We start from the raw sequence: 57671 nt of genomic DNA, 5'->3' as shown, positions 1-57671 counted from the left end.
GGCCCTGATCCCGGAACTGTCCATTATGGAGAACATCTTCCTCGGCAACGAACCCACCAAGTGGGGCGTGATCGACTGGGCCGAGGCCCGCAAACGCTCCCTCGAACTCCTGGCCCGCGTTGGGCTCCGCGAGGATCCCGATACCCCCATCAAGGAAATCGGCGTCGGCAAGCAGCAGCTGGTGGAAATCGCCAAGGCATTGAACAAGTCCGTGAAACTCCTGATCCTGGATGAGCCCACGGCTGCACTGAATGAATCCGACTCCCAGCACCTCCTGGACCTGATCCTGGGCCTCAAGGGCAAGGGCATCACCTCGATCATCATTTCCCACAAGCTCAACGAGATCGAACAGATTGCCGACGAGATCACCATCATCCGTGACGGCAAGTCCATCGAGACCCTGAACGTCAAGCGTGACGGCGTGGATGAGGACCGGATCATCAAGGGCATGGTGGGCAGGACCTTGGAGTCCCGCTTCCCGGATCACGAACCCAAGATCGGCGAGGTCTTCTTCGAGGTCAAGGACTGGACGGTCGGCCACCCACAGATCCAGGACCGCCTGATCTGCAAGGGTTCGAACTTCTTTGTCCGCCGTGGCGAGATTGTCGGTTTCGCAGGCCTCATGGGCGCCGGCCGCACGGAACTTGCCCGGTCCCTCTTTGGACACTCTTACGGCCGCTTCATCAAAGGCCAGGTCTACAAGGACGGCAAGCAGGTCAACCTCCGTAGCGTCAAGCAAGCGATCGACGCCGGACTGGGTTACGTCACTGAGGACCGCAAGTCCCTGGGCCTGAACCTGCTGGATGACATCAAGACCACCACAGTTTCGGCGGCGCTGAACAAGATCAGCAACTACTCGGTAGTGGATACCCGCAAGGAATTCTCCGTTGCTGAGGAGTACCGGAAGTCTTTGCGGACAAAGACCCCGTCGGTGGAAGAAGGCGTAGCCAAGCTCTCCGGCGGCAACCAGCAAAAAGTGGTCCTGGCCAAGTGGATGTTCACCGATCCGGACCTCCTGATCCTGGACGAACCCACCCGCGGAATCGATGTGGGTGCCAAGTACGAGATTTACGGCATCATTCAGAAGCTCGCCAACCAGGGCAAGGGAGTGATTGTCATTTCCTCGGAGCTCCCGGAGCTCCTGGGCCTGTCCGACCGCATTTACACCATCTTCGAAGGCGCCATCACCGGCGTCCTGGACAAGAACGAAGCAAGCCAGGAAAGCCTCATGAAGCTCATGACTTCCGCCCGCAAAACCGCCTGACCCGTTGGCCCAGCCTCGCCCCTTCCTGACACAAGGACCAAAACAATGAACGCGCTCAAGAAGCTATTTGGTGGCAATACCCGCCAGTTTGGCATGATCTTCGCCCTGGTGGCACTTATCGTCTTCTTCCAGATCTTCACCGAGGGCCGCACGCTGACCCCCGGCAACGTGATCAACCTGTTCAACGGCAACTCCTACATCCTGATCCTGGCCATCGGCATGGTCTTGGTCATTATCGCCGGACACATTGACCTTTCCGTGGGGTCCGTGGCTGCCTTCGTGGGGGTTTTCGTAGCCCTGGCAATGCGTGACTGGGGCTTCCCCTGGTGGGCAGGCGTGCTCTTCGGACTGGTCCTGGGAGCTGTGATCGGCGCCTGGCAAGGGTTCTGGGTGGCGTATGTGGGCATCCCTGCCTTCATCGTGACCCTGGCGGGCATGCTCCTGTTCCGAGGCTTCAACCAGTTCGTCGGTAAGTCCAACACCATCCCCGTCCCTAAAGAGTTCCAGTTCCTCGGTTCCGGCTACCTGCCTGAGGTTGGACCGGAAACGGGCTTCAACAACCTCACGGTGTTGCTCGGCCTGATCGCCGTAGCTTTCGTGGTCATCATGTCCCTGCGTGCCCGCGCTACCGCCAAGGCACTTGGCGCCGACGTACCCGAGCTCTGGGTCGAGGTCACCAAACTGGTCCTGATCTGCGGCGCGATCCTCTACGCCACGTACCTGTTCGCCACCGGCCGCCCCGGCACTTCCTTCCCCATCCCCGGCTTGATCCTGGCCGTCCTGGTCCTCATCTACGGATTCATCGCCGACAAGACCGTCCTGGGCCGCCACGTCTACGCCGTGGGTGGCAACCGCCACGCAGCTGAGCTGTCCGGCGTTCAGTCCAAGAAGGTCAACTTCCTGGTCATGATGAACATGTCCGTCCTTGCGGGCTTGGCAGGCATGATCTTCGTCGGACGTTCCACCGCATCCGGCCCCTTTGACGGCGTCGGGTGGGAACTGGACGCCATCGCAGCAGTGTTCATCGGTGGCGCAGCCGTCACCGGTGGTGTTGGCACCGTGATCGGCTCGATCGTCGGTGGCCTGGTCATGGCTGTGCTCAACAACGGCCTCCAGCTGCTGGGCGTAGGCGCCGACCTGACCCAGATCATCAAGGGCCTGGTGCTCCTGGCAGCAGTCGCCTTCGATGTCTACAACAAGTCACAGGGCAAGCGGTCCATTACCGGACTGCTGATGAAGAACTTCCAGCGCAACAACGAGATCAAGCCCGACGAAACCACATCCACCAAAGAGGTCATCTCCAAGGAAGCGTGATCCGCTTCCTCACAGACTCGCTCCACCCCACCCACACAGAAAGTGAACCAAGATATGCGAATGTTTGGTAAAGCAGGAAAGGCAGCAGCAGTCGCTGCCATCGCGGCACTGGCGCTGACAGCCTGCGGCCGCTCTGACAGCGGCTCAAGCAGCAGCACAGCAGGCGGGGAAGCGTTCCCCAAGGACTCGCTGATCGGCGTCGCACTTCCGCAGAAGACCAGTGAAAACTGGGTCCTCGCGGAGAAGCTGTTCAACGACGGCCTCACCAGCGCCGGCTTCAAGCCGGACGTCCAGTTCGCCAACGGCGGCGTATCCGAGCAGCAGAACCAGATCAGTGCCATGGTCACCAAGGGTGCCAAGGTCATCATCGTCGGTGCCATCGACGGTGCGCAGCTAGGCACTCAGCTCCAGCAGGCCAAGGACTCCGGCGCAACGGTCATCGCTTATGACCGCCTGCTCCTGAACACCGAGAACGTGGACTACTACGTGGCCTACGACAACTTCAAGGTGGGCGAACTGCAGGGCCAGGCCCTGTTGGACGGCATGAAGGCCAAGAAGGCAAACGGTCCGTACAACATCGAGCTGTTCGCAGGCTCCCCGGATGATGCCAATGCGAAGGTCTTCTTTGACGGCGCCATGAGCGTCCTGAAGCCGAAGATCGACGACGGCACCCTCAAGGTAGTCTCCGGCCAGACCTCGTTCGAGCAGGCTGTGACCCAGGGTTGGAAGGCAGAAAACGCCCAGCGTCGCGCTGACACGCTGCTCACCGGCAGCTACGGCACCGCTTCCCTGGACGGTGTCCTGTCCCCGAACGACACCCTGGCCCGCGCAGTGCTGACGTCCGTCAAGGCCGCCGGCAAGCCGCTCCCGGTTGTCACCGGCCAGGACTCCGAAGTTGAGTCTGTGAAGTCGATCATCGCCGGCGAGCAGTACTCCACCATCAACAAGGACACCCGCAAGCTCGTTGAGCACGCCATCACCATGGTGAAGGACCTCCAGGCCGGCAAGGAACTGGAAATCAACGACAAGGACTCCTACAAGAACGGCGTTAAGACCGTCCCGGCTTACCTCCTCCCGCCGCAGATTGTTACGGCAGAGAACGTCAAGACGGCTTACGTTGACGATCCGGTACTCGGCCCGATCACCAAGTAACACCCCTTAAGCACGACAGTCAGCCCCGGTCCGCCAGCAGGCGGGCCGGGGCTTTCGCTTGCCTCCCGCACCGCGGACGCAGGTGCTTTCACAGCACACGCATAGCTTCGGCTGGCTCGCCGCACAGCAGCGCTCAGCAAGGTAGGAGTTGCAGCCCGCGTTCAGCGGGCCGAACACACCTGCAGGTCAAGAGGAGAAACGTGAGCGTCCTTGCCCGAAGCGTAGGCAATGCCTTCCGCAACAAGATCAGAACGGCAGCGGTAGTCGCCGTGCTGGCCGTCGCCATCGGCTTGGCGCTGGCCATGCTGGTGGCCAACCAGGCCGTCGGCGCCAAGGTCCAGGAGCTCAACGCGTCCGTGGGAACTACCCTGACGGTGAACCCCGCGGGCGGCCAAGGCTTTGAAGGCGGCGGCGAGCCACTCACGACGGCGGAGGCCGAGACTGCGGCTTCCGTCGCCAACGTAACATCGGTGGTGGGCACCAAAGCACTGCGCCTCCAGACGGCGGCCACTGCCACAGCCACCGGCGACGCGGCCGCCGGCGACACCCAGCAGGTTGGACCCGGCGGCGGATTCGGTCCCGGCGGGCAGCAGGCGACGGTCAGCACCAACCTGACGGCCGCCGTCGACGCCGGTACGCTGGGCAACCGGAACGGCTCCGCGGGAACTACGGGCAGCACCACCCAGCCTGTGCGTACTTTGCCGATCACCGCAACGGGCATCGGTGCAGAGGTGGACAGCACCGGCAAAGCTTTGGACATCACCAGCGGCGCAGGCCTGGGCGACTACACCGCAGCCGAAGCCAAGGCACTGGTGGGCACCTCGCTTGCGGAGAAGAACAGCCTGACAGTCGGTTCCACGTTCACCATCCAGGACAAAACCTTCACCGTGGCGGGCATCTTCGACGCCGGCACCACCTTTGGCAACAACGCCGTCTACGTGACGCTCCCGGAAGCCCAGACGTTGGCCGAAACCCCTGACGAACTCTCAAGCATGATCGTCACGGTTAACAGCATGGAAAACGTGGACAGCACCAAAACCGCTGTCCAGGACGCACTCGGCACGGACAAGGCCGACGTCACCCAGGGCCAGCGCAACCTTGAGACAGCTGTCAGCTCGCTGGACAGCGTCAAGAACATCTCCCTGGTCGCCTTCATCGCAGCCCTGGCTACCGCCGGCATCATCATCCTGCTCATCATGGTCATGCTGGTCCGCGAGCGCCGCCGCGAAATCGGCGTCCTGAAGGCGATCGGTGCCCGTAACCGCACCATCGGCCTGCAGTTCGTCCTCGAGTCGCTGGTTCTGGTGGCCCTCGGCAGCGTGGTGGGTGCGGTGATTGCCTCACTGGCCAGCGGCGGCATCGCATCGGCGCTCATCAGTTCGAATTCAAGCACGACGGCGGCAACCACCACCCAGCGCGGAGGTGGCCTCGCGGGGGCCATGCCCAACGGCGCGGTCCCGGGTGGCGGAATGCCCGGTGGCTTCCCGGGCGGCGGACAAGGCGGCCCCTTCGGCGGCGCGTCGCAACTGCTCACCTCCGTGACCGCGAGCGTCTCCCCCGGCGTCCTCACAGCCGGCATCGCAGCAGTGTTCGCGGTGGCCATCATCGGCGCGCTGGTCCCGGCCTTGCTGACTGCCCGTATCCGTCCCATCGAAGTACTCCGAGGAGAATAGCCGTGATCGTCGTCAAGGACCTGGTCCGTCAGTTCAAGTCCGGTGACCGGACCATCAAGCCCGTCAACGGCGTGAGCTTCGAGCTCGAAAAGGGCTCGCTGGCATCAATCGTGGGCAAAAGCGGCAGCGGCAAAAGCACGCTGTTGTCCCTCTTGGGTGCGCTGGATAAGCCCACCTCAGGTGACGTCGTCGTGGATGGCGTCAGCCTGGCGGGACTCCCGGACGGCAAGCTGACTGAGTACCGTCGCCGGGACATCGGCTTCGTGTTCCAGCAGTTCAACCTGATTCCCAACCTCAGTGCCGTGGACAACGTCATGCTGCCCATGGAGTTCGCGGGCGTCCGCAAGGCAGCCAGGCTGCAGCGGGCCAAGGAGTTGCTGGAGCAGGTGCAGTTGGATCCGGAGAAGCACGCACGCCGGACCAACCGTCTGTCCGGCGGCGAGCAGCAGCGCGTGGCAATTGCCCGTGCCCTGGCCAATGAGCCAAAGCTGATCCTCGCTGATGAGCCCACAGGCAACCTGGACGAACAAACCGGTGAGCACATCATCGAGCTGCTCAGCTCACTGAGCCGCGATCACAACACCACCATCCTGGTGGTTACGCATGACCGCAGCCTGGCGCAGAAAACCGAGCGTTGCTTCCGGCTTCAGCAGGGCAGGCTCACGGAGGAGGTCAGAACCGGATCGCGTCGATGACCTTGACGCGCACCGCCACGAGTGCAGGAATGGCTCCGGCGAGTGCGCCCACCAGGACGGCCGCACCGAATCCAAGGAGCGCGGCGTCGATGGGGAATGCCGGGTACTCGGTGAGGCCGGGCGCAACCTTCGATTCAATCCACGGGTGCTTGACCACCGCGACCGCCAGCATGACACCGGCCACGCCGGCGACTGCGGTGGCCACCACGGATTCCATCATCACGCCAACAAAGATCCGGCCCGACGTTGCTCCGAAGCTGCGGCGGATGCCGATCTCGCGGACCCTGTAGCGCACAGTGACCATGGAGATGTTCAGCATCCCCACGGCGCCGAGCAGCAGTACCAATCCGGCCACACCGCCTACCACCAACTGCACGGGAGCCAAGGGGTCGCCCCAGGCCGCATAGTCCATGCGGTCGGCTTGGGCGTAATATCCGGGAAACTGGCCTTGGAGGTCAGCGGAGATCGCCGCTTTGAGTGCGTCGGACTGCTCCTCGCCCACCCACATCTTGAACTGGGACGTCTGCGGTTCCATCCCAGTCATGGCCGCACCCTCGCTGAGGATGAACGCGGACGGCGGCGTATCGGGGTACGTATCAGGGACAACGCCGATAATCACCGCCGTCGCTGGCCGGTCACCGGGGATGCTCACCGTGGGATGGGTGGTGAGGTTGGGCCTGCCCGCCTGGTTGTAGAAGGACTCGGAAACCACGACGGCGGGTGCGAGCCTCTGACCGTCATCGGCTGAGAACCAGCTTCCCTGTTGAAGCGGAACCCGGTGGATGGTGCCGTAGCCGATGTCCACGATGGTCATGCTCACGGCGGTCACGCCGCGGGGAAATTGAAAGCCGGCCTGCGTCTGACCGACGTGGGTGGAAGTGGTGATGCCGTAGCGCTGCTGGATCCCTTGGTATGCCTTCTCGAGTTTCACCGGGTCCGGCATGGTTGGTCCATTGACGCTCAGCGACAACGTTGCCACCCGTCCGCCGTTTCGTTCTGACTGTACCTTGTAGCCTTCACGGGCCAGATTCCCGACGCCCACCACGGAGGTCAACGCTGCCACGGACAACGCCACGCCCATCAGGGCCAAGAGGATCCGGACTTTATTGATGCGAAGCTCCTGCCACGCTTCAACCAGCGTGGAAACAAAGCCGGTCATGCGCTGGCACCTGCTGCTGCGGGAACCGACAGTGGACTGAGCACGCCGGAGTCCAGCCGGTAACAGGCCCGGGCCAGGGCTGCCACGTTGGTGTCGTGGGTGATGGTCACCAAAGCCGCCGCGGTTTCCGTGGCGACGGTGTCCAGCAGTGCCATGACGGACTGGCCGGTTTCCACATCCAATGCCCCCGTGGGTTCATCAGCCAGGATGAGCCGTGGCCTCCGGACCAAGGCACGGGCAATGGCTACACGCTGCTGCTCACCGCCGGAGAGCATGTTGGGCATGGTGTTGGCCCGGGCGGCGAGGCCCACGCGGTCCAGCATGTCCATAGCGATCTCCCGGCGGCGCCAGAACTCCTTGCCCTTGGCGTAGAACAACGGGGTGATCACGTTGTCCAGGGCGCTGCGTCCGGGCAACAGGTTGAACTGCTGGAACACAAAGCCCACGGTGGAGCCGCGCAGGCGTGCCCGGGCGTTGTTACCGAGCTGGTCCGCGGGTTGGCCGAGGAACTCCAGCTCACCCGACGTAGGGACGTCCAGGAGGCCGAGCAGATTCAGCAGCGTCGATTTGCCGCAACCGGAACGGCCGACAATTGCGGTGTGATCGCCGCTGTACACCTCAAGGTCGATGCCCCTGAGGATATGCAGCTGCTGCTCGTCCGGCAGTGTGACAGACCGGGTGACTGATCGCAGGCTGACCAGCGTTTCCTTGGCGGCCACCTCGGCGCTAACTTTGGCGGTTTCCCGACGTGGACGTTCGCGTGCTTCTTCCATGGCCCTAGCCCGCCGGAGCGTAGGCGACCTGGCCCGGCCCCATCATGGGGCCCGGGGCAGCCGGTGCACCGGGAACGAACTCCAGGACCTGCTCGCCCTCGACCAGGCCAGAGGTCACTTCCACAACTTTTCCGTCGTTGAGGCCCAGCTGGACCGTGCGCTGCTCGGGCGCAGCGCCTGTTCCGCCCGGCCCGGCAATCCAGACGATTCCGTCCTTGACGCTGCCCTTGACGGAGGTCAACGGAACCGTCACCACGTCCGGGGCCACTCCAGCACTGACGGTCATGGTGGCTCCGAGCCCGGCGAAAACCTGCTGGTCTGAGGGGACCGCACAGCTCAGCGTTCCCGTGGGGGTTCCGCCTTCTTCCGGCTGGCTCCCGCCGGCGCCAGGTCCCGCGATCGCTGCGCCCACGCCCATGCCGGCACCTCCGCCAGTGGCGGCCAACCCGCCTGAGGCGCTGCCGCCGTCGTCGGACGCGTTGTTCTTGAGCGTCACTTCGGCGCACTGGAACGGCGCCGGTCCACCCACCAACGCAATCTCCGCTGGGCCGGGCTTGCCCAGCAGACGGTACTGCTGGGCCGCTGTCACTGAGCCGGCCACCGTGTAGGTTCCGGGATCGATCTTGCCCACCGCCTCGCCGACGGTTACCTGCTGGTCGATGAGCGTTGTGAGCTGCTGCAGGGTGCCGGCGCTGGGAGCGAGGATGTCGAAGTAGTCGTACACAGGCTTGGGCGTAGTTGGTGTGCCGTCCTTGGAAAGCTGTGGGGTGGTGACAGGTCGCTCAGCTTTGACCTGGAACAAGGCTTGACCCTCGGCTACGGTTCCGCCTTCTTCAACGAAGATCTTGATGACCTTGCCTGCGGACGTGCTCCGGACGGTGTCGGCGACGTCGCTTTGGACGGTTCCCTTGATCTGCACGGTATTGGTCACAGTGGCGCGGGTGGCGGGGACCACCGGGATATCCACTTGGGCCAGCGGCGCCGGCTCGGATCCGGACGCTTCAAGACCATCGACAAAAGCGATCTTGACCAACGCCACCGCTATAATCGCGAAAACCAACAACCAGGAAACCGGCAAAATGACGCGCCGAAAGATACCCATCCCTGCTCCATTTCGGTAACTCCCCACAGAACCTCTGCGAGGGATGATGGCCTAAGCCTAGGCGAGGAAATTCCGCGGGCGGGGCATTCCTGTGACTTGACAGATTGCTTACGTGTCGCCGGGGATTCATCGCCGCGCAGGGTTGACGCTGCTCCGGCGCGGGAGCAATCTGTGAGCAGGGGCAGGAGGTGGCGGGCGTGTCCGCACACAAGAAAAAAGGAAAAAAGACTCCCTGGCATCGACGCGGCAAGACTTGGATCATTACCGCGGGAGCCATCGCCGCAGCCCTCATCAGCATCATCGCCCTGTGGGACCGGATCATTCCGCCCAATACCGAAGATGTTGCCGACATCGAATCGATCACCATCATCAAGCAGACCTCGCTTGCGGCATTCGCCCCGGCTGACTTGGGCAAGGATCTGACACTCAACCCGGCCGCAGCAGCCGCCCTAGAGCCGTATTCCGTTGATCGTGCTGCGTCTACCGGCACCAAAAAGCCGACTCCCACCACTGTTCCGCCCACCACGCCTCCTCCGACGACGTCCACGGCGACCATCACCCCCACTTTTCCCACAACCCCCGTGACAACATCAACTACCCAGGGCACGTCCACTGGATCGCCCACCATGGCAACCAAGATCACTTCCCGTCCGCCGGAGGAGTATCGGTCCGCGGTGAAGGAACAGAAGGTGTTGGAAGGCTACGTTCCCGGAGCCCTCATAGTCCTTCCAGCGCTGCTCCCACCGGTGACCGTCAACGATGCCGGCGAACTGCTTCCACCCGCGCAAGTGGCAGCAGAACTGGTCAAGGCCTTGGAGGAAGTGCTGGTCGTCGACGGTACCCAGGGAAAGGACCCCCTCGGGTGGACTGTAGCCGTGAGACTGGACCTTGAGGGACTGGCCCACGTACCGATGCTTCTGACCTGGTCCCTGGATGGCGTTGATATTTCCGAAAGTTGGAAGGCCGAGAACCTCGCCTACAGGATCGTGGCCACCACGAACCATGACGCCGGAGTCGCTGAAGTTTGGATACCGGACCTTGGAAGGCCTGGCGCGTACAACGTCAATGTCAGGCTGACGTTCGAATCAACGGGAACCTTGGCTGATTTGGAGCAGCTGCAACTTCCCGGTTAGCGGCGGCCGAAATGAGAGGATGTCAGACATGACTCTCCCTATCGCCGTGCCATGGCTGTCCACCCAGACCAACCAGGATCCCCGGGCAGCTACCGGCCAGCGCTTGAAGTGGGGCGTCGTGTCTACAGGCAACATTGCCAACAGTGTTTCCAAGGACCTGGCCCTGCTGGAAGATGCGGAGCTGTACGCCGTGAGTTCCCGGACGCAGGCTGCCGCTGATGCGTTCGCGCACACGCTGGGTTTCGCCAAGGGCTACGGGGACGACGGCGGTGTTCCCGGCTACCAGCGCCTGGTGGAGGACCCCGCAGTGGATGTGGTCTATGTGGCCACACCCCATGCCCAGCACTTCCTGATCGCCTCGGCCGCCCTGCGTGCCGGCAAGCACGTGCTCTGCGAGAAGGCCCTCACCATCAACGCCCGTGAGGCCTCCGAACTGGTGAAAATGGCCCGGGAGAACAACGTGTTCTTCATGGAGGCCGTGTGGAGCCGCTTCCTGCCGAGCATGCAGCGGGCGTTCGAAATCGCTGCCTCCGGCGAGCTTGGACAGATCCAATGGGTCAGCGCGGATCTTGGCTTCCCGGCGCCCTACGACCCTTCGGCCCGTATCTGGGCCCTCAATGATGGTGGTGGCGCACTTCTGGACATCACCGTCTACCCGCTGCTCTGGGCCTTGGGCACGCTGGGTTTCCCGCAGTCCGTCACCGCGATCGGCACCCTCAACGACGACGGCGTGGACACCCAGAACGCCCTGACGTTGGGCTACTCCAGTGGTGCCCAGGTTCAGCTGACGTCGTCCCTGATGGCACACGGACCCCGGACAGCCACCGTTGCGGGCGGGCTCGGATTCCTGCAGACCGTTGGCTCAGTGAACAATCCTCGCGAGCTGATGATCCGGATCGGCTGGGACGAACCGCGACACGAGCACTTCGATGTGGTGGGTACCGGCTACACGTACGAGCTCCGGGAAGTGACGCGCTGCATCCAGCAAGGCCTCACTGAGAGCCCGGTGATGCCGCTGGAGGACTCCATCAACGTCATGCGCCTCTTCGACGGCGTGCGCTCCCAGCTGGGCATCCGGTATCCGAACGACGCGCGGTGAGGCGTCCCGAAGGGCTAACGCCGCGAGCCGGCTGATTGCCGGACCAGCTTGCGGTCCAAGGACAAAGCTCCGGGTCCCAGGAAGACGAACGCCACCGAGATTGCTGCGTAGATGATCAGGAGCTCTGCAGTCACCCCTGCCTTGTCCGTGAGCAAGGGTTTGCCGGCCTCGGTAACGAACCAGATTCCAGCAAACATGATGGCGGCAAGGAACCCTGCCACGCGGGTCAGGGCGCCGAGGACCAGAAGCAGGCCCAGGCCCAACTCGCCGGCGATCACCAGCCACGCCACGAGCTCCGGCTTCTGCACGCCCATGGCGGCAACCGACGCAGCAAAGGCAGCGTGCCCGGCCATGAGCTTCTGGATGCCGTGGACCATGATGAGCGCGCCGAAAACCACGCGCAGGATGGTGACGCCCCGGGCGGAGGACTTGGGTGACGGGTGAAGGAATTTCACGCGTTCCAATCTTCCATGCCTGGGGCTGGGCGCCAAAACGCCGGGCAGTACGGGCCCGACGCTGAGGATCAGGAGAGCAGCGCCGGAATGTCCTTCACGCCGTCCAGGATGTGGTGGTGTGGGTGCACGGACAGGTCTTCGCGGCCCAGTTTGCCGGTCAGGACGCCCACGGCCGTGACGCCGGCGTTGTTGGCAGCGGCGAGGTCATTCACGGTGTCGCCCGCGGCCATCACAGCGCGGACGTCCTGGACTCCGGTCAGTTCCATGGCCCGGTGAATCATGTGTGGTGCCGGTCGTCCGGCGGCTACTTCGTCGGAGCAGACGACAGCGTCCAGCAGCGTATCGTCATCGACGCTCCAGCCCAGCCGCTCCAGGAGGGGTTCGGCAACGTCGCGGGAAAATCCGGTTGTCAGGGCCACTTTGATGCCTTGGCTGCGGAGTGCGCGGAAGGCGTCTTCCACGCCCTCCAGCGCGACTGGCGGGTTGGCGTCGTAGAACTCCACGAGCAATTCCTTGAAGCGCTTGAATGCGGCCGCCACTACTTCCGGGGTGGCCGCTCCCCCACCGGCTTCAATGAGCGCCGTGATGGCCTCAACCTTGTCCGCGCCCATCCATTCCTGCACAGCCTCAGGTGTGGTGGTCACCCCGGTTTCCTCAACGCAGCGGGCAAGGGCTACGTACACATCGCCGTGTTCGTCGATGGTGGTTCCGGCCATATCGCAGGCAACAAGCTCGATCATGGGGTGGCTCCTTCAGTGTGGATGCGGACCAGGGCGGCCCTGCGCTCCACGGTGTTGTCGATGGTGAAGTTGGTCAGTGCCGGCAGGTAGCGGTCCTCGGAGTATTCCAAGGGCTGCCCGTCGGCGGAGCGGGTGATGCGGCGTTCACGCAGAAGCGGAATACCTTCGGGTTGCTCCAACAGTTCGGCGTCCTCGTCACTGGCAGCAACGGCGTCGATGGTGTGGCGCGCACTGTGCAGGTCTACACCCTGCTCTTTGAGGAACGCGAAGATGGACCCGGAGTCGGTGTCGAAGTCGAACAGCTTGCGTCCCACGTCCAAAATGAAAGTGGTGCGCTCGATCATGGCCGGCGCCTCGTCCAGGTAACGGACGCGAAGGACCTCCACCACAGTGGTGCCAGGCATCAGGCCGAGTGCCTCAGCGGCTTCCGGACTGGCTTCGCGCCGTGCCACTTCGAGTGTCCGCTGGCCGGGCTTTTTTCCGATCCCGCTGGCCCACTCAGTGAACGAGTTGAACGTGGAGAACGACTGCGACGGCACAGACGAGCGAACCATGGGAGGGCGCCCCCGTCCGCCTGTGACAGCACCTTCGGAACGGAGGAACGCGAGCGCCTGACGGATCGGGCCACGCGACGTCCCGAACTCGCGGCACAGCTCCGCTTCACTGGGCAGTTGGAAGCCCGGCGGCCAGTCGCCGTCGTTGATCCGGCGCATGAATTCTTCGCTCAGCTTGACGTGGAGGGGCGCGTTCGTCTGTGTGGTCACCAGTTGATAATACAAGTCTGCTCGTGGGAAAACAGCTGTTTTCAGGGCCTATAGGTGAACTTGGCATGAACTCACATGAACAGAAGTTAAAAATAGGTTAACTTGTATATACAAGTGCCATTTTGGCTTGATTCAGTCTCCCGAAGCCGACATTGTCAGTGGTGTGAACAACCCAAGCACTTCCCCCACTACCGCCAACAGGACCGCGAACCAGGCCACCGATGTCATCATTGTCGGTGCCGGAATCGTGGGCCTGGCGCATGCCGCCCACGCTGTTGCCAACGGCCTGACCGTCACCATCATCGAGCGCGACCACCATGCCGCCGGCGCCTCCGTCCGCAACTTCGGCCATTGCTGCATCACCGCGCAGTCCGGTGAGCTCTACGAACTCGCACAGACCTCGCGGAAGTACTGGCTGGAGTTCGCCGAGCACGCCGGATTCTGGGCCGCCGAATCCGGTGCCGTCGTCCTGGCCCGCACCGAGGCGGAGATGGACGTCCTCCGCGAACTCTCCGAGGTGCGCGAGCCTGGACAAGTCGAGCTGCTCTCCCCCGCCGGGACCCGGGAACGGCTGGGCACCTCGGCTTTCGCTGTGGAAGAAGCACACGACGACGGCGGCACTTCGGGCGCTCAGTGGCCGGGCCTCGTTGGCGGCGCCTTCCTCCGGGACGACCTCCGCGTCGACCCCCGCACCACGGTCGCAACGTTAGCCGAATGGCTGAGCCGGCAGCCCGGCGTCGACCTTTACTGGAACACCGCCGCACTGGGCTTCAGCGGATCCTCGGAGGGCGTCACCGTCCAGACGTCGCGCGGCGGGCTTCGTGCCAAGCAGGTCTTTGTATGTGTGGGCCACGACGTCGACTACCTCTTCCCGGACCTCGCCGAAGAACACCGGATCCAGCGGTGTGCTCTGCAGATGTCGCTGGCGGCCAAGCCTTCCGGCGTCGAATTCGCTCCCGCAGTCCTCACCGCAACGTCCATGCTCCGGTACCCGGCGTTCACGGACATGCCCGCCGCTGCAGCCCTCCGCTCCGAGGTGTTGGAGAACCAGCCCGAATTGCTGGAGATCGGCGCCAACGTCATGTTCACCCAACGCCCGGACGGCACGGTCATACTGGGCGATTCCCACCACTACCACCGCACCGCCGATCCCTTCCTGGATGAGGGTGTCACCTCCACGCTCAACGCCGAAATCACCGGCCGGATCGGCGAACCACTGGAGATCATCCAGCGGTGGCAAGGCATCTACGCTTCCTCCGACGTAGCACCCATCCTGGTCCGCGAGGTTCAGCCCGGCGTCACGGTGGTGTCCGTGACCTCCGGCGTGGGCATGACCCTGTCCTTCGGTTTGGCACACCGCAACGTATCGCGCCTGTACTGACTCATCTTGTCCTGAATTTTCCCGTTCTCCCCATCCCCTTCGCATAAGGATTCCCATGAAAACCCCGCTCTTCACCGGTTCCGCGCTTGCCCTCGCTACCGTTCTGGCGCTTACCGCCTGTGGCGGTTCAGCCCAGTCCTCACCTGAGGCGACGTCCGCCACCTGCCCCAACGGGGAGATCAAGTTCGGCATCGAGCCGTACGAAGACCCGGCCAAGCTGAAGCCCGCGTACGACGTCCTTGCGGCCGCGCTGTCCAAGAAGCTCGAATGCCCCGTCAGCGTCCAGGTGGTTGAGGACTACGCTGCCGAGGTCCTGGCCATGCGCAACGGCAAACTGGACCTGGGCCAGTTCGGCCCGCTGGGCTACGTATTCGCTGATGCCAAGGCCGGCGCCGAGCCGCTGGTTTCCTTTGGCACTGCCGAGAAGGAACTCAGCACGTACACGGCCGGGATTTGGGTTGCCAAGGACAGCCCGATCCAGGCCATCGGGGATTTGAAGGGTAAGTCCCTCGCCCTGGGCAGCGTCGGATCCACCTCGGGCGACGTCCTGCCCCGCTTCGGCCTCCGTGAAGCCGGAATCGCCGACGCCGACATCACGATGGACTACACGGGCGGTCATCCTGAAGCCCTGCTCGCGCTGACCAACGGCAAGGTTGATGCAGCGGAGATCAACTCCCAGACGTTGGCCACCGCCATTGCCGCAGGCACCTTCAAGAAGGACGACTTCCGCCAGGTGTGGACGTCCAACCCCATCCCCAACGACCCCATCACCGTGCGCGGCGACGCGGACCCCGCGTTCAAGGCAGCCGTCAAGGACGCTTTCCTCAGCCTGGAGCCCGCCGACGTGGCCAAGGTGGGCGAGTTCCTGGACGTCACCCCTCCGGGCCCGCTGCTGGAAGTCACCAAGGACAACTACACGCCGCTGTTCGAACTCGCCGAGACCATGGGCCTCACCGAGAAGGATCTGTAATGCCTGACCCCCTTCTCGCCGTCCGAGGATTGCGGAAGTCCTTCAGCGGCAGGAATGTCCTTCAAGGCGTGGACTTCTCCGTTGCAGCCGGCGAACTCGTAGCGTTCCTGGGCGCCAATGGCTCCGGAAAGTCCACCACACTGCGCTGCGTCATGGGTATCACCGCTCCGGATTCCGGCAGCATCAGCATCGACGGAACTGCGCTGGAAACCCTCCAAGGGCGTGACCTGCAGCAAGCCCGCCAACGCATGGCCATGATTTTCCAGAAGATCCATCTGGTCCCCCGGCGCACGGCGTTGGACAACGTCTGCGCCGGCGCCTTGGCCCGCATCCCCACGGTTCGCTCCCTCAGTCCTCTGCTGTTTCCGGCCGACGTCCAGCAGGAAGCCCTCGACTGTCTGGACCGCGTGGGCTTGGCCGATCGCGCCTTCGACCGGGTGGGCCGCCTTTCCGGCGGACAGCAGCAGCGCGTCGCCGTAGCCCGGGCACTCTGCCAGCGGGCCGACGTCGTACTCGCCGACGAACCTGTCTCCGCACTGGACCCGCACGCCGCAGAGCAAGTGATGGCTCTGCTGCGTGAACTCGCCCACTCCGAAGGGCTGGCAGTGGCCGCAGTCCTGCATCAGCCCGATCTCGCGCTGCGCTACGCCGACCGGTCCATCGGGCTGCTCCAGGGCTCCATGACCTTCGACCTCCCCTCCACAGAGGTCACAGCCGATCATCTCGACACGTTGTATGCCCCGGACCGGGACGTTTCAGACAGTGTCGTTTCAGACAGGACCCAGGCCGCATGACTCCCCACACTTTGACCCCGGCCGTCGCCCGCCGTGGCTCCACCGGCACAACCCGCGTGGCACTGGTCCGCCCCAAGAAGCCACTGCGGTGGATCACGACGGCGGCAGTGGCAGCCGCCGTCGTCGGACTTCACGCCGTGGCCATCGAGGGGACGGACTTCAAACCGGAACTCCTGGTTGACGGCTGGAAAGGCATGGCAGCCTTCATTGGCGACGCGTTCCCGCCGGACCTGAGCTGGGAGAAGACACTCAAGCCCGGCCTCGAAGCGACGCTGGTGACGCTGTGGATTGGCCTGCTGGGAACCACGTTGTCCGTGCCGTTCGCCCTGCTGCTCGCGGCCCTGGCTGCTGGGAACACCAGTCCGCATCGGCTCGTGTACCAGGCAGCGCGGGCTGTCTTGTCGTTCTTCCGGGCTGTACCGGACATCGTGTTTGCGCTGATCTTCGTCACAGCAGTGGGGCTCGGTCCCTTTGCCGGCGTGCTCGCCTTGATCTGCCACAACACGGGTGTCATGGGGAAGCTGTGGGCCGAGTCCATGGAGGAAATCGATGCCGGGCCGCAGGAGGCACTCCGCACAGCCGGTGCCAACAGGATCCAGCAGGTCGCCAATGCCACGCTGCCCATGGTGGTCCCCCAGTTCGTGGGCCTGCTGCTGTACCGCTTCGACGTCAACGTGCGGTCCTCGCTGGTCCTCGGGCTGGTGGGAGCCGGCGGCATCGGGCTGCTGATCAACCAGTCCATCAAGTCGTTCCAGTTCGACTCCATGCTCACCCACATCCTGATCGTGTTGGTGCTGATCATCGTGGTGGACCAGTTCTCCGCGTGGATCCGCAGGCGCCTGGCCGCGTAACACCCCCGCTCTGGCCCAACTGAGTCACAGCAAACGCTCCAATGCGCCCCCATTACGACGTTTGCTGCGACTCAGTTGGGTGAGTGGGGGCAGAATGGGAGGTGGCCCTCTTCGGGGGGTGCGATTCTCAAGAGGGCCAACGGTGGATGGAGCAGGCATGCAGGTTGACGTTGTAGTTGTTGGCGGAGGAGCCATGGGATCGGCGGCCGCATGGCAACTCGCCCGGGCGGGCCGTTCCGTGGTCCTGCTGGAGCAGTTCGAAGCCGGACACCACATTGGTGCTTCCCACGGCGCCACCCGCAACTTCAATACCGCGTACGCCGAGGCTGATTACCTGGATCTCCTGGCCGAATCCAAAACGCTCTGGGACGAACTCGCAGCCCAGCACGGCGCTCCCCTGCTGGACATGGTGGGATTGGCGAACCACGGCAACGTGCCCAAGCTGGAACTGATCCACGCGGCCCACCAGGAGCGCGGCATCGAGAGCTACTTCATCTCGGCCGACGAGGCCGCCAACCGCTGGCGGGGAATGAACTTCGCCACCGATGTCCTGTTCGTGCCGGGTTCCGGTCGGATCCGTTCGGCAGATGCCCTGGTGGCGCTGCGGGAATCCGCTGAAGCCCATGGCGCCGTCTTCAAGTACTCTACGCCGGTCCGCGACATCCGCATCGATGGGGCCGAAACGGTAGTGGTGGTGACGGAGGAGACCGAATACACAGCAACCCGCGTGGTGGTGACAGCGGGCGCCTGGACGACGAAGGTGTTGAACGGACTCGTCAAGCTCCCCGCGTTGGTGGTGACCCAGGAGCAACCCGCTCACTTCACCCCGACGGACAACACCCTGGTGTGGCCCAGCTTCAACCACAACCCGGACCCCGATCCGAACAACGAACTCTACGAATACTGGTTCAGCCCCGTCTACGGCATGCTCACTCCCGGCGAAGGCGTGAAAGCAGGCTGGCACGGAGTCGGTCCCGTCATGGACCCCGACGAGCGCACCTTCGAGCCCATCCCCCAGCAGCTCGAGGCGTTGGTGCGGTACGCAGAAGAGTGGCTTCCCGGCGTCGACCCTTCCACCGCGGTACCCATCAGCTGCACCTACACCACCACGCCCAACGAGGACTTTGTGCTGGACCGTTTCGGTCCGCTGGTGGTGGGTGCCGGCTTCTCCGGACATGGGTTCAAGTTCACGCCGGCCATTGGCCGGGTGCTGAAGGACATCGTCGACGGCGGCGTGGCACCGGAGCGGTTCCTGGCCGAGCGCTGAACAGGGTCTTAAAAGCAAACTGGCCCGCAGGCAACGCCTGCGGGCCAGTTTCGCTTTGCGGAGACTACTTCTTCAGGTCAGCAAGGACCTTGTTGAACGTAGCGGACGGGCGCATGATCTCAGCGGCCTTGGCGGCGTCCGGACGGTAGTAACCGCCCAGATCGACGGCGGGACCCTGGACTGCGGCCAGCTCGCCGACAATGGCCTCTTCGTTGGAGGTCAGGGCGTCAGCGATTGCTGCGAAGTCCTGGGCCAACTCGGCGTCTTCGGTCTGCTTGGCCAGCTCCTGAGCCCAGTAGGTGGCCAGGTAGAAGTGGCTTCCGCGGTTGTCCAGCTCGCCGACGCTGCGGCGCGGGGACTTGTTTTCCAGCAGGAACGTACCCGTTGCGCGGTCCAGCGTGTCAGCCAGGACCTGGGCGCGGGCGTTGCCCGTGGTGGTGGCAAGGTGCTCGAAGCTGACTGCCAGGGCAAGGAATTCGCCCAGGCTGTCCCAGCGGAGGTGGTTTTCCTTGACCAGCTGCTGGACGTGCTTGGGAGCGGAGCCACCGGCGCCGGTCTCGAACAGGCCGCCACCGTTGATCAGCGGAACGATGGAGAGCATCTTGGCACTGGTGCCGAGCTCGAGGATCGGGAACAGGTCCGTGAGGTAGTCGCGGAGGACGTTACCCGTGACGGAGATGGTGTCCTCGCCCTTGCGGATTCGCTCCAGGGTGAAGGCCGTGGCCTCAACCGGGGAGAGGATCTTGATCTCGAGGCCCTCGGTGTCGTGTTCCTTGAGGTACTCGTTGACCTTGGCGATCAGGTTGGCGTCGTGCGCACGGGTCTCGTCCAGCCAGAACACGGCCGGGGTCTGGGAGGCGCGGGCGCGGGTGACGGCCAGTTTGACCCAGTCGCGGACCGGGATGTCCTTGGTCTGGCATGCACGCCAGATGTCGCCCGGGAAGACCTGGTGCTCGGTGAGGACCGTGCCCTTGCTGTCCACGAGCTGGACGGTGCCGGCTGCCTGGATCTCGAAGGTCTTGTCGTGGCTGCCGTATTCTTCGGCTGCTTGCGCCATGAGGCCCACGTTGGGAACAGTGCCCATGGTGGTGGGATCGAAAGCACCGTTGGCGCGGCAGTCGTCCAGGACAACCTGGTAGATGCCGGCGTAGGAGCTGTCCGGGATGACCGCCAGGGTGTCGGCTTCCTTGCCGTCCGGGCCCCACATGTGGCCGGAGGAACGGATCATGGCAGGCATGGAAGCGTCAACGATGATGTCCGAAGGGACGTGCAGGCTGGTGATGCCCTTGTCGGAATCGACCATGGCCAGTGCGGGACCGTCTTCGAGGCCCTTGGTGATGGCTGCCTTGACGCCTTCACGGACGTCCTCGGGCAGGTCTTCCAGGCCGCTGAGGATGGCTGCGAGGCCATTGTTCGGGCTGATGCCTGCGGCTGCGAGCTGCTTGCCGTAGGTGTCGAACAGCTCGGAGAAGTAGGCCTTGACCACGTGGCCGAAGATGATGGGGTCCGAGACCTTCATCATGGTGGCCTTCAGGTGTGCCGAGAAGAGGACGCCCTCTTCTTTGGCGCGGGCAACCTGTGCCTTGAGGAACTCGTCCAGGGCGTCGGCGCGCAGGACAGTTGCGTCAACAACTTCGCCGGCCAGGACGGGGAAGTCCTTCTTGAGGACCTTGGTGGTGCCGTCTTCGCGGACCAGCTGGATGGTCAGGGAGTCGTCGGCCTTGAGAACAACGGACTTCTCGTTGGAGCGGAAGTCGTTCTCGCCCATGGTGGCAACGTTGGTCTTGGACTCCGGGGTCCAGGCGCCCATGGAGTGCGGGTTCTGGCGGGCGTAGTTCTTCACCGACAAGGGTGCGCGGCGGTCGGAGTTGCCTTCGCGCAGCACCGGGTTCACAGCGGAGCCCTTGATCTTGTCGTAGCGCGAGCGGATGTCCGTTTCGGTGTCCGAGGAGGGGTTGTCCGGGTAGTCCGGGAGGGCGTAGCCCTGGGCCTGGAGTTCGGCGATGGCAGCCTTGAGCTGCGGCACGGAGGCGCTGATGTTGGGCAGCTTGATGATGTTGGCTTCCGGCTGCTTTGCCAGTTCACCAAGTTCAGCCAGGGCGTTGCCCGTACGCTGCTCTTCGGTCAGGAAATCGCCGAAAACGGCGATGATGCGGCCGGCCAGCGAAATGTCGCGGGTCTCCACCTCTACACCTGCGGTCGAGGCGTACGCTTCCACAATCGGCAGGAATGAGTACGTTGCCAGCATCGGCGCTTCGTCTGTGTGGGTATAGATAATCTTGGCCATTGGCGGGGTTCTCCCTGAAAGTCTGCAGATTTCAACATCTCCTAACTTACCCGAGTAGACGGATAAGGCGGCCCTTCGTGTCCGGGATCACGTGTTCGTTACCACTCTCCGGCGATAACGTCCGACGGCGGCCTGACCGCCGCTGCTGCCCGCCGCCGTCGGACCCTGGTTGCGGAGAGCTGGTTGCCTGCAGGCTGGTTGCCTGCAAATGTCTGGTCCCCGGGCGCGCCAGCATCTCATTCACCGCTAAACCGAACATAGTGAAGTCATGACCCGCACCATTCGACCCACCTCCCTTACTGCCTGGCTGACCGCCCTGGCGGCCGGGATTCTCCTCGCGCTGACAGCTTGCGCTGTCCCGGCGCCGACACCCCGGGAGACCATCCCGCACGATGCCGACACCGGCCAGACGATGGCCGAAGCCCGCGAAGCAATCGACGCCGTCCCCGGGATCTCGGTGACTGGCTTCGCCGGAGGAGGTCCCCCCAACGTGAAGGGCAACACCGGATACTCCGTACAGATAGCCATCGACCCTGGTTACACCGTTCTTTACGGCGATTTGCTGGTCGATTACATCGTCCGGAACGTTTGGTCTGTAGGCGAGGGTTACATGCCCAACACCCAGATTCAGATCAGCGCCCGAACCGCTGACGGGGAGCCGTTCTTCGACCTCTCCACTGCAGGCGTGGGATCAGCCTGGATGGGCGGACAGCCCTCGGCTCCTTCGCAGCACAACACCATCATCATCCCGCTCAGCGCCGACGATCCCGAGGGAGCGCGCAATCTATCCCTGCTCTCACAGGACGGTTCATGGCCTGGCGTCACGCCCAAGCCCCTCCCTGACAGAGTCACGGTCAAAGACCACTGACGGCCTCCTGCCACGGGCTGTCACGGGGATCACCAAAGGGACCGCGCCACTTGACGAGGAAGTGACACCAAATTATCACAAACTATGAAACATCTCTTTACAAACTTGTCATACGTTCGATACCTTCAATTCCGTCAGTCGGCGGTCGCCATCACTGGCCGCCTCACTCCCTCGATAGGTAGGAACAACGTGACGAAAACCAAGACCCTGGCCACAAGCCTGCTGAGTCTGTCCGCTGCCGCAATCCTGGCGCTGGTTGGAACCACCAGCGCCAACGCGGCACCGGCCCAGAACGCAGACTCCAGCGGCGCTGCGGTCAGCAGCCATGTAGTGTCGGACACCGGCGCTGCAGACTACTGGACGCCGGAGCGCATGAAAAATGCCAAGTCCGGCGAAATCCTCGCGGCCAAAGCACTTGACCGCGGCAAGCTCCTCAACGTCGGCAAAGCCCCGGTCACCGAAGCCCCCGGCGCCCTCAGCAGCATCGCAGGCCAGCAGGCCACCACCGACTCCAAGACCATCGACCGCAAGGTCAACCAGAGCGAAACCCCCGTCAAGCACATCGGCAAGGTCTTCTTCACCCTGGGTGGCTCCAACTACGTTTGCTCCGGCAACTCCGTCACCTCGACCAACAAGAGCACGGTCTCCACTGCAGGCCACTGCCTCAACGAAGGCCCGGGCGCGTACGCCACCAACTTCGTGTTTGTCCCGGCTTACCTCAACGGTGCCGCACCCTACGGGAAGTGGACGGCAAAGGCGCTGTACGCCCCCACCCAGTGGGCCTCCAACGGCAACATGCAGTACGACACCGCTTTCGCCGTGGTCAACACCCTCAACGGCCAGAAGCTCGCCGACGTCGTCGGGGCCTCCGGCGTCCAGTTCAACGCCGCCCGCGGCCTGAGCTACAAGGCCTTCGGCTACCCGGCAGGCTCGCCCTTCAACGGTGAATCGCTCAAGAGCTGCTCCGGCAAGGCAACCAATGATCCCTACAACCCGCAGTTCAACAGCCAGGGAATCCCCTGCAACATGACCGGTGGTTCCTCGGGCGGTCCGTGGTTCATCGGCACCAGCTCCTCCGGCTACCAGAACTCCGTGAACAGCTACGGATACGGCAGCAACTCCACCACCATGTACGGCCCCTACTGGGGCACCGTGATCCAGTCCACGTACAACACCGCGGCAGCGGCTTCGTAGCGGACCCTCTTTTGCTGGCACGTCCCTGTTAAGTATGTGCGGATAAAGCACGACGGCGGCCGTCCCCTCCCGGGGGCGGCCGCCGTTGCGTTGTGGTGCTTTCTGCCTGGGCCCTGGCGGGCTCTTCCTCTAGTGGAAGAAGTGGCGTGCGCCGGTGAAGTACATCGTGATGCCTGCAGCGTTGGCTGCGGCGATGACTTCCTCGTCGCGGACGGAACCGCCCGGCTGGACGACGGCGCGGACACCGGCGTCGATCAGGATCTGCAGGCCGTCAGCGAACGGGAAGAACGCGTCCGAGGATGCAACGGCGCCGCGGGCGCGCTCAGGTGCGTTGGCACCGCTGGTGTTGGACGCGCCGCCGGCACCTTCGACGTCGGACTCTACCGTCACGCCCAGCGTGTTGGCGCGCTCGACGGCCAGGCGGCAGGAGTCCAGGCGGTTGACCTGGCCCATGCCGATGCCCACGGCTGCACCGTGGTTAGCGATCAGGATGGCGTTGGACTTGGCAGCGCGGCAAGCAGTCCAGGCAAAGGCGAGGTCCGCGAGCGTTGCTTCGTCGGCGGCTTCGCCGGCAGCGAGGGTCCAGTTGGCGGGGTTGTCGCCGTCGGCATCTACCTTGTCGCTCATCTGGACCAGGACGCCGCCGGAAACCTGGCGCATCTCGGAGGGGTAGCGGCCGTAGCCCTCGGGCAGGGCGAGGAGGCGGATGTTCTTCTTCTTGGAAAGGATCTCCACGGCTTCGGGCTCGAAGTCCGGGGCGATGACAACCTCGGTGAAGATGTCGGCAACCGTGCGGGCCATGCCGGCGGTGACGGTGCGGTTCGCAGCGATGACGCCACCGAAGGCGGAAACAGGGTCGCAGGCGTGGGCCTTGGCGTGGGCGTCGGCGATCGGGTCTGCGGCGTCGGCGGAACCGACAGCTACACCGCAAGGGTTGGCGTGCTTGATGATCGCGACAGCCGGCTCGGCGAAGTCGAAGGCAGCGCGCAGGGCGGCATCGGCGTCGACGAAGTTGTTGTAGCTCATGGCCTTGCCGTGCAGCTGGTCGGCCTGGGCGATGCCGGCCGGAGCAGCCTTGTCCACGTAGAGAGCCGCCTGCTGGTGCGGGTTTTCGCCGTAGCGGAGGACCTCGGAGCGTTCCAGCGACAGGCCGGCATAGGCGGGCCAGTCGATGATGCCGTCGCCGTCTTCGTCCAGGAACTGGCTGGCGGTCCAGGAAGCAACAGCATTGTCGTAGCTGGCCGTGTGCGCAAAGGCCTTGGCAGCAAGGCGGCGGCGGGTGTTCAGGTCGAAGCCGCCTTCCTGTGCTGCGGCAACCACTTCGCCGTAGAAGTTGGGGTCCGTGACAATGGCGACGGCGGCGTGGTTCTTAGCGGCCGAACGCACCATCGCGGGGCCTCCGATGTCGATCTGCTCAACAACGTCGTCCTGCGCTGCGCCGGACTTCACGGTCTCGACGAACGGGTACAGGTTCACCACCACGAGGTCGAAGGTTTCGATCTCCATGCCCGCAAGGGTGTCCATGTGGGACGGGACGCGGCGGTCGGCCAGGATGCCGCCGTGCACGCGCGGATGCAGGGTCTTGACGCGGCCGTCCAGCATTTCCGGGGAGCCGGTGACTTCTTCGACTTCCTTGACCGGAATGCCTGCGGCGGCGATCTTCTTGGCGGTGGAGCCGGTGGAAACAATGGCGACGCCGGCTGCGTGCAGGCCCCTCGCGAGCTCCTCCAGTCCCGTCTTGTCGTAAACCGAGATCAGTGCACGGCGGATGGGAACACGGTCAAGCTGCGTCAAGCTCACAAAAGTCTCCGTCTTAGTTCGCGTAGAAGTCGCGGGTGGTGTCGCGGGTGTGGGATACGGAGAGTTTATCGCGTTTCGTAGGCTGGCTCGTTTTGCGTCTTTGAAGCCCTCTGCGTTGGGAGGCCCACTCTGCACCCATCAACCCGCCCAACCCCTGCACACCAGGCCCCACAAGTCCCGCCCCCTGCGTTGCGAGGCCCACTCCACACCCATCAACCCTCCCCAACCCCTGCACACCAGGCCCCACAAATCCCGCCCCCACACTGCGAGGCCCACTCCGCACCCAACACCCCGCCCAACCCCTGCACACCAGGCCCCACAAATCCCGCCCCTTGCATTGCGAGGCCCACTCCGCACCCAGCACCCCGCCCAACCCCTGCACACCAGGCCCTACAAATCCCGCCCCTTGCGTTGCGAGGCCCGCTCCACACCCAGCACCCCGCCCAACCCCTGCACACCAGGCCCCACACAAATCCCGCCCCTTGCGTTGCGAGGCCCACTCCGCACCCATCAACCCGTGCGCAAGAATTACGACGCCGGGCCTCGCCACCCGCGCGACACCAACGCATCGCGAACCTTACGTTCCGCGTTGGCCCATCCACCTTTCATCTGGACATCGGAGAACCTGAGCACGATCCATCCCATAGCCCGAAGCCGATCGTCACGTTCGATGTCCTTACCCCATTGCACGGGATCGGAGCGGTGATGGTCCCCCTCATACTCCATGGCAATTTTGTATTCCTTGTACTGGAGGTCCGGCGTGGATATGTACCTGCCGTGCTCATCGAAGATGGGCTGCGTGACCGCTGGCTCCGGCAGGCCGGCGTCGACGATTTTCAACCGCAGCCGGGATTCCTGCGGAGAGTCGACCCCAACGCGCAGCAACGGCAGTATCTCCCGGGCCATTCTGATTCCCTTGACCTTGGGTCGCCGGTCGATGACTTCCTGGATCGCCTCGATGGAGGACAACGGATTCTCCCGGGCCAACAGAAAGTCTCCGGCGGCCACAAGCGAAGACCGCCCTATATGCCGGGCCAAATCCATCCAGGTCCACTCGGGCGACGTCAGTTGGACCCCGTTCACAACACGAACATCCCTGGCCAAGAGCGGAGCCCGATGCCCCACCACACCGCGACGCTTAACCCGCCCAATCTCGTGTCGACGCGTCACATGGATAACGCCGTTGTTGCCCTCCTCCTCCAGATAGATCGGAAGTGGGATCGACCAGAGGAGCGCCGCGGTCACATGGCTCACCGCACATCTGGGGGTGATGGCCGTATGCAGTCGTGCAAGTAGCGCCACGTTGGGGCTATCGCTTCGGTTGAGCCGGATTCCCCGGCTGGGTGTGACGAGGCCCGCCGATTGCAACCTCCCGCGGGGTACGCCAGCCGCGTACGCATCTCGGACAAGGAAGCCATCCGGGTCGATCTCCGACGGCAGGGGCGTGGGTTTCAGCATTGGACCATGCTTGCCGGAAACGGTCGGCGGCATTGCGTTATCCACAGATTTGGCCCCAAGGGGCGCTGCGACTGTTCCTCCACAGAAGTTGCGCCCGCGTTGCGAGCCCACCCACTGCGAGGCCCACTCTGCAGGCAAAGCGCGACCCATACCCTGCAGAACGGGCCTCACAACATAGGGTTGATCCATGGAAGCCACCGAGGTCGTTCTTGTTGCCGATGTAGGGAAGAGCCGTTGCCGCGTGGAGTTGCGCAGCGGTGGCGAGTTGCTGGGCGCGGCCGACCAGCACGGCTTCCCCGGCGTGCACGTGGACAACGGGCCCACGCTGGCGTTCGAGCTGCTCCTCGAGACGGTCAGCTTGTTGCCGCCCGGTCTCCCCGTCAGCACGTTGACAGGAATCGGCGCCGCAGTGGCCGGCGTCGAAGCATCCGCCGAAAAATCCCAGGAACTCGCCACCATGCTGGCCCAGAGATTCAGTGTCCCCGCAGCCGTCCTTTCCGACGCGACAGCCGCCCAACTCGGGGCTCTCCAAGGCGCTCCGGGCACCACGCTCATCGTGGGGACCGGCGCCGTGGCCTTCCGTTTCGATGAAGCCGGAGTCCTGCACCGGGCCGACGGCTGGGGCCCCTACCTTGGCGACCGCGGCAGCGGACGATGGATTGGCCAGCAAGGTCTGCAGGCAGTTCTTGAAGCGCACGACGGCGGCCCCGCCACCTCGTTGTCGGCCGCGGCCGGCGCCCTGGTCGAGTCGCCGGAGATGCTCCCGGGCTGGCTCGCTGCCAGCGAAAACCCGTACCGTGCGATGGCCCGGTTCACGCCGCTGGTTCTGCACGCAGCGGAGGCGGGTGACGCCGTCGCGCATGACATCGTCGGCGAGGCGTGCCGCATTCTGACCCACACGGTGAAGCTCGCGTCCAGTGGTGAGCGCGGCAGCACGCCGCGCGTGGCGCTCCTGGGTGGAGTGGTGGGATCGGAGTTCTTCGCGGCGCTCTTGCGGAAGTCCCTCGCTTCGGCTGGGATTGAGGTGGTGGCGCCACTCGGCGATGGCTTGGATGGTGCTGCCCTCGCTGCGACGCGCCGCGGGCTCATCCAGGAAAGGTACATCCACCGTGACGGAACAAACTGGCCCGACTGACGCCGACAAACTTGCGGGCCTGCGCACGGAACTCGCCGGGTTGGCGACCGAGGCCACTGCCGAGGGTTTGGACAATCTGGACATCCTGGGCACTGAAGAACTCGTTTCCGCGATGCTTGCCCACAGTGCAGGAGTACATGCTGCCGTTGAGGCTGCGAGCCCGGCGATAGTTCAAACGGTCGACGCCGTTGCGGAGCGACTCCAGCGCGGCGGGCGCCTTTTGTATGTGGGAGCGGGAACGGCCGGACGGTTGGGTGTGCTCGACGCGAGCGAGTGCCCGCCGACATTCGGCACCCCGCCGGGTCTCGTCGTCGGACTTATTGCGGGCGGCACCAAAGCCATCCAACATCCGGTGGAGTACGCAGAGGACAACGCAACGGCTGGCGCGCGCGACCTGCACGACATCAACGTGACGGAAGCAGACGCCGTCGTGGGTATTACCGCCTCCGGCAGGACGCCGTACGTGATCGGTGCGCTGGAAGAAGCGCGGAAACGGGGTGCGTTTACGGCGTCGCTGGCGTGCAACAAGGGCTCGGCCGTGAGTCACCTGGCGGACGCGGCGATTGAGGTTGTCGTAGGTCCGGAGTTTATTGCGGGCTCGACCAGGCTGAACTCGGGTACCGCCCAGAAACTTGTCCTCAACATGATTAGCACTTTGGTGATGGTGAAGCTCGGCAAGACCTACGGAAACCTGATGGTGGATCTCCGGGCGACGAACGAGAAGTTGCTCGCCCGTTCGCAGCGGACGGTCCAGCACGCCACCGGAGTGTCGGCCCAAGAAGCTGCCACTGCTTTGGACGCCGTTGGTGGTTCCGTGAAGGCGGCTATTTTGGTGCTCCTGACAGGCATCGAGGCTGGTCAGGCCAAGGGTGCGTTGGAGGAAGCCGGTGGTTTCCTCCGAAGGGCAATCGAGAACCAGAAGTAACGCGGACTTCCGCTCGGTGCACAACGCATAAAGTTGCATGCAGGAGGCCCAATGAATACATACACAGCCGTGCCCAGCGGCGAGCAAGTTGTGCAGGAACTGCCATGGCGGTGGAAGGTCCAGGGACGGATTTTCCTGATCGGCGGGCTCGGGTTCATGTTCGACGCTTGGGATGTCACGCTCAACGGCATCCTGATACCACTGCTGTCCAAGCACTGGTCGCTGCAACCGACTGACGCTGCGTGGATCGGCACGGCCAACCTGATCGGCATGGCCGTGGGTGCGTTCGCGTGGGGCACCATTGCCGACACCATTGGCCGCAAGAAAGCCTTCACAGCGACCCTCCTGATTTTCAGCATCTTCACGGTCCTGGGTGCTTTTGCGCCGGACATCGTGTGGTTCTGCATCTTCCGCTTCATGGCCGGCTTCGGCTTGGGCGGCTGCATCCCCGTGGATTACGCGCTGGTGGGTGAGTTCACTCCCCGGAAACAACGCGGCAAGGTGCTGACGGCCATGGACGGGTGGTGGCCGATCGGTGCTGCGCTCTGTGGTTTCGTCTCCGCCGGCCTGGTTGCTGCCTTCGGCGATTGGCGGCTCACGATGCTCATCATGGTGTTGCCCGCATTGCTCGTTTTCTGGGTTCGGCGTTCGGTGCCGGAATCTCCGCTGTTCTTGATTCGAGCGGGTAGACGGCAAGAGGCGGCGGCGGTGATTGACGGTCTGGTGGAAGCCACCGGTGCCGAGCCCCGCGCATACAGTTTGCCCGAACCGCAGGCCGCACCGCGCCTCTCCCCCGGCAGCGCGTGGGCACAGTTGCGCGGGATCTGGCAGTTTAATTGGAAGATCACGACCGCGGCCTGGGCCCTGTTCTTCAGCATCCTGTTGGTCTATTACTTGTCCCTCACGTGGATGCCGCGCATTCTTATCGGCGCCGGATTCGAGGAGTACAAGGCGTTCGTCACGACGGCGAGCATGGCCGCCGTCGGACTTCTGGGCGTGGTGGTGGCAGCGCTGCTGGTGGAGCGGGTGGGACGCAAGTGGATCCTTGCCATCACTGGTCCGTTGTCCGCGCTGACCTTGGTGATCGTGGCGTTCGTGGTGGATGTGCCGTCTGCTGCTGTGTTCTGGCTGCTGGTGTTCGGCTTCGTGGTCCAGGTGGCCATTCCGGTCCTGTACGCCTACGTGTCCGAGCTGTACCCGACCGAACTTCGCGGCTCGGGCTTCGGCTGGGCTTCGACGTTCTCCCGCATCGGCGCCGGCTTCGGCCCGCTGGTGTTCGCCTCCTTCTTCTGGCCCGAGTTCGGGTTGGCGCAGTCGTTCGCGATGGCTGGGGGCCTGGTGCTGCTGTCCGTGCTGTGGATGGCGTTCTTCGCCCCGGAGACGAAGCAGCGCGTCCTCTCCTAACCCAACTAGGTAACAGTAAACGTCCCATTGAGCGCTCAGTGGGACGTTTACTGTTACCTAGTTGGGAGCCCAGCCGCGTTGTTCAAGCGCCCTGCGCACTTTGGCCACGGCGGACCTCGCGTCGTTGCCCATGTGCCGCTTTGAGATCCTCACCAAGGTCCATCCTGCGCGGCTGAAGTCTTCCTCACGGGCTATGTCCCGGACAATCTGCTCCGGATCTGAATGACCCTCACCTTCGTATTCCACGGCAACACGCTGTTCGCGATACGCCAGGTCCGGTTGACGTACGACGCCGGGACTCAGTTCCGTGGGCACGTTGACTTCCGCTGTGGGCAGCCCAGCCCTGTTCAGCGCCAGCCTAAGTCGCGTTTCGGGTGCGGAGTCGGCACCCACGCAAGCTTGTTCCAAGGCGGGGCGGGCCTTTCGGATACCCGGTGTCCCCCAGTGCCGGTCAAGCATCTCTTCGAGCTCATCCATGGTGCAATACGGGGAACTGCGTCCTTCAAATTCCGGGTTGGGCACACGCAACAGATGGTCAGCCACGACAGTGATCTCATCAATATCCATTCTCCGGGCACAGTCCAGCCATGTCCGGGCCCGGCTGGTGATGTACATTCCATCCAAAGTGGTGATCTCGTCTTCGAAGAACTGTCCCCTATGCCCGATCACGCCCCGGCGGCGCGGGATTCCGACGGTGTCAGGTCGCGAAATGTGAATACCCGGCTCATGGCTGCGTGGGAGGAATCCGGGAAACCCCCAAAGAAGGAACGCCGTCGCATGCGAAGCCGCGGAGAACGGCGTGACCAACGTCAAGGGTCTGGCGCGATCGGTCAACTGCAACTCGTCAACGGAGCCGGGTACATATATCTGACGGCTTGGCGAGTCCAGATCCCGGTAACGCAGTCGCCCAACTGACACTCCGGCGTCGAGCGCTTCCTGCCTTGTAAAGGGCTTCGAAGTGAGGTCTGCCGGGAGCGGCCGCGGGATCTTCATCAGCCCATGCTGGCAAATGTGCCGGGAGCGTGGGGCGTTATCCACAGCCTTTCGTTCCTGCCACCCAACTAGGTAACAGCAAACGCTCTACTCAGGGCTGAGTGGAACACTTGCTGTTACTCAGTTGGGTGGGGCGCGCTACTTGGGTGGGGCGCGCTACGCGGGGGCGGCTGCGAGGTCCCGCAGGGTCTGGACCAGCAGGCGGCGCTCCACTACCTTGATGCGCTCGTGCAGGGATTCCTCGGAGTCCTCCGGAAGCACTGCGACGGCTTCCTGGGCGATGATGGGCCCTGTGTCCACGCCGGCGTCGGCCCAGTGAACGGTGCAGCCCGTGACCTTCACGCCGTACGCAATTGCATCGCGTACTCCGTGGGCGCCCGGGAAGGACGGAAGCAGCGCGGGGTGTGTGTTGACGTACTTGCCGTCGAAAGCGTTGATGAAGTCTTCGCTGACGATCCTCATGAATCCGGAGGACACTACGACGTCCGGGCTGTAGGAAAGCACCTTGTCGCGCAGGGCGGTGTCCCATTCAGCGCGGGTTTCAAACGAGTTGAAGTTGACCACGAAGGTCTCGATGCCGGCCTCATCGGAGCGCTCCACGCCGTACGTGTCGGGGCGGTCGGCGCCCACGGCGGCGATCTCGACATCCAGTTCACCCAACTTCACGGCGTCGATGACTGCCTGAAGATTGGAACCGGTACCGGAGACGAGGACAACAATGCGCATTGCACTAGCTTATGGGCGGCTCGCGTAGGCTGGAAAACATGAATCCCGACGTCGGTCCCAAGCCGAGCCAGCAACCCCGCTCCGAGGCCGAAAAGTCCGCCCTCGGCAAGACCCAGATCCTGTTCCGTGCATTCCTTTTGACGGCGTTGGGCGCGTTCTTCGTGTTCTCCCTGAACGTGAACTATGTGTGGTTGAGCGCCATTCTGACGCTCGCGGGTATGGTGCTGGGGATCGTCGTCCTGGTCCGCACGCTGAAGTACAAGCACCCCCGGCTGATTCTCCTCGGGACGATCTCAGGCCTGGTGGTCACGGCCGTGATGTGCCTGCTCATCCTGACGTCGGTGCTCTTCTTCAACCAGGTCAGCCAGTACCAGGACTGCTCCCGCGGGGCGCTGACGGAATCCGCCAAATCGCAGTGCCTGACGCAGCTCGAGAACTCCATGCCGGGACCGCTTCGCTAACCCCGTTCGCGGCAGTTGCCCAGCGCTGACGGACGAGGACCAGCTCAGGCGTGTTCGTCGTCGTACGCTGCTTCGTCGAGGTTCGCTTCGCGCTGCTTCTGGCTGCGTTCCAGCCACGGCCCCACTGCGTAGCCAATCACGACGCCGATACCCACTTCCGCGGCCAGCCAGACTGCCGTCCACAGCGGGTGGGGTCCGATTTCCGTGAGCCTCCCAATCCCGGCCGAACCGCGGGAGATCCACGCCAAGGCACCACCAAGGAGCCCCGCAACGGCGCCAATGAACACACCCAGGAACAGGGTTGAGGCGGCGGCTGTGAACCATCGGGCTTTGATCTTGATGGAGAGCCACTCGTCAAAGTGGTTCTCGCCTTCGCGGAGGAACCACCAGCCCGCAAGGATACCGGCGACGACGGGCAGCGCGAGTGCCATGGCGCCGGCGTCCAGCTGTCCTGCGGGGAGGGCGCCGAGGACCGGGACGGCCGGGAGCGGCCCGACCGCCGTCCCAAGCGGACCCGCCGTGGAGCCGACGCCGAGCGAGAAGCCCGCGCCGGTGGACCATGAAAGAGCGAAAATGACGAGGTTCGGCAGGAAGCCCAGCTGCGCGATGGTGAGCACGGCTCCCCCGAGGGCGCCGGCCTGGATGCCTTCGTAGACGGCGATGATGTCCGTCCAGTGCCACACGATGGTGACGGCCAGCAGGACCGCGGCCAAACAGACCGAAGCCATCGCCGCGACGAATCCGGCCTTCAACGCCGAGCCCACGTAGGAGCCCGCCCAGCGCGAATGCTGGCTGGTCTTCGCGAGCCACGCAACGGCGTCGACGCCGATCAGTCGGCTCCACGAACCGGCCTCTCGGCGAGCGCCCACAATCATGCCTAGTCCGAAGGACACCAGGGGGATGGTCATGGCGAACCAGAGGTTGATGACTACTTCAGGGGTGCGGCACACGAAGCCGGTGGCGGCCCCGAACGCCGCGTACACAACGAAAGCGCCGAGGAATGCCTGCCACAGTTGGTCGGTGTAGGAGGCCCGGGCGAGCCGACGACCCGCACGCCACGCAAGCAGGAACGGGATGAGCGTCAACCCCAGCGGAATGAGGGACAGCAGACCCGACCCCGGCTGGGCCGCAGTCCCGATATTGACCTGCGCCAGCTCCAGCGGAACACCATGGATCAGCAGCCACGCCTGGCCGCCCAAACGGGCCAGGGAGTCGACGTTCCGGTCCTGGAAACCATCGGTTGCCCACACTCCCACCAGCGGCAACACCACAACGATGGCCGAAATGAACGCTGCCTGCGCCGCTTCCAAACCACCCTGCAGCCAAAGGGGCATCGGGAGGCCACGGTTTCCGGTCTGATCAGCGCGCAGTTTCATCGTGATCTATCGTGCCACGGCAGGCCGCTCCCACCCCGCAGGCGCCCCTGAAATACCGCGAATTCCAGCGCTTTTTCCACGAAGCCGCCGTAAAATGGGAGGTGTTCTCCCGGGCACGGAGCCCTCACCGACCATCTCAGCTCCGCCCCCACCTGCACAGACTTTGCAAGGCCCGGAAACAATCGAAGCCGGGAACTAGGAGCGGCCAATGGATAGGTGTCACAACTCATAACAGAAAGTCGTACTAGCAGCTGGTGCAGCCGCCTCGGGATTCTCTCCTTAGGCTGCACCAGCCTTCTTTTGGGTCGTGATCTTCCCCGCCTTCCCCGAGGGGCGACGTCTCGGCACTTTGGGGCTCGCTTAGTGCCGAGAGCTGACCCTTCGGCGAGAAGTACGACGGCGGGTGGTTGCTTTACGGCCGAGAGCTAACCCTTCGCGAAGAAGTCCACTCCCGACACGTACTCCATGGCTTTCACGAACTTCGGATCCATCATCCGCTCGTAGGCCTCTTCTTCGGTGGGCTCAGCAAAGCGGGAGTGGATCCACCAAAGGTTTCCCAACGGATCCCGGACCCGGCCCACTACGTCTCCCCAGAACATCTCCGTCATATTCGTGACTGCCGTGGCACCAACGGCGAGGGCAGCAGCGAAGGCGGCATCGCCGTCGTCGACGTAGACCCGCAGGAAAGCAGGAGTAGGAGGCCAGTCGGGCTGGGAATCAAAGGCGAGGATGTTCGAGTCGCCGATCTTGGCTTCAGCGTGCCCGATCGACCCATCCTCCATCGGGACGCGAAACGCTTCCTTGGCGCCGAACGCACCCGTGATGAAGTCGAGGAGTTCCGGAGTGCTGCCCGAGATTATCCAGGGCTCAACGGATCGATATCCGGCCGGGACGGCAGGGACTCCTTCGGTACGTGTCACCGGAGCCATCGCCTTGACCTCATTCGGGACCGGCGCATCCGGCTGACCGGTCATATGCCGTCGGAGGGATTCGACCGCGTACTCCATTCCGGCGGCGTATTCCGGGGCGTCCCAGCGGCTGGCCGCTTCGTCGTCGGAGACGTCCTCCATGTGCGACATGATCCACCAGACGTTGCCCAACGGGTCCTGGATCCGGGCGCCCCGGTCACCCCAGGCGCTGTTGTCGAGGACCGAAACTGCGGTGGCACCCGCAGCGAGGGCGGCGTGGAAGGCGGCGTCGGCGTCGTGCGTGTACAGGCGAAGGTACGACGGCGTTTCGGGCCAGTGCGGTCGGCCGTCGAACGCGAGGACTACTGAGTCGCCAATCCGCGCCTCCGCGTGCCCGATGGTGCCGTCTTCCCCGACGACGCGGTCGATCTCCTCTGCGCCAAACGCTGCGGTGATGAACTCGAAGAGGGCGTTGGTGTCACGCGTGATGAGCCACGGACTGACGCTGGAGTAGCCGCTGGGAACTGTGCTGATACTCGGGTTTGCCGCGGTCATGACTGTGTCCTCTTCGTCGGGAGTTCAGTACTTTCAGGCTACGACTACTTGAGGTCAGGATGCGTCCGCTTTTGCTCCAAGCGCCGAGGGGCGACATCTCAGCACTTTGAGGGCTCGCTTAGGGCCGAGAGCCAACCCCTCGGGTGAGCCCGCTAGAGCTGGGGCCCGTAGATGAACTCCTTGGCGTGGTTGACGGCCTTCTTGAAAGCGTCGTTGCGGAGTGTCACCTGCTCCCCGCTGGCCCCTGCACTGGGTTCCAGAAACGTGGTGGGGCCGGGGCGGAGCATCCAGATGTCCCCAGCCGGCGGGAGGTAGAACACGCCAAATGAGCGATGCTCAGGGTCGTCGGTCCAGATGGGCACCACAGCAACCGCAGCCCCGGTATCCGGGTTGATCCACTGGGCACGGGGCATCGGCTGTTCGTGGACCTCGGGGTCCAGGAATGGAGCCGTTCCCCTCCCCCAGCGTTTCTCGAACCGTTCGTAGAACGCGGGAATGATGTGGCCGTCGTAGGGACGCCAGGCACTCATGAATGGCTCCTTGGTGTTCTGAGGGTTCTGGATGAAGGCTCCCAACGGGTTGGCCCGAAAGACAAGGGCGGCTGGGGATGCCCTGGTTCCTTGCTGGCCGCTGGTTCGCGTCGATGGACTCGCACGTTGACCGGCGTTCCGGGCCTTCCTGCGGGCACACCGCTCCGCCGCGCCTGATCGTAAGCCGCCCGCTTTCCTGGGTCCGACAACACGACGTACGCCTGCATGATGGCGTGCAGTTCCTGGAGGTCGGCCGCGGAGGTGGTGTCGCCGTCGTCGACCTTTTGGCGTGTATCCGGGTGATGGGTCCGGAGCAGCGTGCGGTAGGCGCGGGCGATCTCACGGGTCGTCGCGTCCGGCGACACGTGCAAAGTGGCGTAGTGGTCAGGTTGATCGCTCACGGTTGGTTCCGGTTTCCTGCAGCAGACTTGGGGATGGCCCCCGGGGTGAACCGGGGGCCATCAATCGGGAGACGACGGGCGGGGACCGCTTTCATGTGCGCTAAAAAACGCTGTGACGTGGCACGAAGCCTGCGCCCAACTATTCCGATGCGGCCGCCTCCGTTGTTCCCGGTCGGCGCCCTGCCGGTTGGCCACCCCCGGGGAAGCCTTCCGGCAGGGCAGAGGATTAGGCGTTGATCTCTTGACGTTGTTCGTTGGACGTGATTTCGATGCGCCGCGGCTTGGCCTTCTCGGCGACGGGGATGCGGAGTGTCAGCACGCCCGCGTCGTAGCTGGCCTTGACGCCTTCGGTGTCCAAGGTGTCGCCCAGGATCAGTTGCCGGCTGAAGACGCCTTGCGGACGTTCGGCGGCGATCATCTCTGAGTTCTCGCCGGCCGGCGACTTCCGTTCTGCCTTGACCGTGAGGACGTTGCGCTCGACGTCGAGGTCGACGGAGTCGGGGCTCACACCGGGCAAATCAAAGGCAACGACAAACTCCTCGCCCTCCTGCCAGGCATCCATGGGCATTCCGGCAGGTCGTGCTGTTGTGCCAAAAACCTGTTGGGCGAGCCTGTCGAATTCGCGGAACGGGTCAGTGCGCATCAGCATTTTGTTCTCACTCCTCTGGTCGTGATGCTGATTTGTTGTTCTCCCAGCCTTCCCTGATCTGTGGTGGCTGGTATAGATTTTTTATAGCACTGGTGAGAAAGTAGTGCAAGTAGGTTTTCGAAGATTCTCGGAGGTTCTTGATGGCAGGTTCGGACGGCGCTGCTGCGGAGACGCACGACGGCGGCCCGGCTGCTTCCGGGGCGGACGGCACCTCTGCCGGTGGCCGGGACGCTCGCGGCGTCTACGCGATCTCAGTGGCGGCGGAACTGGTTGGCACGGGGCAGCAGAACATCAGGCAGTACGAGCGCAAAGGGCTGGTCACCCCGGAAAGGACCGACGGCGGCACCCGGCGTTACAGCGAGGACGACCTTGCGACCCTGCGGCGGATCGGCGCACTCCTGGATGAGGGGCTGAACCTGGCCGGAGTGAAGCTGGTGCTCGAGTTGGAGGCCGAGAACCGCGGGCTGACGGAGGACAACCGGGGGCTGGTTGACGACAACCGGGAGTTGCGCGCCGATAACCGTGGGCTGCGGAAGGATCTGAAGCGTGCGCGGGGTGACGATGCCTAACGTCCCTGAATCAGGCGACCGTGAGACTCAAGCTTCGAGAAACGAGAACACAATCCTTTTGCAGTACAAATGGAAGCCTGGCATCACATAAGGAAAAGGACTTGTAGCACTAAGTTATTGAAACGCAATTTATGGAATCGTGCCTAAGGTGTTTGGCTCTGCAATAGTGATGCCATGACAACTCCAGAGCTTCCGGGGGACGGCTCACAGCAGCCTTACCCTCATCCCCAACAACCTCAGTATGCGCAAGGCACAGGTGCCCCGCCATACAACCTCCCCGCATCGCCGACGAATACGAAGAAACAGCTAAACGTGGTCGGCCTTATTGCGCTCATAACAGCCGTGCTGGGGTTTATTTTTGCTTGCGTTCCAGGCGCCCTGATAGTCGGCTGGGTCTTGCTGCCTATCGCATTCATCTTGGCTATCGTCTCCCTTTTCCTGAAGGACAAAGCCAAATGGATGGGAGTCACAGCTCTGATCACGTCCGTAGTCGGCACGATTGTTGGAGTGGTCGTCTTTACTGCCGTTGTGGCGACCTCATTTGACAACGCCTTTGGCAGCGGCGATACGACAGTTGTAGAGCCTTCCAAGGATGGAGCCACGGACAGCGGAGCCAAAACCGACACAGCTGCGAATGCCGGAACTCGAGAAAACCCATATCCCATTGGTTCGGTCATTGAGTCAAAGGATTGGCGTGTAGTCATAAACTCGGTCACGTTGGCTGCTACGGATGCTGTGGTGGCAGCCAACCAATTCAACAAAGCACCTGTTGCCGGATCGGAGTACATCCTGGTCAACTACTCTGCAACCTACACAGGTGACGATGCCAACGGACAGATGCCCGTCTTCGTATCGGTCGATTACGTTACTGCCGACGGCAACACCGTCGATGGCACCAAGTCGCTCGCCGTGGCACCCGACTCCATCGACAACATGAGCACCCTGTATAAGGGTGCCACCGCAACGGGAAATAAAGCCTTCGAGGTTCCCAGCGCGACTGCTGGACAAGGGGTCCTGGCAGTCCGAGCAGGAATGTTTGGCGACAAGGTATTCGTCGCCACAAAATAAGCACACGGAACGTCAAAACCCCCGACCGCGTGAACCGCACTCGGGGGTTTTGCCGTTTCTCACATTAGAGAATTGCGGTCATGCCGTTCCAGCCCTGACCGATGACACTTCCAATAGGCCATTTGGCGCCGCCGCTGCCCGAGAAGAGCCACATGGCTCCGTTGGCGTCCCTCGCCATAATGTCCGCTTTTCGATCACCGCTAAAGTCACCTGTTGCGAAGAGTGCCGTCATGCCATTCCATCCCTGGCCGTACTGCACTTGGGGCAACCAGCCGCCTGCGCCGTTTCCGGGGTAGAGCCATAGCCGGCCACCGGAATCCCGTGCCATCACGTCAGATGAGCCGTCGGTGTTGAAGTCACCCACGCCCACGATGTCCGTCATGGATGACCAGCCAGAACCGATCTGGACCCTGGTCAGCCAGGCGCCCTTGCCATTTCCTGGGTACAACCACAAGACGCCGCTACCATCCCGTGCCGCAACGTCCAGGTTGCCGTCGCCATTAAAATCACCTGCAGAGGTGATTGCGGTCATGCCGCTCCAACCCACCCCGATCTGCACACGTGGCAACCAACCGGCAGAGCCGTTCCCGCCATACAGCCACAGCACGCCGGATGAGTCGCGGGCTAGGATATCTGAATAGCCGTCACCGTTGAAATCGCCAGGAGTAACCATAGACGTCATAACGTTCCAGCCTTGGCCGACTTGGCGCCTGTCGAGCCAATCGCCAGCACCGTCCCCCGGGTAGAGCCAGAGGACGCCGGAGCCGTCACGCGCTAAAACGTCTGCATTTCGATCGTTGTTGAAATCGTTCTTCACGGGTCTGGGATCGGCGGACTGAACAACCGTCACCGAGGCACTTCCCTGATTCGCCACGTACGTTGCGCCCGTGTACTCGTGGACCGCAACGGCTACAGGTTGAACTCCGGTTCGAACAACTGACGAGGTGTTGGATGAGTCGATGACGGATACACCCCCACGGCTCAACGGAGCATATGTTCTGTGGCGCGTGGAATCGACGGCCAATGCGGTCGGCTCGCTGGGGACGCTAATCTGGGCGATCTTCCGCCCCGTTGCCGGATTCACCAGCACAATCGACGAACTGCCACCAGCATTCGTGGACTCGACATAAACATTACCGGTCCAGGAATCCACAGCCACCTTCCCGAAAGTCTCATCCTGCCGGTACAGAAAGCTCGCATGGGCGGAATCTTCAACGATTCCCAAATCGCTTTGCGGACGGCCTAGATAACTTCCCGCAAGGGTTTGAAAGACCTCGTTGGTCCGGGTGTTGACGGCATGACCAATCGCATCACCGCCGCCCAACACATAAACGTTCTTGAAGTTCGTCTGTCCGTCGATGACAGTGAGAACGCCACCGCTGGTAGGGACGAACACCCTGTTTCGCGATGAATCCACAACCATGCTCCGCGGAGTTGAGTTGTAGTAGGGGATATCGACCGTCGCATGTTCAGCCCAGGGGTCAATGACGGTGATCCCGTAGCTGTAGGAAACATACACTTTCCGGGTGACCTGGTTAATGGCCACTGTGCGCGGGTTGGCTCCTGTTTTGACCCTTCCCGCGACCGTGGCCTCATTCATGATGACCACGGACCCTGCAGCACCCGCTTTGCCTGCAACGCTGACGTAGGCACTGCTGCTTCCCAAGGTCGCAACACCCTGAGCGACGCCACCCACGTCAACTGTCGTCACTTTTCGGGTTTCCGCATCGATGACGGAGACTCCGCTGTCGGTGGCCACGTAGACGTCCCCATTGCCTGACACTGCAATGTCATGCGGCGCTGTACCCACAGCGATATCGAACGACGTGGAGTCAGCCCTCGCCGGCGACCCGACCAACAGCGAAAGGGTCAGCGCACCCACAACGGCGAGCGCCGCCGTCGTACGCTTTCGACCCAACTTCTTCAATGCGGACACAGTTGAACCAGACGCGACAGAGTTCATGAGACCCCCAGAAAGTGAGACGCGACTGCCGCGTCGATGAGCGGAGTCTACAGCCTTCCCAGCTACCTCACAGAATCGCCGTCATCCCGCCCCACCCCGTACCCACGCGGGAAGCCGTGGGCCATGCAGCTCCCCCAATGCCCGCGTACAACCAAAGCTCACCCGCGGCGTTCCGCGCGAGGATGTCTGCACGTCCATCACCGTCGAAGTCACCCGGACCAAGCAGCGAGTTCATGACGTTCCAGCCCTGCCCAATAGCCCGCTGCGGCAGCCATCCACCGGAGCCGTTGCCTGGGTAAAGCCAGAGCACACCGGAGGAGTCCCTGGCGGCAACATCGGGCGTGCCGTCGCTGTTGAAGTCGCCGACGCCGGTCATCTCGGACATTCCGTTCCAACCGGTCCCCACCTGGATGGCAGACAGCCAACCGCCGGAGCCGTTACCCCGGTACACCCACAGAACGCCTGAGGCGGTACGGGCAGCGATATCCACGAAGGTGTCGCCGTTGAAGTCCCCGACGGACTCGATCGCGGTCATGCCAGCCCAGCCCATGCCTACCTGCACACGAGGCAGCCAACCACTCGAGCCATTGCCGGGGTAGAGCCAGAGCAGCCCTCCGCCATCACGGGCAAGGACGTCGGCATTCCCGTCGCCGTTGAAGTCGCCGGGAGTAACCAGAGCCGTCATGATGTTCCAGCCCTGCCCTACTTGAACGCGATTCAGCCACCCGCCCGAGCCATCCCCCGGGTAGAGCCACAGGACGCCGGAAGCTTCCCGAGCCAAAACGTCCGTGAACCCGTCCCCGTTGAAATCATTCTTGACAGGCTGCTCCACGGTCCCGTCGATGATCCGCACAGAAGCAGTGCCGTAGCTGACGACGTACGCCTTGTTGGTGGAGGTGTTGACGGCAGCGGAGACCGGCTCGCTGCCTGTGTAAACGGCGTAGCTGCTGTTGCTCTGGCCATTGATGATGACGGTGCCCCCGCCGTTGGTCGGCGCATAGACCTTGTTGCTCGTGGGGTTCACGACGATCTCGCTGACACGTGTGGCGGTGCTGATGGTGGTCACTTCCGTGAAGGCCGCCCCATCAATGATTTTCACAAAGCCGTCCGTTGAAGCACTGTCTGCGGCTACGTATATCTTGTTCGTCCCAGGATTAACCGCGAGGGTGCCGACGGTCTGCGAGAACGTGAGGCTCGCTCCACTGGTGTCGGTTGCGCCGTTGATTACGGAGAGCCGTGGCCCGAACCTGCTGATCGTCGTGATGTAAAGCTTGTTCGTTGTCTCGTTCATCGCTGCGCCCAAGATGCCTGCGCCGATGACGATCGTTGAGGAGAGATTGCCGCTGGCGTTGATGACCTTGATGGTGCCACTGGACTGAACATAGACCTTGTCCGTCACGGAATTCACCAGGATGTCCTGCGCACCTCCGTCGAATGGCACAGAGGTGGTCGTGTTCGTAGCCCCATCAATGATGGTGAGGCCGGTCTTCACGGCCACGTAGATCTTGTTGGTCGTCTCGTTCACTGCCACAACGCCCGGCTCAGCCCCCACGGGAACCCACGTCACGGCACCGGAAACCCCATTTACAACGGCAACCGAGCCGCCGATCTCGCTGACGTAGATCTTGTTCGTCGCCGAGTTCACGGCAACGTCCACGGGCATGTCTCCCGAGTACAGGAGGCCTCCGTCGGACGTTCCGTTGATGACCGAAACGCCTTCGAATGAGGCAACGTACGCCTTGTTCGTCACAGGGTTCACGGCGATGGCACCAGGTTTGTCGCCCACAGGAACGATGTCCGTCACCGCATCAGCCACAGCCGGCGATCCGGGCGAACTGAAGGCTCCCAACAACAGCGCCAAGCCCAAACCGACAGCGACTGACCGCACCGCCGCCCAGCGCCGCCGTCGTACTCCAAGCGCGCGCGAATTGTCCCCAGCAGCAAACATGGCAAGACCCCCAGAAGTCATGACGCCCCAGCGCGTCGGTGAAGCAGAGTCTACGCGCGCCCTGAGACAAACTGGAGCCCCACCTGTTAACCAACTCTTCCTCCACAGGCCACCCGTTCGAACCCGCCACGCCAACCGCCGCGACCACCGTGGAAGGCGTGAGGATCGCAATCGTCGCCGAATCATTCCTGCCATTGATGAACGGGGTAACCCACTCCATCCTGCGGGTGCTGGAGCATCTGCAAGAGCGCGGGGATGAGGTGATGGTGATCGCGCCGTCGACGTCGGACACTGATGTTTCGAGCGTCGAGAAGGGTGCGTATGTGCACCGGCTTCCTTCGGTGCCGCTGGCCGGCTACACGAATGTGCGGGTTGCGTTGGGTGGTGTGAATCGGGTCAAGCGAATCCTTGCCGATTTCTCCCCCGATGTTGTTCATCTCGCCTCCCCGTTCGTCCTCGGCTGGCGCGCCGTGCAGGCCGCCCACCAACTCGGCATCCCGACCGTGGCGATCTACCAAACCGAGGTTCCCAGCTACGCCGCCCGCTATGGCGTGCCGTTCCTGGAGAACTGGGCCTGGAACCGCGTGGACAACATCCACCTCCTGGCCACCCGAACCCTTGTGCCCTCCACGTTCGCGCTGAACCAGTTGCGCGGGCGAGGCATCCTGCGCGTGGACATGTGGCGTCGCGGCGTGGATACCGCGCGCTTCAACCCCGCCAAACGTTCGACGGCGTGGCGCAGCTCAGTAGCGCCCGACGGTCACCGGATCATCGGCTACGTCGGCCGGCTCGCCGTGGAGAAACAGGTTGAAGATCTTGCCGTGCTGGCTGATCTACCCAACACGAAGCTGGTGATTGTAGGTGATGGCCCGCAGCGTGCGGCGCTGGAGGCTCAGCTGCCAGACGCTGTATTCACGGGTTTCCTCGGCGGGGATGCACTGGCTGAGGCGGTCGCGGGTTTTGACCTCTTTGTTCATCCCGGCGAGTTCGAGACCTTCTGCCAGACCATCCAGGAGGCCATGGCATCGGGCGTTCCAGTGGTCGCTACCGGACGCGGCGGACCCTTGGACTTGGTCGAAAACTCCCGCACCGGCTGGCTGTACGAGCCCGGAAACCTCACCCAACTCAGGGACTACGTCCAGGACTTGATGGGCGACGACGCCAAGCGCCGCGCGTTCGCGACGGCAGCAACCGCCTCGGTCCAGGGGCGGACGTGGCCTGTGCTCAGCGCCGACCTGGTCCGGCACTACACCGAAGTCATCGCCTCCTTCTCCCGCGAAAACGGGCCCACAGAACTCACCTCAAGCAAAGGACCCACTTCATGAAGATTTCCGTGATCGGCTGCGGCTACCTCGGCGCTGTCCATGCAGCAACGCTCGCTTCGATGGGCCACAGTGTGGTGGGCATCGACGTCGATTCCTCCAAAGTTGAACAGCTCAACAAAGCTGTGGCGCCATTCCATGAACCGGGTTTGGATGAGCTCCTCCAGGACGGGCGCACCACTGGCCGCCTCGTGTTCACCACCGATTTCTCCACCGCCGCCGAGGCCCAGGTGCACTTCCTCTGCGTGGGTACACCGCAGTCCAAGACCTCTGACACAGCCGATCTCTCCTACTTGATGGGCGCCACGAAGAGCCTCCTGCCGCACTTGGCCAAGGGCGCCGCCGTCGTGGGTAAATCGACGGTGCCGGTAGGCACGGTGGAAACGCTCCGCACGATACTGGCCAGACGCTCCGATGTGCTGCTCGGCTGGAACCCCGAGTTCCTGCGCCAGGGCACTGCGGTCAAGGATTCGCTGGTTCCCGATCGTTTGGTTTACGGCGTCCCGGGCGGCAGGGGTGCCGCTGCCGGCGCGCCGGTCACCGCCGTGCTGGATGCCGTGTACGAACCGCTGATCAGCGCCGGCATTCCGCGGCTCGTCTGCAATTTCGCGACGGCGGAACTGATCAAGTCGGCGTCCAATGCGTTCCTGGCCACCAAGGTCAGCTTCATCAACGCGATGGCCGAGCTGTGCGACGCGTCGGGCGCTGACGTGAGCGAGCTCAGCGAGGCGATGGGCCTGGACCCGCGCATCGGCAACCGATACCTGCACGCCGGGCTCGGGTTCGGTGGCGGCTGCCTGCCCAAGGACATCCGGTCGTTCCGTGCGCAGGCCCGCGAGCTGTCGGTGCCGTCCGTGGATGAGTGGATGGCCCTGGTTGATTCGGTGAACCTGGACCAGCGTTCCCGCGCCGTGGAAGTGGCCCGCGAGATGTGCCGCGGCTTCCTCTCCGGCCGCACGGTGACCATTCTGGGCGCAGCGTTCAAGCCCGACACCGACGACATCCGCGACTCACCCGCCTTGGACGTCGCCCAGCAACTCGCTGCCGCGGGCGCCCACGTCACCGTCACGGACCCCAAAGCCATCAACAACGCCTGGATCCGCTACCCGCAAATCCGCTTCGAGGCCGACACAAAACGCGCCCTCGAAGGCGCCGAACTGGTGCTGCTGCTCACCGAATGGGACGAATACGTCTCGCTGTCACCTTCCGTTGTGGGAGGCCTAGTACGACGGCGGATGGTGCTGGACGCTCGAAACGTCCTGGACGCTGAGGCCTGGCGGAGTGCCGGGTGGACGGTCCGCGGCTTGGGGACGGGGGCGTCGGTTACCGCCGGGGAGCGGGGCGAGGGTGCCGCTGCGACGCGCGTCGGCGGGAAGAAGCACGCGCGGGCGTAGGGCCCGCTTTGCTTTACTTGTGGCATGGAAGAGTCTGGCAGGAAGGACCGCGCGCTCCGGGTCGAAGGTCTGGTCAACGCCCGTGATCTCGGCGGTTTGGAACGTGCAGACGGAACCCTGACGCCGCACGGGGTGTTTTTCCGGAGCGACAACGTGGACCGGATAAGCCCCGATGGCTGGCAACAAGTCTACGAGGCCGGCATCCGCACCGTCGTCGATCTTCGGCAACCTGGGGAACGTGAAAAGGACACCCGGAAACGCCCACCCTGGCTCACCACGATCAACGTGGATCTCGACGGCCTTAAGAACACCGAGTTCTGGGCTGGCTACTGGGACAACGGTTTGGTGGGCACCGCACTGTATTTCCTGCCCCACCTCAATGAAATGCCCGAACGAGCAGGGGCGGCTATCTCAGCCATACTCAACGCGCCGCCGGGCGGCGTCCTTTTTCATTGCATGGGTGGCAGGGACAGGACCGGAATTATTGCCATGATTCTGTTGTCGGCCGTGAACGCCGGCACCGAGGGAATCGTAGATGACTACCTCGAAACCGTCAGGCTCGGCGACGTCCGCGCTGCCAGCAGCAACAGAAACAATGCCGAATCCCTACTCAACGAACTCTGCGAGCGCCACGGGACCACCACCGAAGGAGCCTTCAGGACGGCTTTGGCCGGGTTGGACCTTCACGAGTTCATCGAGGCCGCCGACCTCCCCGAGCGCGACCGCACCGCACTAGCCACTTGGCGCGGCACCATTCTTCCGCTCGGTTGCTAGTCGCCGAGCCAGCTGACGCCAGATCAGCGGCTCCGTTCCGCTGATCGAAAGGCGAAGCTCGACGGCACGGGCCAATGGTCTTGTGGTCCCCCATCGTCAGGCGGACAATGTGTCCCACGGCAGACCTCCGAGTCTGTTCGATTCTCACCAAGGGGGCACCATGGGAGAGCTTGGCACGAACATCCCAATGGGCGAGACACGTGATGTGAGCACTGAACTGGCCCGGCTGATGATCGAGCGGGCCGCCCCGGATGAACTGCTCACCTTCGACGAAGTCGCCGACGAGTATTACGCGGATCCCGAATCCACTCTGAACCCGGCCCAGAATGATGAGGCCGTTGGTTTCGGCCTGGAGCTGGCCTTGCTGGCACCTTTTGCCCTCGCCGTGGCCCAGTTCATCATCGGTTTCCTCGGTGACTTGCTCCGCGACGTGGCCAAGGACGCGGTGAAGGACGCCGCCAAACCAGCAGTGACGGGAGCCGTCCGCAGGGTGTTGCGGCTGGGCTCCCCACAGGATTCCACCAGCGCAGCGATCGAACTCACCGCGGAACAGCGCGACCGCGTCTTCGCCGCCGCAAAAGAGCAGTCCAAACGGCTTGGCCTCGACGAAACCAAGGCAGATCTGCTGGGAAACGCAATCCTCGGGGTCCTCAGCAGGTAGCTCTCCAATCCCTAGAAGGCGGTCAGCATGGACCAGAAGCCGTTGGCGCCAGCAGTTGATCGTCGTCGGGTCAACGTACTCGCCCTCCCTGCACCCACCACTGGCCTGTATGTTCTCTTCACTGCGGCGCTTCTGGCGGTCGGCTTGTTTGTGGGCTCATGGATGCACAACGTGGTCCTTGGCAGGGAATGGGTCCAGGAGTTGGGTAAGTGTTTGGCCCTGGATTTCGCCCAGCAACAGCAATGCACGGCGCCGCTGGAGATCAGGCGGGGTCTGTGGTCTGTGGCCGGAGCGGGGGTCATGGCCGTGTTTGCCGTGGCCGTCATGTTTGTTGTTCCACTAGTGATTCGACGGCGGCGTTCCCTGCAGGTGCCCGCACCAAAGCACAGCGCGGTGGTGGAACGCTTCGGCCAGTTGGCGTCCGAGGCCGGCCTGCGTCGCGTACCCAGGCTCTACCTCGGTCCGGCACGAATGGGAGATGCGTTCTCCTTCGGCAGGCCCGGCTCAACGGCGGTTGCCCTGCCGCCAAAAATTGTCGGTCTGCTTGTACGGCCCGGACCGGCCGACGGCGTCGTTCTCCATGAGTTCGCGCATATCCGTCACCGCGACGTTGAATTGGCGTGGCTGGCTCGGAGCTCGTGGTACGTGACTCTGGTGGTGCTTCTCGTTCCCGTCGCAGGCGCCATAGGGGAAGGGCCTTCGCTGCTTCCGTACTACCTCTGGCGTGCGGTCCTCCTGGCTGTAGTGGTGGAGATTGTGACAGCTGCGTTGCTCAGGTCACGTGAGCATGATGCCGACCTGCGGGCCGCGCAGGGCTCATACGGGAAGGTCAGCGCTAGCTTGGGACTCCTCGGACCCGGCACTCCCGCCACGTGGATACAGCGCCTGCGCATGCGCCACCCGACACGCGAAGCGAGGTTTGCTGTCCTCAATGCTCCGAGTAAAGCCGCCACCAGCGACTTCCTCCGCTCGCTGAGCGCCGGTGCCCTCGCCGGGATTCTTGGTCCCTTGGTGGTGGGAACCGCCACCGCGCTGCTGACGGGATCCGGCGTCGTATTGGGTGGCATCTGGGCTTCAGCGGTGGTGACGGGATCGCTCCTAGGTTTTACCGTCGGGCTTGACCTTTGGCGATCACGGTTCGCGGTTGCGTTAGCGGGGGCCTATCCGGCGGAATCCCCTCATTCGGCCCGGAGTGCGGGGGTTCCACTGTCGGGGCACGGGTTGCCGGGTGTCTTCAGGGTTGCCGTCGGTGTTGCCGTGGGCCTGGCGCTGGGGCAAGTCCTGTCGTTCGCGGGAATAGGGCAGGACGTTTCAGCACCGGTGGATCCCATGACCTTGATCGCTCCCATTATCGCCGGGCTCGGAACAGTGCTCATCTGCGCGGGTTTCGCCAGCATAGGCCTCCCCCTGGCACTCCTGGCCAGGCGTCCCCGGCATTTCTGGCTGCCAGTGGCGTTGCTCAGCACCGCAACTCTTGTGGTCACCACCTGGATGGCCGACAGCTTGGATCTTGCCCTCACAAACTTCGGATGGGTGGGCGCCGCATTGTGGATCCAGTACGGCTACGACGAGTGGCCGGGAATCGGCGTTGCCCTGGTGCTGGGCATCACAGCCACCATCGCGGCTTGTTATGGACAGTTCTTCCGTGGACGTGAAGCCCGTGGCTGGATGTACTTTAACGACAACAACGACGACGGCGGCCTTGACTACCAGCGTCGTCCTCACCTTAAGGCTCCCGGCAGTTCGTTCTGGTTGCCCTTGGTCCTGGGCTTGGTGGCAGGCATCGCAGGGAGCATTTTCCTCGTGTCGCAGCTCTTGCTGATCAGTCCCATCAGGACCGCGGAAGCCGCCTCCCACGCCGACTTCCTCTGGGTAAGCACAACGGTGCTGTGCTGGGCTTCAGTGTCAGCCGTGCTCTGCCTGGTAAATCCCGCTACTGGTCCTGCCACTACGTTCATCGCGGGACCTCTGACGCTGGCGCTCTGTGCCATGGGTGTTGCTGTCTTTTGGTTGGCCAGCACGGATTCAGTGCCGTGGGACGTGCTGCTGAGCATCTGGGCACCGGCCATGGCGCGGGGGTTCGCCATCTCCCTCATCGTCGTCAGCCTCACCGTCACTCTTCGCCTCGCGGTGCAGGCGGTGATCGGCTTGGTGGTGAACCGGGCGAACCGGGCGAACAGGACGACGCGGGCAGCTGAGCCAAGCGGCCGGGCGGCCACCACCTAGACATACCCCGCCACCACCTATTTCTTCCGCACCAACACCTAATTTCTCTACTGACGGCACCTAGTTGCCCGGATTTGCCACCTAGTGCCGTTAAACGGGCCATAGTCTCCTCTTGTGCCTCCGAAGCGGGAGTCCCGGTGTCCGGCGGGAGCCCCACCCGCTTTGGCGTAGGAGGCACTACGGCACGGCTCCGCCCGTCTACCCCCAGGTGGAGTCGTGCCCAAGCCAGAGACGCCGTGAGTCGTCACAGGAGTAAACGAGAACGATTATTGATAATCTCGAACGTGCCTGCCGCCAAGGAAAGCCGTTCATGAAACCCGCCACCAGCTCCACCCAGACACCCCTCCAGACCGGGGGACGGCCAGCCAGGCCCAACCCGAAGCTCCTGCTCTCCAGCCAGCTGATTTTCAACATCGGGTTCTACTCTGTGGTGCCGTTCATTGCCCTCACCATGGCCAATGACTTCGCCATGAGTGCGGTGGCCATCGGCGTCGTCCTGGGAGCACGGACCTTCGCGCAGCAAGGGATGTTCCTGGTGGGCGGTGCAATCTCCGATCGCTGGGGCGCCCGCTACACCATGGTCGCCGGGTGCATCGTCCGGGTCAGTGGCTATTTGCTGTTGGCGGCGGCCGACAATTTCAGTCTCTTCCTCGCGGGTGCGATCGTCACCGGCGTCGGTGGCGCGTTGTTCTCGCCCGCACTCGAAAGCCTGGTCGCCGCAGCCGAGGAACGACGCGAACCGTCCGGGAAACACCGGCCAACCCTCTTCGCTTCGCTGGTCATCGTCGGCGAATTCGGCGCCGTGGCTGGCCCACTGCTCGGCAGCCTGCTCCTGGGCTTCGGCTTCGAAGTCTCCCTCTACGTCGCCTCGGCCATCTTCGCGGTCATGGCTTTCGTCTTCTGGCGCTTCCTGCCACGCGCCGACCACAGCGGACAGCCAACAGACGCAGCAGTCCCCAAACACCAGCTCCTGGCCTGCCTGCGCGACAAGCGCTTCGTGGCGTTCGCCTGCTTCTTCAGTGTCAGCCTGCTGGCGCACAATCAGTTGTACTTCGGCCTCCCAGTGGAGCTGCGACGCAGCGGTCTGGACGCCGGCACGCTCGGCTTGGTTTTCGCGTACGCCTCGTTGTTGACAGTCACACTGCAGTGGCCCGTCGCCAAGCTCATGCGCCGATTCGGCGAGCGCAACGCCCTGACTTTAGGCCTCAGTCTGAAAGCCGCAGGATTCACCGCCGTCGCAATCCTTGCTACTCAGCCACCCATCGCCTCGCTGCCGGTTCTGCCGGCACTGGCACTCGTCACAGGCCTGTGCCTGGGGAACATGTGCGCGACTCCCACGGCAATGCGGCTCGTGCTGGACTTCGCCGGCGGCCGACCCACCGGCGCCTACTACGGACTCCTCGCCAGTTGCGGCGGCGCCATGGTGCTGATCGGCAACACGGCCATGGCACCGTTATACGAGTTTGCTGACCAGACGTCGACGGCGGCCGCCTCGCCGTGGCTGTTCACTGGCGTTATCGCTGTGGGGTCGGCTGTTGCAATCCGCCGATTCTTGCCGGTTCCCGCCCGCTCAGCCGCCTAGCGGCTGACCCGCAGACGGATCACCCTGTAAGCGATACCCACCACGAACATCAGCACACCCAGCCCGGCGGACAACGGCGGCAGCGTCGCGACAAGAACAACGCAGGCAACCGCGCCGGCCACCTGCAGGAACTTCGGGTAGCGACGATCCTCGCTTGGCTGGGTGTAGGCGGCGACGTTCGCCACCAAGTAATAGAGCAGCACACCGAATGACGAGAAGCCGATGGCCCCGCGAAGATCGGCCACGGCAATGATCAGGCAGATCACCACGGCAAGAGTTACCTCGGCCCTATGGGGCACCTTGTATTTCGGGTGCACGGCAGAGAGCCAGTGCGGGAGGTCGTGTTCGCGGGCCATCGCCAGGCTCGTGCGGCCGAGTCCTGCAACCAGAGCCAACAGGGCACCCAGCGAGGCGACGGCGGCCCCCAGACGAACAAGAGGCGACGCCCACGCCAAGGTTCCCGCTCCGACGGCATCAGCCAACGGTGTCGGCGTACCGGCAACACCCTCCGGGCCGAGTGCCGCGAGCAGTGTCACCGCAATAACGGCGTAGATGAGAATCGTGATGCCTAAGGCGATGCCGATCGCTCTGGGAATAGTGCGCTTGGGCTCACGGACTTCCTCGCCCATGGTCGCGATCCTCGCATACCCGGCGAATGCGAAGAACAGCAGCCCTGCGGATTGCAGGATCCCGTACCAGCCCTCCGCCAGCAGCCCCTCCCCCGCAAAGTCGCCAAAGTCGGGCCCTGACCCACCCCACACTGCGGTGACAGCAATGGCCAGTGCCGCCAGCACCACGATCACCAAGACACGGGTCAGCCCAGCTGTCCGGGTCACCCCGTGATAGTTCACCGCTGTCAGAAGTACGACGGCGGCAATCGCCACCGGGCGTTCCCACCCTTGCGGTGCGGCATAGGCCGCGAACGTCATTGCCATGGCAGCCGCGCTGGCAGTCTTGCCAATGATGAAACCCCAGCCGGCAAGGAACCCGGCCCACGGTCCCAGCCGTTCCCTTCCGTAGACGTAGGTACCGCCGGATGTCGGATATCTGGCAGCGAGTTGGGCGGACGACGTGGCGTTGCAGAAGGCTACGAATGCGGCCACTACCAAGCCGATCAGCAGTCCGGACCCCGCGGCGGCCGCGGCCGGGGTGAAAGCTGCGAACACCCCAGCGCCGATCATGGAACCCAAGCCAATAAGCGAAGCATCGAAGGTGCCGAGTCGGCGGGCCAAAGCCGGGGAGTTGTTCACTGACACCCTTCACGCTGAGGGGCCGGGCTCAGGGCGTGGCGTCGGAGACCGGCGTTGGGAGAATTGGTTTCAGCTTATCCCGGCTCCTCTCGGTGGAAGTGAATTCCCGACGAGCATAAAGAGTCCGTTGCGGGACGTTGCGCCTGTCTTGCGCAGTGCGTTGGAGATGTGGTTTTCCACTGTCCTGGCGCTGATGCCCAAGTGCTCGGCAATCTCCACGTTGGTGCGATGGCCTGCCAGCACGGCAACCTCGATCTCACGTTCAGTCAGTGGCGTGGTCCTGAACGAGTTGAAGGAGAGTTGCTCGTTGGCTGACGGGAACCGGACCGCGAACATGGACGAGGCCTGGGCCATGGCGTCGGCTGCGGCAGTATTCCCCTCGATGACGTGCCTCTTCAGTGCACCCCGGAGAAGCATCCCCACCTGGTAGGTGTCGATGTCCGGTTCGTAGTGCTTCAGCAGCAGACCAAGGAGCTGGTGGTCCCCTTCAACCACGGCGGTAGCAATGCCGATGAGTTGATCGTGAACCGTGACGGCGCTGTCCCGCAGGACCTTCTGCAGCAGGTCCAGAACTGGACGTCCAGGGTTCAGGCACGTGCAGAGGAGCGCCGTCATCATGGCTTCCAGCACGTAGCCGCTCTTCAGCTGACGCCTGACGAGTTTCGCGGCTTTGCGGTCGAACGTCGAAGGTTGCGCGCCGTCGTGCGCAATCAGTTCGTAGGCTCCCTTTCCAATGCCAGGCAAGGGGCCGACGTCGGGTACTTCTGTCCGCGCCTGCGCGGCAATCGAGAGGGCCGGTGGTGTGGCGGTGGTTGCGTGGCGGAGCCCCGCCAGGCGCAGCATCGCGTCGTAGAGGGCGTCCACCACGAAGCCTGGCCGGCCCATGGCGAAGACACTGCTCATGAGGTACTCCGCTTCCTCAAAGTGCCCGCGATACAGCAGCCCGTGGGCAGCGACGTAGCTGCTGGTGACCACCCCGAACTGGTCCAGGTTCTTGCGTGCTTCGGTCCGCCAGTCCAGCGCAAAGACGAGAGATTCCTCGATCCGTCCGGCAGCGAACAGCGCGAACCCGCGGATGAACGGACGGAGGTGGGAGAAGGTGTCGTCATCGTTCTGGCCGTCGACGGCGTCGTAGGCCGCCGCTGGCCTGAAGCGGTAGAGCTCCAGCAGCCCGTGGACCAAGCTGCCCATCCCTGACGGTTTGCCTTCAAGCACGCCTGTTGACGCGTCCAAAGGGACCCTTCCGTGGGAGGCACTCAGGAAGGTGATCGCGTGGGCGGCTTCCGCGGCATGGTCCGGGTTGTCGTCTGCGAACTTTTGGAGGATGTCGACGGCGGCACCTGGGCCTTGCCCGGTGTGAACCGCGAGCATGGCGCGGGTAATGGTGACAAACAGGACGTCCTTGGGGTCGGCGTCGGACGTTGTTGTTTCACTGCAGACGCGGGCTGCCCGTTGGACATCCACGGGAGCACCCCAATAGATCCGAAGCAGGGAGGCAGCGTTGGCGGCGGACTTGTTGGCTTCCCATCGCTCGAAACGGATACGTTCACGATCGGAACTGTGGTCGTGGAAGTGGCGGGCGGTGACGGCGTCGCCGTCGCCCTTTTCCAGACGAAGCGTAGCCAAAACCCGGACGAGGCAGTCTGCCGTTGTTTGGTTTTCCTGTTCCGCGCGCGGCGCGGCCTCCAGAACGCCGGCGATCTTTCGTCGCAGCAGTTTCCGGTCCCTGAGGTTCTTGTTGCCGCGGAAGTAGTCAGCGATGACGGGTGGGCTGATGGCGGCGATGGAGCCGTTGTGGTGATCGTCCATGACGGAGAGGAATCCCCTGCGTTCGAGACCTTCCAGGGCGTCGGGCTCGATGACCTTCTGCAGGACGTCCACACGGGCGGTGCCGAGGATTGCCATGGTGTGCAGCGCAGTGAACTCATCGGCGCTGAGCTCCGCCAGGAGCGACTCAATGGTCCCCCGCAGGTGCTCGTTCCAGAGGGTGTTGGTGCTCATCCCCCACTGCTTGTCCTTCATGACCAGCAGGTTGCTCAGGGAAGCGGTCTCGGCAATCCGCACAATGAGGCGGGGGTTACCTGCGGACTTGGTGAGTATCCGGGCTGTGGTGTCCGCATCTGCCGGGGCACCGAGGACTTGTGCGATCAGCATGTGAACCTGCTCGTAGTGGAGCGGGTCCAGCTGCAGGTGTGCCTCGCGGCCGTTGTTGAGGATGGCCAGCTGGCCTTTGGAGAATGCCCAGGTTTCGGGGGCTGTGGCAACCATGGGGCAGGTGGATCGGCGCCGAACCGCTTCCAGGACCGCCAGTGATTCGCTGTCAACGAGGTGAAGGTCGTCGACGACGAGCAGGTGCTTCCCGTTGGTGGCCAGTTGGCTGGTGAGCACGTCCGCGATGTCGAAGACGCCGCTGCGGCCGGGCCTCAAGTCCAGCCCGAGTCCTTTGATGGCCGCGAAGGGGAGGGTGCGGTGCGTGCGCAGTCCGGTGATGAAGTGAACGGCTACTCCGGTCTTTTCCAGATTGCTCATCACACTGCGGACCACGGACGTTTTGCCGCTCCCCGGAGCACCGACGACCCGCACTCCGATTCCGCGTGCGACAAAGTCGAGGATTCGCTGAACCTCAGAATCGAACACTCGACCCAACCTTCTGTTTCTGTGGATGCCCGACATGCGGCTCACTTCGCAGGCTAGATCGAGAAAACGGGACTAGGTGGCAAAACGGCCTTGCACAGGCCAATTTGGCTCCATCTAGGTGGTGATTTGGGCAAATCTAGGTGGTGGCAGGACTCGTCTAGGTGGTGGGGCTGTTCGGAAATCAGGTGATCCATGGGATGCTCCCTCAGCTCTGTGGGTGGATTATCTCCAACGCTACGGAGGGCTGAGCGAGAGTTACATGGGTGTAATTCGCTATGTGGATATGTGTTCGAACTATCATTGCGTGACTAGTACAGAGATTCCCCGTCTTGGCCCGACGCTTCTAGGCGCGCTACCCCATCAGCGGCAATGGAGCAGCGATCAAGACCAATTGCGCGCATCGCACATCAGGCAGAAGCTTCTGGGTTAAGCGCCTTTTCAGAAGATTTGACAAATGATGTTCCTTGGGTCAAGAGTGTTGTCCACTCACTAAATGATCAGACACAGCGACGTTACTGAACCGTGAAGTGAGTTCTTTACACCGATGCACAATCAGTGCGAGGTAGCACGCCAAATTAGTTGGATCCACAGATGGCTTGCATAATCATCAGTTCTCGAGATCATTTCCATTGGGGGAAATACGATCATGAAATTCTGCAAAATAATGACCGCAATCGTTCTATCTGCCGCAATAGCATCGCTGGCTACTCCAGCCCATGCTGCTGACGAACCTGACAGCACACAAACACTCAAAGACTTGACAACCCCAAAATCGGTTTCAAGCACTGGCAGTTCGCAGCAGTTGAGCCTCAAGAAGGGAGAACCAATCTATTCAACGACGGCCCTCGGAAACCGCCGGGCTAGCCTTTATTCAGGCAACTGGGCACTTTTCACTGAAGAAAATGTTGAATTCTATTACAACTGGAGCCAGGTAACCAGCAGCTACGGATACCAGCGCGTCGGGGCCTTCGGCTTCAATACCGTACAAGCACTGGGCATTAACCGCAGCTACATCAGTAATTGGCAACATTCCTACCGAGCATCCACCGACGCAGGTGTGGGCACTCCTACGCCTTGGGGGAACGTGAACGTCTATCACGCAACCGTCATTCAAGGTGCAGCTGTATATGGCGATGGCGCTTGGTCCGCATGGCAGCAGTAGCCAACTAGGCACGATCTGACAGGGGTCGGCTTTCGCCGGCCGGCCCCTCACCATGAATGAGGACTAATGCTTCACATCACCAATCTCTCCAAAACCTATGGAAGAAAGAGGGTCATCGACGATGTCACCCTGAGCATTCCCTCTACCGGTATCCATGTGATCGGCGGAGCAAACGGCAACGGCAAGACAACACTTTTCAAATGCCTGGCTGGCTTAGAGAGCCATACTGGTCAAGCACGATGGTATGACGACAGCCTCAAGCCTCATGTCTCAATTGCGTTCGATGAGTCAGCAATTCATGATCGGCTCTCCGGACTAGGCAACCTGAGTGCATTATTGGATATACGGCGCAGTGAAGTTGTCTGCAATTCCTACATCAGGCTGTTCTTGGACGCCCAACTCTTGGCCAAAAAGACGTCATCTTATTCCTTGGGACAACGAAAGAAGCTCAAGCTGGCAGCAGCTTTTGCATATGAGCGTCCGTGCATACTGCTTGATGAGCCAGCATCCGGGCTCGATAAATCTGGGCGTAACGCACTCCACCGGGCAATAGAGTTGGTTGCAGATACAACCTGCGTCATTATCTCTGACCATGAAGGTCTTTTTCACCAAGACCTAATATCCTCCGAATTTACCATCCGGCAAGGAAAAATTGATAGTACGCAGAACTGGAAGTCAGAGTCCCATGAATAGTCTATTGCGCTCCATAAGGACAGAACTGCGATATCAAATCTGGGGCAGGTCGTTTGCCTTACCCCTCGGTGGCTTGGCAATCTCGGCTCTATTTGCATTTGCCGGGAGCATCAGCAACGTAAGTGCGAGTCTGACTAGGTTCAGTGCAACAGAGGCGCATGCATCGGAGAACGGAATCTCCTTAGCGGCAGCCATGGAGCAGCCAAACAACGTTGTCATCCAAGGTGCCCAACGTATCGTGGACAATCCCCTCCGCTTTGACTACGAAGCCGCCTACTTTGCCGACCGCGCCTTGGAGGGACCTTATGCCATTGGCACAGGGCTGGAGATGATCACTTTCCTGGTCATCCCGCTGCTCTTCTTCATCTATGGATGCGGAACAGCCGTAGGCGATGTTCGCCGGCGAATTCTGAAAGATCGCATCGTCGCGCAGGGAGCTGCGGCGTACGTTGCAGGGAAGGTGGCAGTAATCGCGTTGGTTTCCGTGGCGGCGGTGGTACTGGCCGCCTTATTGAGTTGGGGTGCAGCGCCAATACTTAGGGCGCTCTTCGTACAGGCCAATAGTCACGAGTTTATCTATCCAGTCAACGACGTTGGTGCAGGCAACCCCATTGCTCAGGTGGCGTTCGCCTCTGCCGTGGCCGCTTCCTTTGGCCTTCTGGGGCTTTTTATTGGGCTCGTGGTCAGGAGCATGCTGATCCCTTGCTTGGCTGCTGGCGGCTTGCTCCTGCTGTTGCCCTTCGCGGGTCCCTACGATCCCCGCAATATCCTTACAGCCGCGGCGGAAGGCATCTTCAACTACTGGGGCGGATTTAACCCACGTACGCCTTTTCCAGTGTGGACTGAGCTCGGGGTCTTGCTGTCCGGGGTGGCCTTGGTATTGGTGGCGCTCGTCTCGACGGCCGTCTGGTCGCGGATGTCGAAGTTCGTATAGTTCCGGAATCACCGGTTTGAGGGCAAACAAAAGCAGGGCCGGTCAATGACCGGCCCTGCTTCTTTGTTATCCGAAGACTAGATAGCCTGGATGTTTACTGCCTGGGGACCCTTGGGGCCCTGCTCGACGTCGAAGGAAACCTTCTGGTTCTCTTCGAGGGAGCGGTAGCCCGAGGAGTTGATCGCAGAGTAGTGAGCGAAAACGTCCTGGCTGCCATCTTCAGGAGAGATGAAGCCGAAGCCCTTTTCGGAGTTGAACCATTTCACGGTACCTGTAGCCATTTTTTTCAGTCCTTACTGAAGGTGGAGATGCTCCCGACTTTCGGGTCTCCGGTGTGGGGTGTTCTCCACCGTTACTTCAGAAGGTCACGATCCAGAGGGACCGTGGGGACTGCCTGAACTACCAAATGCCAAACACAACAACATCATCAAGTCTACAGAGTTCTGAGCAGATAGCTAGTGCTGGGAAATATTTATCCATTGGATGTTTCCCGCCGGGCGGTCTGGAGGGCGGAATCGGTTCAGTTTGCAGGGCTTCAGACCGCTTGTAGGGCAGAGTGTTCTTACATCCGAGACTTGGAAGCAGGAGACCATGGCCAGCAGCGAATACCGGGCAGGGGAAACAACGTATGGTCCCCTCCAGCTGAAGAGCATCTGGATCAACCATGAGTTGAGGGACTTTGAGCTGATGGTCATCATCCAGGTCTCCGGCTGTGAACTAATCGCGGAACGGCTGCTTCAAGGCGAACCCGTTTCTCCAAGGGACGAACCTACCCTGGACCTCGCCAACTTCTTAGCAAAGCAAAAAGGCTACCTGCCGCTATTCGACTTGTCAGGACAAGAACCGGACCTGGCCGAGGGTGCTGCAGCTGGATTGAGAGAGTTCTTCTTGTCCGACGAGTGGAATTCCCGGGACCCCCGTCAGACTCGCCTTATCTGACCGGTCGGCGATCTGTCCTCAAGGCAGTCCCTTGTCGGGATCCTTCCCTGCTGCCCGTCGTCAAGAAGACGAGCTACGCTCCTCCCTCATCTTCTCGGCGCCCTGGCGCCGCTCAAGGATCACCCAAGCGACCGTCGTCGGGACCCCGATGAGTACCAGGAGCGCCATGCCCCAGAACATGCTGATCACTTGGGTGGATTGCAGAGTCACAACGGTCACCAGTAGGACTGTGGCGGAAATGTTCAAAACGCGGAGCTTACGTGCGGTAGTCATCTTCAGAATCGTTCCCCTTA

Annotated in this window: 52 protein-coding genes (1 of these 52 running past the window's edge); 30 read left to right on the top strand and 22 right to left on the bottom strand. The window is 62.9% G+C overall.

Annotated features, from left to right (window positions below; all coding sequences use genetic code 11):
- The 5 genes from mmsA to ABQM86_RS06625 form a co-directional block, all read left to right on the top strand.
- Positions 1-1264, top strand: partial view of a multiple monosaccharide ABC transporter ATP-binding protein gene (mmsA, locus tag ABQM86_RS06645; protein WP_207596742.1) — the 3' portion only. 293 nt of this gene lie to the left of the window's left edge; 1264 of the gene's 1557 nt are visible here — the last part of the coding sequence; the start codon falls outside the window, past its left edge; the stop codon is at positions 1262-1264.
- A gap of 45 nt (positions 1265-1309) precedes the next feature.
- Positions 1310-2578 carry a multiple monosaccharide ABC transporter permease gene (mmsB, locus tag ABQM86_RS06640; protein ID WP_207596741.1) on the top strand — a complete coding sequence of 423 codons (1269 nt, stop codon included), beginning with the start codon at positions 1310-1312 and terminating at the stop codon, positions 2576-2578.
- 54 nt (positions 2579-2632) lie between these two features.
- Positions 2633-3730 carry a sugar-binding protein gene (locus ABQM86_RS06635; RefSeq protein ID WP_337339505.1) on the top strand — a complete coding sequence of 366 codons (1098 nt, stop codon included), beginning with the start codon at positions 2633-2635 and terminating at the stop codon, positions 3728-3730.
- A gap of 200 nt (positions 3731-3930) precedes the next feature.
- On the top strand, positions 3931-5403 hold the full coding sequence (locus ABQM86_RS06630; RefSeq protein ID WP_369746236.1) for an ABC transporter permease: 1473 nt from the start codon (positions 3931-3933) through the stop codon (positions 5401-5403).
- A gap of 2 nt (positions 5404-5405) precedes the next feature.
- Positions 5406-6098 (top strand): ABC transporter ATP-binding protein, encoded by a 693-nt coding sequence (locus ABQM86_RS06625; protein WP_207596738.1) that lies wholly within the window; start codon positions 5406-5408, stop codon positions 6096-6098.
- Here the strand turns inward: ABQM86_RS06625 and ABQM86_RS06620 are convergent.
- Genes ABQM86_RS06620 through ABQM86_RS06610 form a run of 3 tightly spaced genes read right to left on the bottom strand, consistent with a single transcriptional unit; the run spans position 6076 to position 9132 of the window.
- Positions 6076-7257 (bottom strand): ABC transporter permease, encoded by a 1182-nt coding sequence (locus tag ABQM86_RS06620; protein WP_369746235.1) that lies wholly within the window; start codon positions 7255-7257, stop codon positions 6076-6078. The genes ABQM86_RS06625 and ABQM86_RS06620 overlap by 23 nt on opposite strands.
- The gene (locus ABQM86_RS06615; RefSeq protein WP_280627405.1) at positions 7254-8030 is read right to left on the bottom strand and encodes an ABC transporter ATP-binding protein; all 777 of its coding nucleotides are present in this window, start codon (positions 8028-8030) and stop codon (positions 7254-7256) included. The genes ABQM86_RS06620 and ABQM86_RS06615 overlap by 4 nt, the downstream gene beginning before the upstream one ends.
- A 4-nt stretch (positions 8031-8034) precedes the next feature.
- Positions 8035-9132 (bottom strand): hypothetical protein, encoded by a 1098-nt coding sequence (locus ABQM86_RS06610; protein WP_369746234.1) that lies wholly within the window; start codon positions 9130-9132, stop codon positions 8035-8037.
- A 197-nt stretch (positions 9133-9329) separates the two neighbouring features.
- On the opposite strand from ABQM86_RS06610, the gene ABQM86_RS06605 reads away from it, so the two are divergent.
- Both ABQM86_RS06605 and ABQM86_RS06600 read left to right on the top strand, forming a co-directional pair.
- Positions 9330-10265, top strand: coding sequence for a hypothetical protein (locus ABQM86_RS06605; RefSeq protein WP_369746233.1), 936 nt, complete (start codon positions 9330-9332; stop codon positions 10263-10265).
- Between the two features lie 28 nt (positions 10266-10293).
- Positions 10294-11364, top strand: coding sequence for a Gfo/Idh/MocA family protein (locus ABQM86_RS06600; RefSeq protein WP_369746232.1), 1071 nt, complete (start codon positions 10294-10296; stop codon positions 11362-11364).
- A 14-nt stretch (positions 11365-11378) separates the two neighbouring features.
- Here ABQM86_RS06600 and ABQM86_RS06595 read toward each other — a convergent pair whose 3' ends face one another.
- The 3 genes from ABQM86_RS06595 to ABQM86_RS06585 all read right to left on the bottom strand — a co-directional run bounded on the left by ABQM86_RS06595 (position 11379) and on the right by ABQM86_RS06585 (position 13323).
- Complete coding sequence (locus ABQM86_RS06595) at positions 11379-11819, bottom strand: DoxX family protein (protein WP_369746231.1); 441 nt, start codon at positions 11817-11819, stop codon at positions 11379-11381.
- Positions 11820-11887: 68 nt separating this feature from the next.
- Positions 11888-12559, bottom strand: a complete 672-nt coding sequence (locus ABQM86_RS06590) for a phosphonatase-like hydrolase (protein WP_369746230.1) — start codon at positions 12557-12559, stop codon at positions 11888-11890.
- Entirely contained in the window at positions 12556-13323 is a 768-nt protein-coding gene (locus ABQM86_RS06585) for a GntR family transcriptional regulator (RefSeq protein ID WP_207596733.1), read from the bottom strand. Before ABQM86_RS06585 ends, ABQM86_RS06590 begins: the two co-directional genes overlap by 4 nt.
- Before the next feature lie 127 nt (positions 13324-13450).
- On the opposite strand from ABQM86_RS06585, the gene ABQM86_RS06580 reads away from it, so the two are divergent.
- From ABQM86_RS06580 to ABQM86_RS06560, 5 genes are all read left to right on the top strand, one after another.
- Positions 13451-14704, top strand: coding sequence for a TIGR03364 family FAD-dependent oxidoreductase (locus ABQM86_RS06580; protein WP_369746229.1), 1254 nt, complete (start codon positions 13451-13453; stop codon positions 14702-14704).
- 55 nt (positions 14705-14759) lie between these two features.
- Positions 14760-15674 (top strand): phosphate/phosphite/phosphonate ABC transporter substrate-binding protein, encoded by a 915-nt coding sequence (locus ABQM86_RS06575; RefSeq protein WP_207596732.1) that lies wholly within the window; start codon positions 14760-14762, stop codon positions 15672-15674.
- Positions 15674-16468, top strand: a complete 795-nt coding sequence (locus tag ABQM86_RS06570; protein WP_337339497.1) for a phosphonate ABC transporter ATP-binding protein — start codon at positions 15674-15676, stop codon at positions 16466-16468. The genes ABQM86_RS06575 and ABQM86_RS06570 overlap by 1 nt, the downstream gene beginning before the upstream one ends.
- The gene (gene phnE / locus ABQM86_RS06565; protein WP_337339496.1) at positions 16465-17319 is read left to right on the top strand and encodes a phosphonate ABC transporter, permease protein PhnE; all 855 of its coding nucleotides are present in this window, start codon (positions 16465-16467) and stop codon (positions 17317-17319) included. Before ABQM86_RS06570 ends, phnE begins: the two co-directional genes overlap by 4 nt.
- A 157-nt stretch (positions 17320-17476) precedes the next feature.
- The gene (locus ABQM86_RS06560; RefSeq protein ID WP_207596729.1) at positions 17477-18586 is read left to right on the top strand and encodes an FAD-dependent oxidoreductase; all 1110 of its coding nucleotides are present in this window, start codon (positions 17477-17479) and stop codon (positions 18584-18586) included.
- Positions 18587-18650: 64 nt separating this feature from the next.
- Here ABQM86_RS06560 and ABQM86_RS06555 read toward each other — a convergent pair whose 3' ends face one another.
- A complete protein-coding gene (locus tag ABQM86_RS06555; protein ID WP_207596728.1) occupies positions 18651-20873 on the bottom strand; it encodes an NADP-dependent isocitrate dehydrogenase in 2223 nt (740 codons plus the stop codon).
- A gap of 268 nt (positions 20874-21141) precedes the next feature.
- Here ABQM86_RS06555 and ABQM86_RS06550 point away from each other — a divergent pair, with 268 nt between their 5' ends.
- Together ABQM86_RS06550 and ABQM86_RS06545 are read left to right on the top strand one after the other, a co-directional pair.
- On the top strand, positions 21142-21741 hold the full coding sequence (locus ABQM86_RS06550) for a hypothetical protein (protein ID WP_369746228.1): 600 nt from the start codon (positions 21142-21144) through the stop codon (positions 21739-21741).
- Positions 21742-21825: 84 nt separating this feature from the next.
- Positions 21826-22935: a serine protease gene (locus ABQM86_RS06545; protein ID WP_369746227.1), complete on the top strand. Its 1110-nt coding sequence runs from the start codon at positions 21826-21828 to the stop codon at positions 22933-22935.
- A 129-nt stretch (positions 22936-23064) separates the two neighbouring features.
- Here ABQM86_RS06545 and purH read toward each other — a convergent pair whose 3' ends face one another.
- Both purH and ABQM86_RS06535 read right to left on the bottom strand, forming a co-directional pair.
- Complete coding sequence (purH, locus tag ABQM86_RS06540; RefSeq protein WP_369746226.1) at positions 23065-24735, bottom strand: bifunctional phosphoribosylaminoimidazolecarboxamide formyltransferase/IMP cyclohydrolase; 1671 nt, start codon at positions 24733-24735, stop codon at positions 23065-23067.
- Between the two features lie 528 nt (positions 24736-25263).
- Positions 25264-26193: an endonuclease domain-containing protein gene (locus ABQM86_RS06535; RefSeq protein WP_369746225.1), complete on the bottom strand. Its 930-nt coding sequence runs from the start codon at positions 26191-26193 to the stop codon at positions 25264-25266.
- A 187-nt stretch (positions 26194-26380) separates the two neighbouring features.
- Between ABQM86_RS06535 and ABQM86_RS06530 the strand changes: the two genes are divergently transcribed.
- Genes ABQM86_RS06530 through ABQM86_RS06520 form a run of 3 tightly spaced genes read left to right on the top strand, consistent with a single transcriptional unit; the run spans position 26381 to position 29657 of the window.
- Positions 26381-27328: an N-acetylglucosamine kinase gene (locus ABQM86_RS06530; protein WP_369746224.1), complete on the top strand. Its 948-nt coding sequence runs from the start codon at positions 26381-26383 to the stop codon at positions 27326-27328.
- Positions 27303-28253 carry an N-acetylmuramic acid 6-phosphate etherase gene (murQ, locus tag ABQM86_RS06525; protein WP_280627377.1) on the top strand — a complete coding sequence of 317 codons (951 nt, stop codon included), beginning with the start codon at positions 27303-27305 and terminating at the stop codon, positions 28251-28253. Before ABQM86_RS06530 ends, murQ begins: the two co-directional genes overlap by 26 nt.
- Positions 28254-28304: 51 nt before the next feature.
- Positions 28305-29657, top strand: a complete 1353-nt coding sequence (locus ABQM86_RS06520; RefSeq protein ID WP_207596721.1) for an MFS transporter — start codon at positions 28305-28307, stop codon at positions 29655-29657.
- Positions 29658-29714: 57 nt separating this feature from the next.
- Here ABQM86_RS06520 and ABQM86_RS06515 read toward each other — a convergent pair whose 3' ends face one another.
- Together ABQM86_RS06515 and purN are read right to left on the bottom strand one after the other, a co-directional pair.
- Positions 29715-30650: a hypothetical protein gene (locus ABQM86_RS06515; protein WP_369746223.1), complete on the bottom strand. Its 936-nt coding sequence runs from the start codon at positions 30648-30650 to the stop codon at positions 29715-29717.
- Between the two features lie 156 nt (positions 30651-30806).
- Positions 30807-31376 carry a phosphoribosylglycinamide formyltransferase gene (purN, locus tag ABQM86_RS06510; RefSeq protein WP_369746222.1) on the bottom strand — a complete coding sequence of 190 codons (570 nt, stop codon included), beginning with the start codon at positions 31374-31376 and terminating at the stop codon, positions 30807-30809.
- A gap of 11 nt (positions 31377-31387) precedes the next feature.
- Between purN and ABQM86_RS06505 the strand changes: the two genes are divergently transcribed.
- Positions 31388-31837 carry a hypothetical protein gene (locus tag ABQM86_RS06505; RefSeq protein WP_369746220.1) on the top strand — a complete coding sequence of 150 codons (450 nt, stop codon included), beginning with the start codon at positions 31388-31390 and terminating at the stop codon, positions 31835-31837.
- A gap of 44 nt (positions 31838-31881) precedes the next feature.
- Here ABQM86_RS06505 and ABQM86_RS06500 read toward each other — a convergent pair whose 3' ends face one another.
- From ABQM86_RS06500 to ABQM86_RS06480, 5 genes are all read right to left on the bottom strand, one after another.
- Positions 31882-33213, bottom strand: a complete 1332-nt coding sequence (locus ABQM86_RS06500) for a DUF6350 family protein (protein ID WP_207596717.1) — start codon at positions 33211-33213, stop codon at positions 31882-31884.
- 425 nt (positions 33214-33638) lie between these two features.
- The gene (locus ABQM86_RS06495) at positions 33639-34676 is read right to left on the bottom strand and encodes a VOC family protein (RefSeq protein ID WP_369746218.1); all 1038 of its coding nucleotides are present in this window, start codon (positions 34674-34676) and stop codon (positions 33639-33641) included.
- A 152-nt stretch (positions 34677-34828) separates the two neighbouring features.
- Positions 34829-35206, bottom strand: coding sequence for a hypothetical protein (locus ABQM86_RS06490; RefSeq protein WP_207596715.1), 378 nt, complete (start codon positions 35204-35206; stop codon positions 34829-34831).
- The gene (locus ABQM86_RS06485; RefSeq protein ID WP_369746217.1) at positions 35203-35607 is read right to left on the bottom strand and encodes a J domain-containing protein; all 405 of its coding nucleotides are present in this window, start codon (positions 35605-35607) and stop codon (positions 35203-35205) included. Before ABQM86_RS06485 ends, ABQM86_RS06490 begins: the two co-directional genes overlap by 4 nt.
- Positions 35608-35833: 226 nt before the next feature.
- Positions 35834-36256, bottom strand: a complete 423-nt coding sequence (locus ABQM86_RS06480; RefSeq protein WP_207596713.1) for an Hsp20/alpha crystallin family protein — start codon at positions 36254-36256, stop codon at positions 35834-35836.
- Positions 36257-36396: 140 nt separating this feature from the next.
- Between ABQM86_RS06480 and ABQM86_RS06475 the strand changes: the two genes are divergently transcribed.
- Both ABQM86_RS06475 and ABQM86_RS06470 read left to right on the top strand, forming a co-directional pair.
- Positions 36397-36825 carry a MerR family transcriptional regulator gene (locus ABQM86_RS06475; protein ID WP_369746216.1) on the top strand — a complete coding sequence of 143 codons (429 nt, stop codon included), beginning with the start codon at positions 36397-36399 and terminating at the stop codon, positions 36823-36825.
- Between the two features lie 174 nt (positions 36826-36999).
- On the top strand, positions 37000-37893 hold the full coding sequence (locus ABQM86_RS06470) for a hypothetical protein (protein ID WP_369746215.1): 894 nt from the start codon (positions 37000-37002) through the stop codon (positions 37891-37893).
- A gap of 64 nt (positions 37894-37957) precedes the next feature.
- On the opposite strand, the gene ABQM86_RS06465 is transcribed toward ABQM86_RS06470, so the two are convergent.
- Positions 37958-39856, bottom strand: coding sequence for an FG-GAP-like repeat-containing protein (locus ABQM86_RS06465; protein WP_369746214.1), 1899 nt, complete (start codon positions 39854-39856; stop codon positions 37958-37960).
- 67 nt (positions 39857-39923) lie between these two features.
- The gene (locus tag ABQM86_RS06460; RefSeq protein ID WP_369746213.1) at positions 39924-41804 is read right to left on the bottom strand and encodes an FG-GAP-like repeat-containing protein; all 1881 of its coding nucleotides are present in this window, start codon (positions 41802-41804) and stop codon (positions 39924-39926) included.
- A gap of 158 nt (positions 41805-41962) precedes the next feature.
- On the opposite strand from ABQM86_RS06460, the gene ABQM86_RS06455 reads away from it, so the two are divergent.
- The 6 genes from ABQM86_RS06455 (at position 41963) to ABQM86_RS06430 (ending at position 49763) form a co-directional block, all read left to right on the top strand.
- A complete protein-coding gene (locus ABQM86_RS06455) occupies positions 41963-43129 on the top strand; it encodes a glycosyltransferase family 4 protein (RefSeq protein WP_369746212.1) in 1167 nt (388 codons plus the stop codon).
- Positions 43126-44520, top strand: a complete 1395-nt coding sequence (locus ABQM86_RS06450) for a UDP-glucose/GDP-mannose dehydrogenase family protein (RefSeq protein WP_369746211.1) — start codon at positions 43126-43128, stop codon at positions 44518-44520. The genes ABQM86_RS06455 and ABQM86_RS06450 overlap by 4 nt, the downstream gene beginning before the upstream one ends.
- A 24-nt stretch (positions 44521-44544) precedes the next feature.
- Positions 44545-45294 (top strand): tyrosine-protein phosphatase, encoded by a 750-nt coding sequence (locus ABQM86_RS06445; protein WP_369746210.1) that lies wholly within the window; start codon positions 44545-44547, stop codon positions 45292-45294.
- Positions 45295-45499: 205 nt separating this feature from the next.
- Positions 45500-45955, top strand: a complete 456-nt coding sequence (locus ABQM86_RS06440) for a hypothetical protein (protein ID WP_369746209.1) — start codon at positions 45500-45502, stop codon at positions 45953-45955.
- A 27-nt stretch (positions 45956-45982) separates the two neighbouring features.
- The gene (locus ABQM86_RS06435) at positions 45983-48181 is read left to right on the top strand and encodes a M48 family metalloprotease (protein WP_369746208.1); all 2199 of its coding nucleotides are present in this window, start codon (positions 45983-45985) and stop codon (positions 48179-48181) included.
- 310 nt (positions 48182-48491) lie between these two features.
- Positions 48492-49763, top strand: a complete 1272-nt coding sequence (locus ABQM86_RS06430) for an MFS transporter (RefSeq protein ID WP_369746207.1) — start codon at positions 48492-48494, stop codon at positions 49761-49763.
- Here the strand turns inward: ABQM86_RS06430 and ABQM86_RS06425 are convergent.
- Both ABQM86_RS06425 and ABQM86_RS06420 read right to left on the bottom strand, forming a co-directional pair.
- Entirely contained in the window at positions 49760-51013 is a 1254-nt protein-coding gene (locus tag ABQM86_RS06425) for an APC family permease (protein ID WP_369746206.1), read from the bottom strand. The two genes, ABQM86_RS06430 and ABQM86_RS06425, sit on opposite strands and share 4 nt — an antisense overlap.
- Positions 51014-51082: 69 nt before the next feature.
- On the bottom strand, positions 51083-53650 hold the full coding sequence (locus tag ABQM86_RS06420) for a LuxR C-terminal-related transcriptional regulator (protein WP_369746205.1): 2568 nt from the start codon (positions 53648-53650) through the stop codon (positions 51083-51085).
- Positions 53651-54314: 664 nt separating this feature from the next.
- Between ABQM86_RS06420 and ABQM86_RS06415 the strand changes: the two genes are divergently transcribed.
- The 3 genes from ABQM86_RS06415 to ABQM86_RS06405 all read left to right on the top strand — a co-directional run bounded on the left by ABQM86_RS06415 (position 54315) and on the right by ABQM86_RS06405 (position 56439).
- Complete coding sequence (locus ABQM86_RS06415) at positions 54315-54812, top strand: hypothetical protein (RefSeq protein WP_369746204.1); 498 nt, start codon at positions 54315-54317, stop codon at positions 54810-54812.
- A gap of 66 nt (positions 54813-54878) precedes the next feature.
- On the top strand, positions 54879-55505 hold the full coding sequence (locus ABQM86_RS06410; protein ID WP_369746203.1) for an ATP-binding cassette domain-containing protein: 627 nt from the start codon (positions 54879-54881) through the stop codon (positions 55503-55505).
- A gap of 238 nt (positions 55506-55743) precedes the next feature.
- Positions 55744-56439, top strand: coding sequence for a hypothetical protein (locus ABQM86_RS06405; protein WP_369746202.1), 696 nt, complete (start codon positions 55744-55746; stop codon positions 56437-56439).
- A gap of 77 nt (positions 56440-56516) precedes the next feature.
- On the opposite strand, the gene ABQM86_RS06400 is transcribed toward ABQM86_RS06405, so the two are convergent.
- Positions 56517-56720, bottom strand: coding sequence for a cold-shock protein (locus tag ABQM86_RS06400; protein ID WP_011773907.1), 204 nt, complete (start codon positions 56718-56720; stop codon positions 56517-56519).
- A gap of 310 nt (positions 56721-57030) precedes the next feature.
- Between ABQM86_RS06400 and ABQM86_RS06395 the strand changes: the two genes are divergently transcribed.
- Entirely contained in the window at positions 57031-57378 is a 348-nt protein-coding gene (locus ABQM86_RS06395; protein WP_369746201.1) for a hypothetical protein, read from the top strand.
- A 60-nt stretch (positions 57379-57438) separates the two neighbouring features.
- On the opposite strand, the gene ABQM86_RS06390 is transcribed toward ABQM86_RS06395, so the two are convergent.
- A complete protein-coding gene (locus ABQM86_RS06390; protein WP_369746200.1) occupies positions 57439-57651 on the bottom strand; it encodes a hypothetical protein in 213 nt (70 codons plus the stop codon).
- Between the last annotated feature and the right edge of the window lie 20 nt (positions 57652-57671).

The sequence above is a fragment of the Paenarthrobacter sp. AMU7 genome, from assembly GCF_041200195.1.
GTDB lineage: Bacteria > Actinomycetota > Actinomycetes > Actinomycetales > Micrococcaceae > Arthrobacter.
This window is presented reverse-complemented; position numbering and strand designations above follow the sequence as displayed.

Coding starts and splice junctions, on each gene's coding strand:
- mmsB (WP_207596741.1), top strand. CDS start 1,310: ATGAACGCGCTCAAGAAGCTATTTGGTGGCAATACCCGCCAGTTTGGC.
- ABQM86_RS06635 (WP_337339505.1), top strand. CDS start 2,633: ATGCGAATGTTTGGTAAAGCAGGAAAGGCAGCAGCAGTCGCTGCCATC.
- ABQM86_RS06620 (WP_369746235.1), bottom strand. CDS start 7,257: ATGACCGGCTTTGTTTCCACGCTGGTTGAAGCGTGGCAGGAGCTTCGC.
- ABQM86_RS06615 (WP_280627405.1), bottom strand. CDS start 8,030: ATGGAAGAAGCACGCGAACGTCCACGTCGGGAAACCGCCAAAGTTAGC.
- ABQM86_RS06610 (WP_369746234.1), bottom strand. CDS start 9,132: ATGGGTATCTTTCGGCGCGTCATTTTGCCGGTTTCCTGGTTGTTGGTT.
- ABQM86_RS06600 (WP_369746232.1), top strand. CDS start 10,294: ATGACTCTCCCTATCGCCGTGCCATGGCTGTCCACCCAGACCAACCAG.
- ABQM86_RS06590 (WP_369746230.1), bottom strand. CDS start 12,559: ATGATCGAGCTTGTTGCCTGCGATATGGCCGGAACCACCATCGACGAA.
- ABQM86_RS06575 (WP_207596732.1), top strand. CDS start 14,760: ATGAAAACCCCGCTCTTCACCGGTTCCGCGCTTGCCCTCGCTACCGTT.
- ABQM86_RS06570 (WP_337339497.1), top strand. CDS start 15,674: ATGCCTGACCCCCTTCTCGCCGTCCGAGGATTGCGGAAGTCCTTCAGC.
- phnE (WP_337339496.1), top strand. CDS start 16,465: ATGACTCCCCACACTTTGACCCCGGCCGTCGCCCGCCGTGGCTCCACC.
- ABQM86_RS06560 (WP_207596729.1), top strand. CDS start 17,477: ATGCAGGTTGACGTTGTAGTTGTTGGCGGAGGAGCCATGGGATCGGCG.
- ABQM86_RS06555 (WP_207596728.1), bottom strand. CDS start 20,873: ATGGCCAAGATTATCTATACCCACACAGACGAAGCGCCGATGCTGGCA.
- ABQM86_RS06550 (WP_369746228.1), top strand. CDS start 21,142: ATGACCCGCACCATTCGACCCACCTCCCTTACTGCCTGGCTGACCGCC.
- ABQM86_RS06545 (WP_369746227.1), top strand. CDS start 21,826: ATGAAACATCTCTTTACAAACTTGTCATACGTTCGATACCTTCAATTC.
- ABQM86_RS06535 (WP_369746225.1), bottom strand. CDS start 26,193: ATGCTGAAACCCACGCCCCTGCCGTCGGAGATCGACCCGGATGGCTTC.
- ABQM86_RS06530 (WP_369746224.1), top strand. CDS start 26,381: ATGGAAGCCACCGAGGTCGTTCTTGTTGCCGATGTAGGGAAGAGCCGT.
- ABQM86_RS06520 (WP_207596721.1), top strand. CDS start 28,305: ATGAATACATACACAGCCGTGCCCAGCGGCGAGCAAGTTGTGCAGGAA.
- ABQM86_RS06515 (WP_369746223.1), bottom strand. CDS start 30,650: ATGAAGATCCCGCGGCCGCTCCCGGCAGACCTCACTTCGAAGCCCTTT.
- purN (WP_369746222.1), bottom strand. CDS start 31,376: ATGCGCATTGTTGTCCTCGTCTCCGGTACCGGTTCCAATCTTCAGGCA.
- ABQM86_RS06505 (WP_369746220.1), top strand. CDS start 31,388: ATGGGCGGCTCGCGTAGGCTGGAAAACATGAATCCCGACGTCGGTCCC.
- ABQM86_RS06500 (WP_207596717.1), bottom strand. CDS start 33,213: ATGAAACTGCGCGCTGATCAGACCGGAAACCGTGGCCTCCCGATGCCC.
- ABQM86_RS06495 (WP_369746218.1), bottom strand. CDS start 34,676: ATGACCGCGGCAAACCCGAGTATCAGCACAGTTCCCAGCGGCTACTCC.
- ABQM86_RS06490 (WP_207596715.1), bottom strand. CDS start 35,206: ATGAGTGCCTGGCGTCCCTACGACGGCCACATCATTCCCGCGTTCTAC.
- ABQM86_RS06480 (WP_207596713.1), bottom strand. CDS start 36,256: ATGCTGATGCGCACTGACCCGTTCCGCGAATTCGACAGGCTCGCCCAA.
- ABQM86_RS06475 (WP_369746216.1), top strand. CDS start 36,397: ATGGCAGGTTCGGACGGCGCTGCTGCGGAGACGCACGACGGCGGCCCG.
- ABQM86_RS06470 (WP_369746215.1), top strand. CDS start 37,000: ATGACAACTCCAGAGCTTCCGGGGGACGGCTCACAGCAGCCTTACCCT.
- ABQM86_RS06465 (WP_369746214.1), bottom strand. CDS start 39,856: ATGAACTCTGTCGCGTCTGGTTCAACTGTGTCCGCATTGAAGAAGTTG.
- ABQM86_RS06460 (WP_369746213.1), bottom strand. CDS start 41,804: ATGTTTGCTGCTGGGGACAATTCGCGCGCGCTTGGAGTACGACGGCGG.
- ABQM86_RS06450 (WP_369746211.1), top strand. CDS start 43,126: ATGAAGATTTCCGTGATCGGCTGCGGCTACCTCGGCGCTGTCCATGCA.
- ABQM86_RS06445 (WP_369746210.1), top strand. CDS start 44,545: ATGGAAGAGTCTGGCAGGAAGGACCGCGCGCTCCGGGTCGAAGGTCTG.
- ABQM86_RS06435 (WP_369746208.1), top strand. CDS start 45,983: ATGGACCAGAAGCCGTTGGCGCCAGCAGTTGATCGTCGTCGGGTCAAC.
- ABQM86_RS06430 (WP_369746207.1), top strand. CDS start 48,492: ATGAAACCCGCCACCAGCTCCACCCAGACACCCCTCCAGACCGGGGGA.
- ABQM86_RS06415 (WP_369746204.1), top strand. CDS start 54,315: ATGACCGCAATCGTTCTATCTGCCGCAATAGCATCGCTGGCTACTCCA.
- ABQM86_RS06410 (WP_369746203.1), top strand. CDS start 54,879: ATGCTTCACATCACCAATCTCTCCAAAACCTATGGAAGAAAGAGGGTC.
- ABQM86_RS06400 (WP_011773907.1), bottom strand. CDS start 56,720: ATGGCTACAGGTACCGTGAAATGGTTCAACTCCGAAAAGGGCTTCGGC.
- ABQM86_RS06395 (WP_369746201.1), top strand. CDS start 57,031: ATGGCCAGCAGCGAATACCGGGCAGGGGAAACAACGTATGGTCCCCTC.
- ABQM86_RS06390 (WP_369746200.1), bottom strand. CDS start 57,651: ATGACTACCGCACGTAAGCTCCGCGTTTTGAACATTTCCGCCACAGTC.